A 49,774-nucleotide genomic window follows, 5' to 3' on the forward strand; every position below is an offset into this window, starting at 1 on the left:
GACAAAGCCGAGCCCTTCGTCTGGACCAAGAAAAAGGTTCGTCAACGCCCCTTCAAAGGCCGCCGTATCACTCAGCTCTGATTCCGGGTACTAGGCCGCTCACCATGCCCGCCCAATAGCTGAACGTATCGCCGCGCATGAACACGGTCTCGCCGGTGCGGTAGGACCGTTCCGTGATCCCGGTGCGAGCGACCTCGATCTCCGCTTCCGTAAGCTCGCGCGACCAGGCGGCGACCCGCTTCAGTTGATCCTCTGAAATCATGATGCCGAAGCCAGCCGCACCGTTCGCCACCCAATCTCTCTGCTGCACTGCAACACGATCGCTTCGACCGCCATCCGACGAAAGATGAAGGCCACTCCCGCCTGAAAAAACTTTGTCGCAGAATTGTCAGGCGGGAGACATTTCAAAATAGCGCTTTCCCCTATTGAGGACCACCTTGGGCGATGCGGCTTTTAATCCCGATCGGGAGCAAGAGTGGCGCGGCGCCGGTCGAGACCAATAGCTGCATGGCCTCACCGGCACGGCCGTACTAGGATCGCCCGACAGGAACGGACGAAGAGCGCCGCTGAATGCGCCATCACCGGGAGGGATTTGTTTGGTGGCTACCAGTCTCGAAGTGCGCGGCGTGTCCTTGCGATTCGGCGGCGTCCGTGCGCTGACCGATGTCAGCTTTGCAATCAATGACGGCGAGCTGTTCTCGATCATCGGCCCCAACGGCGCCGGCAAGACCTCGATCGTGAATTGTATTTCCGGCCGCTACAAGCCGACCGAAGGCCAGCTGTTTTACCGGGGCCGCGACATCACAGGGCTGACGCCGAACGCGCGCCCCACGCTCGGCATCGGCCGCACCTTCCAGAATCTCGCCCTGTTCCACCACATGAGCGTGCTCGACAACATCATGGTCGGCCGCCATCACCTCCTGAAGAACAATTTCCTCACGGGATCGCTGTACTGGCTCACCGGCGCGCGCAAGGAAGAACTCGCGCACCGCCGCAAGGTCGAGGAGATCATCGACTTCCTCGACCTCCAGTCGGTGCGAAAGGCGCAAGCCGGCACCCTCTCCTACGGCCTGCGCAAGCGCGTCGAGCTCGCCCGTGCCATGGCGCTGGAGCCGCGCCTCATCCTCCTCGACGAGCCGATGGCCGGCATGAACTTCGAGGAGAAGGAGGACATGGCTCGCTACATCGTCGACCTCAACGAGGAGTTCGGGATGACGGTGGTGATGATCGAGCACGACATGGGCGTGGTGATGGACATCTCCCACCGCGTCATGGTGCTCGATTTCGGCCGCAAGATCGCCGAGGGCGATCCGGCCGCCGTGCTCGCCGATCCCCACGTCAGGCGCGCCTATCTCGGCGAGGAGGACGAGGTGCTGGTCGATCCGGACGATGCTCCGCCAGCGCAGGAGAGTGCGGCATGATGGATTACGCGGGCCGCGTCGCGCAGGCCAACACCTATCCGAAGATGCTGCGGCTCAATGCCAGGGAGCACGGCAACGAGATCGCGTTGCGCGAAAAGGATCTCGGGCTCTGGCGCGTCTTCACCTGGAATGACTACCACACCCGCGTACGCGACTTCGCGCTCGGCCTGATCGAATTGGGCTTGGGGCGCGAGGACGTCATCGGCATCATCGGCGACAACCGGCCGGACTGGGTCGCGGCGGAAGTGGCGACCCACGCCATCGGCGGCTTGAGCCTTGGGCTCTATCGCGACGTGCTGGACGAGGAAGCCTTATACCTCCTCAACTATGGCGAGGCGCAGGTCGTTTTCGCCGAGGACGAAGAGCAGGTCGACAAGCTGCTCGCGCTTGCCGAGCGCGTGCCGCGGCTGAAGCACATCATCTATTCCGATCCGCGCGGCATGCGGAAATATGACGATCCCAGACTGATGTCGGCGGAAGCGTTCGCCGAGCTCGGCCGCGGCCGCGCCGCGCGTGAGCCGGAGCTCTACGATCGCCTCGTCGATGCCACCAAGGGCGAGGATGTCGCGATTCTCTGCACCACGTCGGGCACCACCTCGCACCCGAAGCTCGCCATGCTCGCCGCCGGTCGCGTGCTCGGCCATTGCGCGACCTATCTCGCCTTCGATCCGAAGGGACCGGACGACGAATACGTCTCTGTGCTGCCGCTACCGTGGATCATGGAGCAGGTCTACGTGCTCGGCAAAGGCCTCTTGTGCCGGATGAAGATCAACTTCGTCGAAGAGCCTGATACGATGATGAACGATCTGCGCGAAATCGCGCCGACGTTCGTGCTGTTTGCGCCGCGCGTCTGGGAATCCATCGCCGCCGACGTCCGCGCCAAGGTGATGGACGCGACGCCTTTCAAGCAGCGCCTGTTCGACATCGGCATGAAAAGCGGCCTCGCCGCGCTCGCAGACGGCAAACGTTCGAGCTTTGCCGACGCAATCCTGTTCCACGCGCTCCGCGACCGTCTCGGCTTCACCCGCCTGCGTTCGGCCGCGACCGGCGGCGCGGCACTCGGCCCTGATACCTTCAAGTTCTTCCAGGCCATGGGCGTGCCGCTGCGCACGCTCTACGGCCAGACCGAACTGTTAGGGGCCTACACGCTGCATCCCGAGGGCAAGGTCGATCCCGACACGACAGGCGTACCGATGGCCGACAGCGTCGAGATCCGCATCGACAATGCCGACGTCCACGGCGTCGGCGAGATCGTGGTGCGACACCCCAACATGTTTCTCGGCTACTACAAGAGCCCCGAAGCAAGCGTTGCCGACATCAGGGACGGCTGGATGCTGTCCGGCGATGCCGGCTATTTCAACGCGAACCGCCAGCTCGTCGTCATCGACCGCATCAAGGACCTCGCCGAAACCTCGCGCGGCGAGCGCTTCTCGCCGCAGTTCATCGAGAACAAGCTGAAGTTCTCGCCCTATATCGCGGAGGCCGTGGTGCTGGGGGCCGGCCGCGACGCGCTCGCGGCGATGATCTGCATCCGTTACTCCATCATCTCGAAATGGGCGGAGAAGAGCCGGCTCTCGTTCACGACCTACAGCGACCTCGCCTCGCGGCCCGAGGTCTACGCGCTGCTCAAGAAGGAAGTCGAGACCGTCAACGCCACATTGCCGCCGGCGCAACGCATCTCGCGCTTCCTGCTGCTCTACAAGGAGCTCGACGCCGACGACGGCGAGCTCACCCGTACCCGAAAGGTGCGCCGCAGCGTCATCAACGAGAAATACGAAGGCATCATCAACGCGATCTACCGCGGCGACGCCGACATCCCCGTCGACACCGTGATCCGCTTCCAGGACGGCACCACGCAGCGCGTGCGAACGACGCTGCGCGTGGTGGATCTCGGCGGACATGGGCATATGGCGGAGGCCGCGGAGTGAACCTGCTTCGAACCGAGACCGCGCTGCCAGCCGATGCGCCCTCTCCCCCTGTGGGAGAGGGCATCTCCGCCGCTGGCCACACCCTCGCCCGGGTGAGGGGTCCTCTCTCCGCACCGTCGCTGCCAAGAGAACCCCTCACCCGGCTTCGCTTCGCGAAGCCACCCTCTCCCACAAGGGGAGAGGGTGCACCGTCATCGCTTCTGCATTTTGCGCGGACATCGACATGAACACCGCCTTCCTCATCCAGCTCCTGGTCAACGGCCTCGTGGTCGGCACGCTCTATGGCGTGGTCGCGATGTCGTTCGTGCTGATCTACAAGGCGACGCAGGTCGTCAACTTCGCGCAAGGCGAACTGCTGCTGGTCGGCGCCTGGGTGTGCTGGGCGCTGCTTGCGAAGTACCAGGTGCCATTCTGGATCGGCATGCCGATGACGCTGGTGTTCATGTTCGTATTCGGCATCGCGATCCAGGTCCTGATCCTGAGACCGATGATCGGCGAACCCATCATCTCGGTGATCATGGTGACGATCGGCCTCTCGACCGTGCTCCAGGCCACGCTGAAATGGATGTTCGGCGTCAATCCGCAACCGTTCCCGCGCGTGTTCGAGAGCCAGTCGGTCAGCCTGCTCGGGCTTCAGATCCAGACCGTCTATGTCATGAGCCTCGTGGTCTCGGTCGCGATGATGATCGGCATGGCCTGGTTCTTCCGCGCCTCCAAATACGGCCTCGCGATGCGCGCCACCGCGTTCAACCAGCAGGTCGCGCAGTCGCTCGGCATCTCCGTCAAGAGCGTGTTCGCGATGGCGTGGGCGATCTCCGCGACAGTGTCGGCGGTCGCGGGCGTGGTGGTCGCCGTCGTCAACGGCGTGTCCTCGGGACTTGCGGCCTACGGCATCAAGGTGTTCCCGGCGGCGATCCTCGGCGGGCTCGATTCCGTCGGCGGCGCCGTGCTCGGCGGCATCATCATCGGCTTGCTCGAGAACATCGCGCAATATGTCGACAGCGAGTATCTGCACTGGGGCAATCTCTACGAGATCGCACCGTTCTACGTCCTCATCATCGTGCTGATGATCAAGCCCTACGGCCTGTTCGGCACCCACGACATCGAGCGGATCTGATCCATGGCCGGCCCTGCCCTCATCCCTGCTGGTGATTTCCGCACCTCCTACGCGGCGGACACCACGATCTTCCCGACCACGACCAGCCGCAACTTTGCGATCATCGGCGTGCTGTTGCTCTGCCTCGTGCCGCAACTCCTTGGCGGGTACTGGCTCAGCATCCTGATCCAGATCGGCATCTTCTCGATCGCGGCGCTCGGCCTCAACATCCTGGTCGGCTTCACCGGCCAGATCTCGATCGGCCATGCCGCCTTTTTCCTGCTCGGCGCCTTCACTTCGGCCTACATCTCCAACAACGCGCCGATCCCGGTGTTCTTCGCGATCCCGCTTGCGGGCGTCGTCACCGCGCTGGTCGGGCTGATCTTCGGCATCCCGGCGGCGCGACTGAAGGGACTCTACCTCGTCATCGCAACGCTGGCGGCGCAATACATCCTGCTCGACTTCTTCTCCCGCGCAGAGTGGTTCACCGGGGGCTCGGTGCCCGCCAGCGCCAATCCGTTCTCGATCTTCGGCTTCACGCTGCGCGGCGACAGACAGTATTTCTATGTCGTGCTGGCCTATGTGGTCGCGAGCTACGTCCTCGTCACCAATCTGATGCGCACACGCGACGGCCGTGCGCTGGTGGCGATCCGCGACCATTATCTCTCCGCCGAGATCATGGGCATCAACCTCACCAAATACCGCACGCTGTCGTTTGGGCTGGCCGCCTTCTTCGCCGGCATCGCCGGCGCGCTTTATGCCCACTACCAGCTCGTGGTCTCGCAGGAGGGTTTCGGCATCGAGCGCTCGATCCTGTTCCTCGCCATGATCATCATCGGCGGCACCGGTTCGATCATGGGCACGCTGATGGGCACCGCCTTCGTGGTGCTGCTGCCCGAGACGATGGAATTCATCAGCCTGTACCTGAAGGGCGGCGCGATCGACAAGGCGCTGTCCCTCAACACCAACATCACCTTCCTGCGCGAGATCGCGATCGGAGTGATCATCATCGCGTTCCTGATGTTCGAGCCGGACGGGCTTGCCCATCGCTGGCGGCAGATCAAGGCGTACTGGAAACTCTACCCGTTCTCGCATTGAGCACGGGCAACTTTCTAACCAACGAAGAAACAGGAGGAGGCAACCAATGAAGACAAAATCCCTTTTGAGCACCGCATCGCTCGCGCTGGCGATCGCCGCATTCTCGGCCGGCGCGCAGGCGCAGATCGCGATCGGCCATCTCGCCGATTATTCCGGCGGCACCTCCGACGTCGGCACGCCCTACGGCCAGGCCGTCGCCGACACCTTCGCCTGGGTCAACAAGAACGGCGGCGTCGGCGGCAAGCAGCTCAACGTCGATACCAACGACTACGGCTACCAGGTGCCGCGCGCGATCGCGCTCTACAAGAAATGGTCGGCGCCGGACTCCAAGGTCGCCGCGATCATGGGCTGGGGCACCGCGGACACCGAAGCGCTGACCGGCTTCCTCGCCCAGGACAAGATCCCCGACCTCTCCGGCTCCTATGCCGCCGCGCTGACCGATCCCGAAGGCGTCAGCGGCAAGGCCAAGCCCGCGCCTTACAATTTCTTCTATGGCCCGAGCTATTCGGACTCGCTGCGCGCGATGCTGATGTGGGCGGCCGAGGACTGGAAGGCCAAGGGCAAGCCCGGCAAGCCAAAGTTCGTGCACATGGGCGCCAACCACCCCTATCCGAACGCGCCGAAGGCCGCAGGCGAAGCCATGGCGCAGGAGCTCGGCTTTGAGGTGCTGCCGCCGCTGGTGTTCGCGCTCACACCGGGTGACTACAGCGCGCAGTGCCTGAGCCTGAAATCCTCCGGTGCCAACTACGCCTATCTCGGCAACACCGCGGCTTCCAACATCTCCGTCCTGAAGGCCTGCAAGACCGCCGGCGTCGAGATCCAGTTCCTCGGCAATGTCTGGGGCATGGACGAGAACGCCGCCAAGACCGCCGGCGATGCCGCCAACGGCGTGATCTTCCCGCTGCGCACCGCGGTGAGTTGGGGCGGCGATGCGCCCGGCATGAAGACGGTGATGGAGATCTCGAAGATGTCCGACCCCACCGGCAAGGTCTACCGGCCGGTGCATTACATCGCGGCGGTCTGCTCGGCGCTCTACATGAGGGAGGCGCTCGACTGGGCTGCCAAGAACGGCGGGGCGACCGGCGACAACGTCGTGAAGGGCTTCTACCAGAAGAAGGACTGGGTGCCGTCGGGCATGGAAGGCGTCTGCAATGCCTCGACCTGGACCGACAAGGACCACCGCGGCACGCTGAAGGTCGACCTCTATCGCACCAAGATCGCGGGCGCGACCGACGGCGACCTCAACGACCTCATGGCCAAGGGCACGATCAAGCTCGAGAAAGTCAAGACCATCGAGCTGCCGCGCAAGCCGGAACTGCTGGGGTGGTGAGCGCAATCTCCGACGTCATGGCCGGGCTTGTCCCGGCCATCCACGTCTGACCACTCGGCATGAAGAACGTGGATGCCCGGGACAAGCCCGCGCATGACGACAGTAGCAGATTGGCGGCATACCCAATGACCGAAATCATCGAAGCATCTCGCCCCACTCCCACCGCCGTGCCCGCACCGCCCCTCCTCGCCGTCCGCAACATCGAGGTCGTCTATGACGACGTCATCCTGGTGCTGCGCGGCCTCAGCCTCGACGTGCCCAAGGGCGCGATCGTGGCGTTGTTGGGGGCCAACGGCGCCGGCAAGTCGACGACGCTGAAGGCGATCTCGGGGCTGCTCAAGACCGAGGACGGCGAGGTCACGCGTGGCGAGATCCTGTTCGAGGGCTCCGCCATCGCCGGCATCGATCCCGACAAGATCGTGCGGCGCGGCATCTTCCAGGTGATGGAGGGCAGGCGCATCGTCGCCGACATGACGTCGCTCGAAAACCTCAAGCTCGGCGCCTTCACCCGCAGGGACCGCAAGGTCGATGCCGATCTCGACATGGTCTTCAACTATTTCCCGCGGCTGAAGGAGCGCACCGGCCTTGCCGGTTATCTCTCAGGCGGCGAGCAGCAGATGCTCGCGATCGGCCGCGCGCTGATGGCGCGGCCGAAGATGATCTTGATGGATGAGCCGTCGATGGGCCTGTCGCCGCTGCTGGTGAAAGAGGTGTTCTCGATCATCCAGAAGATCAACCGCGACCTCGGCGTCACCATCCTGCTGGTCGAGCAGAACGCCCGCGCCGCGCTGTCGGTGGCGAGCCACGGCTACATCATGGAGCAGGGCAAGGTGGTGCTCGACGGCACCGCGGACGAACTGCGCGACAACGAGGACGTCAAGGAGTTCTACCTCGGCGGCGCCGGCGATCAGCGCAAGAGCTTCAAGAACCTCAAGAGTTTCAAGCGGCGCAAACGGTGGCTGTGAAACTCAGCTCAGCACCTGCTCCGCTTCCGTGACTGCGCAGAGAACATGATAGAACGACGACGCAGGAATGGTGTCGACCAGCGATTTGCCGTCGCGATCGAACTGGTCGTACCAGCCGCCCTTCACGGGATGGCTGAGATAATGCCGTTCGAGCCGCACCAGCGCCGCGCGCGCCTCGTCCGCAGCGCCCGCCTCGCCGGACTCGGCCTGCGCGATCCACGCCTTGGCCATCTCGGTCTGCGGCCACAGCCGGCGCGTGCTGCGACGGATGTTGCCGCTGGCATCGCCCTCGTCGACCAGGCACCCCGTGGCCTCGTCGCGATAGCGCAGCGCGGTCGCGAGCAGTTCGGCGCGACGCTGTCCGGTCGGGCAACCCGTGATGCGTTCAAACCCTTTCAGCAGCCAGACCCACTCGGCCTGATGGCCGGGCTCGACGCTGACCGGCTCGATCTTGGACCAGTCCTCCTCGAAATACTCCGTCAGGATCCGCTTCTGCTTGTCGTAGAGATTGGCGAGGAACAGCGCGAAGAACTCGCCGGCGCGGTTCTGGAACGACAGGTCGTGGGTCGCATCGAAGCACGCGATCATCGCCTCGAACAGATGCATGTGCGGGTTCTGCCGGCGCGGCAGCGAGACCGGCAGGCCTTCATGCACGCCGCCATGCGGCGAGCGCAGATGGCCGTCAAGGAAGGCGAGCAGCGCATCGATCTCGGCGCGAATTTGCGCATCCTGGTCGAGCCCGTAGACGGCCGCGAGCGCAAACAGGATGAAGGCGTGGTCGTAAGCATCGCGTCGGCCGTCCAGCACGGCGCCGTCCGGCGTCAGCCGGTGCACGTAGCCAGGCCGGCCGTCGGGCGCCTTCGCTTTGCTGAGCAGATGCTCCAGCCCCTTCAGCGCGATGGCGCGCGCCCCAGGGTACCAGCCCATCTGCGCCGCCTTGGCGTAACAATAGATCTGGCGCGCCTGCACGAGCACGCGCCGCGGTGCGGCCGTGTCGGCCGTGCCGTCACGGTGCAGCCGGTCGACGAAACCGCCTGCCGCATCGTCCCAGCCGACGGACGACCACAGCGGCAGCGCCTCGTCGATCATGCGGCGCTTCAGGCGCGCGACGACGTCCGCCGCCTCGTCCGCCACAATGATGCCTTCGTCCGCCATCGCGTCCCCTCCACGCCTCGACACTGGCCGTCTGATACCCATGCCAGCGGCGGCGTGCAACGGATGCCAACCCGGAAAGACCAGCCATGACCGCCCATTACGACGCCCGCGAGACGCGCGAACCGGCCGTGCGCGAGGCGGAGCTGTTCTCCCGCCTGCCGGACGTGCTGCGCGGCGCGATGGCCGCGCCCGCCTATGCCGAACGGCTGAAGGGCATAGATCCGGCCGCCGTGACCTCCAGGGCGGCGCTGGCGGGCCTGCCGGTGCTGCGCAAGTCGGAGCTGCCGGCCTTGCACAAGGCCTCAGCGCCCTTCGGCGGCTTCGTGCCGGCAGCCCCGGGATCGTTCGCCCGCCTCTTCACCTCTCCCGGTCCGATCTTCGAGCCTGAAGGGCGGCAGGCCGATCCCTGGCGCGGTGCGCGGGCGCTGTTCGCGGCCGGGTTCCGCCCCGATGACATCGTGCTCAACACCTTCAGCTACCACCTGACCCCCGGCGGCTTCATCTTCGATGCCTCGGCCCGCGCGCTCGGCTGCGCGGTGATCCCGGCCGGCCCCGGCAATACCGAGCAGCAATTCGAGCTGATCGAGGCCTACCGCCCTGTCGGCTACAGCGGCACGCCGGACTTTCTGAAGATCCTGCTCGATGCCGCCGCAAGCTCGGGGCGCGACGTCTCATCGATCAAGCGCGCGCTGGTCTCGGGTGCGGCCTTCCCGCCCTCGCTCCAGGCCGAGATCAAGGCACGCGGCATCGACGCCTACCAGGCCTTCGGCACCGCCGACCTCGGCCTCATCGCCTTCGAGACCGAGGCGCGTGAGGGCATGGTCGTGAACGAGGATCTGATCATGGAGATCGTCAAGCCCGGCACCGGCGATCCCGTCTCGCCGGGCGACGTCGGCGAGATCGTGGTGACCTCGCTCGATCCGCACCATCCCTGGATCCGCCTCGCGCTCGGCGACCTCACCGCGGTGTTGCCGGGTCCGAGCAAATGCGGCCGCACCAACATGCGCATCAAGGGCTGGATGGGCCGCGCCGACCAGACCACCAAGGTCAAGGGCATGTTCGTCCGACCGGAGCAGGTCGCCGAGATCGGCAAGCGCCATGCCGCGCTCGGCCGCCTGCGCCTCGTCGTCATGCGCCAGGGCGAGGCCGATGCGATGACGCTGCGAGCGGAAACTGCGGCCGCGAGCGACGCCCTGCGCGAGGAAATTGCAGGCACCTTGCGCGCGGTGACGAAACTCGGCGGCAATGTCGAACTGGTCAGCCCGGGCGCCCTGCCGAACGACGGCAAGGTGATCGCGGACGAGCGGTAAGTGCTTAAACCCCAATTCCCTGGTATTAGGGAATTCTGCGCGAAATCGGTGCAAATCGGCAGGCGCGACGACATATGCTCTCGCGGTCCCTCGCTGGCATGGACGCGCGTCGGTCGTTGTTGGCGGCAGGGATATTAAGGCACGTGGAATCTAAGCCGTAGTGCGCGCTCCTCGGTTAGGCATAGGAACGGCCTGTCAGAGTTGCCGCTAGGCAATTCCTGTACATTCGCCTCTCAAGCGCATCGTCACAGGACGAGCGTCGTCGATGACAAACCCGTCGAACTCACCGTTGTGCCGATCATAGTGACAGTTGCGATTGTCGCCCTTATTTCGTGGCGCGTCCAAAAATTGCTGAGATTGCGGGGTCGATCGGACGACCCCAACAAAGGCTGTCATTCCATCCGCTCGCATCAAGAGGCGCGCGCTACTCTCCGGGCGATTCGGTGCTCAGATTCGCCCCTTCGACAGGGACCCGCGTATTCCCGCTCCCAAGGCGTATTTTGTTTTCCAAATACTCCCGAACCCAAGCGTGCGTTGCGATCAGCGGACTCAGAACTCAAGTGAAAGGCACCGGGTCGATGAACGCCCGCGGCCTGAAGCAACGGAAAGGTAATCGCGGACTACAGCTCCGCCATCAGATTCGGGTCCTTGACAAACCACTTGTGAGGAGAGACTACAACTTATCAGGGGCGGCAGATGACAGCGACAATGTTTCGCCCGGCAGTCTTTTTCGACCGCGATGGCGTACTCAATCACGATCACGGTTATGTCTTCGAGGCGAGCAAGTTCGCGTGGAAGGACGGCGCCCGTGAAGCGGTCAAGCTCGTCAACGACGCGGGCTATTTTGCCTTTGTCGTCACCAACCAGTCGGGTGTGGCCCGCGGATTCTTCGAGGAGAGCGACGTCCAAACTCTCCATCGCTGGATCACAAAGGAGCTGGCAGTGATCGGCGCGCACATCGACGCATTTGAATACTGTCCCGACCATCCCGAAGCCGCTATCGAGCGCTATCGCCGCGTAAGCGACCGTCGCAAGCCCGCCCCTGGCATGATTACCGACCTCCTCAAGCGCTTTCCCGTGGTTGCGGACAGAAGCATCCTGATCGGCGACAAGCCAAGCGACCTGGAGGCGGCCGAAGCTGCGGGCATCCAGGGCCTATTGTTTCAGAACGGAAACCTCGAGGCGTTCGTGCGGCAAGCGCTCTCCTTGCGTTGAGCGTGGGTGGTCCAACTCAGGCGCAGACTTAGGAACGACATCAGCCAGCGGCGTGTCGTGCGAGTTGGAAGAACGAACTTCTAACGAAGCTGCTGGAAGTCGTGGGCCACGTGTCGAAACAGTGGTGCGCGATTGTGCGCCCCCTAGTCGGGCCGCTCAAACGGGTGGCGATCGATCAATTCTTGAGATCTATCGCTTCTCAGCAACTGACAAGTAAGCCTCATGAGCGCGCCGAATTCCATCCTCGAGCGAGGTTTTCGCACGCCAGCCGAGCTTTTCGAGACGGCTGACGTCGAGCAGCTTGCGCGGTGTGCCGTCGGGACGCGAGGTGTCGAAACTGATCTCGCCGCCGTAACCGACGATGGCGGCCACGACGCGCGCGAACTCGGCGATGGTGATGTCCTCGCCGGTGCCGATGTTGACCAGCTCCGCGCTCGAATAGGTCTTCATCAGGTGCACGCAGGCATCCGCCATGTCGTCGACATAGAGGAACTCGCGCCGGGGCGTGCCGGTGCCCCACACGATGACGCTCTTTGCGCCTGCGACTTTCGCCTCGTGGAAGCGGCGGATCAGAGCGGCGACGACGTGGCTCAGCTCGGGGTGATAGTTATCGCCGGGCCCGTACAGATTGGTCGGCATCACGCTGATGAAGTCGCTGCCATACTGGCTGCGATAGGCCTCCGCCATCTTGATGCCGGCGATCTTGGCGATCGCATAGGGCTCATTGGTCGGCTCCAGCGGGCCTGATAGCACGGAATCCTCGCGCAAGGGCTGCGGCGCCAGCTTCGGATAGATGCAGGACGAGCCCAGAAACATCAGCTTCTCGGCGCCGTTGAGATGCGCGGCCTGGATCACGTTCGCGGCAATCGCGATGTTGTCGTAGATGAACTCGGCACGCAGCGTGTTGTTGGCGACGATGCCGCCGACCTTGGCCGCGGCGAGGAAGATCACTTGCGGCCGCGCTTTCGCGAACCAGTCGAACACGGCGGCCTGGTTGCAGAGATCGACCTCGCGCCGGTCGACCGTGACGAGGTTCACCTCCTCCCGCGCCAGCCGGCGCACCAGCGCGGCTCCGACCATGCCGCGATGGCCGGCGACATAGACGCTTTTGCCCCTCAGCTCAAACGGTGCGTTTGCCACTGGCCGCATCCCGTTTTGCCTCCGCCAGGTCGCTCGTCATCATCTCCTCGACGAGCTGGGCGAAGCTGCGCTTCGGCGTCCAGCCGAGCACCTCGCGCGCCTTGCTGGCGTCGCCGACGAGGAGATCGACCTCGGTCGGACGGAAATAGGTCGGATCGATCTTCACCACGGTCTTGCCGCTCGTCTCATCGACGCCGGTCTCCTCGACGCCCTTGCCGCGCCAGGCGATGCGGCGGCCGACATGCGCAAAGGACAGCTCGACCATCTCGCGCACCGAGCGCATCTCGCCGGTGGCGAGCACAAAGTCGTCGGGCCTGTCGGCCTGCAGAATTTTGTGCATGCCCTCGACATAGTCCCTGGCATGACCCCAGTCGCGCTTGGCTTCGAGATTGCCGAGATAGAGCGTCTGTTCCAGCCCGACCTCGATGCGCGCGACGCCGCGGGTGATCTTGCGGGTCACAAAGGTCTCGCCGCGGATCGGGCTCTCATGGTTGAACAGGATGCCGTTCGACGCGAACATGCCGTAGGCTTCGCGGTAATTCACCGTGATCCAGTAGCCGTAGAGTTTTGCAACGCCATAGGGCGAGCGCGGATAGAACGGCGTCGTCTCCTTCTGCGGGATCTCCTGCACGAGGCCGTAGAGCTCGGAGGTCGAGGCCTGGTAGAACCGCGTCTCCTTCTCCATGCCGAGGATGCGGATCGCTTCCAACAGGCGCAGCACGCCGATGGCGTCGGCGTTGGCGGTGTATTCCGGGCTCTCGAAGCTGACGGCGACGTGGCTTTGGGCTGCGAGATTGTAGATCTCGGTCGGCCGGATCTGCTGCACCAGGCGGATCAAATTGGTCGAATCCGTCATGTCGCCATAGTGCATCAGGAACGGCACGTTGCCGACATGCGGGTCCTGGTAGAGGTGATCGACGCGCGCGGTGTTGAACGAGGACGAGCGCCGCTTGACGCCGTGCACGACATAGCCGAGCGACAGCAAATATTCGGCGAGATAGGCGCCGTCCTGGCCGGTCACGCCGGTGATGAGAGCCACCCGCTTCGTCATACTTTCCTTTTTCCCACAGTTCAGGTGAGCGCGCAGCGAGCAATCATAAGGTGCGGCTGATACCATTTGGACATTGCAGGCGCCTCGTCAAGCTTGGGTCACCGCAAGAAACATGCGAGCGAGAACAAGAAAAGAAGGCTGAAAGCTTGAAGGTTACGCCCGCAACGGATGCATTCGGATCAAGTTAGGTTTTTTCGAGCCAAGAGGAATATGTTCCCAAGAGAATTTAACCGCAGCCAGACTAGCATACCCGTGACTCGCGGGAGTGAATTGCTAACACGCCATTACACAACCGGAACGGCCTACCCAAACTGGCCACTAAGAAATCTAGTGCTGGCATTCGGGAAACGGTGCGGGTAGCACAAGTGTCATGCCGGTTCAACAAATTGTCTTCAACGGACCTGCTCCGATCATTCAATTTCGGTAGCAGCTTCTCTGACGGCGTCAGTTACGGGGTTGTGAATCAACGAAAGGAGTTCTTCCGTTCGGCGATCGTCTGAATGTGATTTGGCCCCGGGGCGTTGCGGCCGGTAGATAACGAAGTCCGAGGTGAGCGAAAAGCGAGATTCGACCGGACGACTGCGATGAACGTCTCCCTGGGCTGATGGACGAGTTGTTGCGCGGCCCCGACTTGATGGAGCCACAATGAGCGAACGCACCACGCCCCCTTCGCCAGATGGAACGCCGTGACATCTAGAGCAAGATTGGAGCGCAGCGCCAAGGTCACTAAGCTCAATCAAGATACATTCATGGTTCAGCGTTGACCCTACATCGAATATGCTCCCTAAGTCACCACCCGTGCGAAGGCGCGAAAACAGCCCTAGAATATTGATGATTTGCTCGTCGAGCCCAACGCACGCCGAATGCGGGGATGAGTGGAGCATTGGGACGAACTACTTCTCCGTCAACCGCGCGTGATAGCGCGCTTCGTCCCAGTCCAATATCCAGCACTCCATGCCGGACATCCTCTCAAGGAGGGTGGGCGTTCACTGCAGCGAGCCTCGACACCTGTCTCTTGCCAGGCGGCGGATCGGATGCACTTTTGCGGCCGATCCTGGCCTAAGGAACTTGCCGGGAGCAAAGCGTAGCAGCTGCCGAACCACGCCTTGTTGGGCAGTTGTCTAGGACGAGGCCGATCGGCCGACGGCCAGCCGCAATCCCTCGGTCATGCTGAGCGGTGGCGTCCAGCCGGTCGACAGCGTGGCGGACGTATCAACTTCCATGGAGCCCAACAGGCTGTGGCGCAGTTCGGGCCGCATCACCCTTAGAGCAAGTGCCAACACCATCGAGGGCACCGGCAACAGGATGGCGGTCCGGTTCATCGCCTCGCCGATCCGGCGAACGAAAGCGGGGGTCGAGATCTGCTCGTCGTCCGCGACCAGATAGACCCGGTGCGTAGGCGCCACCTGCAAAGCGACCAAATGCGCAACAAAGGACGCGAGATTCTGCACGCTGACGAACGCCCGCTTGTTATCGACGAGGCCAAGTGGAAGGGGGATCCGCCGCCTGATCACGCCGACGAGGTGACGAAAATTGCCGAGCGCCTCGCGCCCATACACCAACGGCGGACGCACCACAGCCACCCGCATCTTGGATTGGGCTGCTATGCGCTGCAGGGCAGCCTCCGCCGCAGCCTTGGACTGTCCGTAGACCCCGCGCGGCACCACTGCGTCGTCCGGCGTGAACGCCCCTCGCCCATCGGTCGAGCTTCCGTTGACCAGAATCGTACTCAGGAACACGAACGTGGACACCCCCGCCCGCTCGGCGGCATGGGCCAGTTGTATCGTGCCCTGGGTATTCACCGCGTCGTACAGCTCAGCGGCACGCTCTTCGTTGGGGTGGTGCACCCGGGCGGCTAGATGGACCACCGCGTCCACTCCCGCAAGCGCTGCGTCCCAATCGGTGGTCGGTCCAATCGAACCGACCACGACATCGTTCTCTCTGGCCAGCCCGGCGCGCAGCGCCCGGCGCACGAGGTAACCGCGGCTCTCGAGCAATGGGACGAGGTTGCGTCCGATAAATCCGGATGCGCCGGTAACGAGGACGACCGGTTGATTCATAGCGATGCGTGCTCCAGCAGGTCCCCATCAATATCGATGCGTTCGGACGACCTGTTTGATAGTAGAGACGAAGCTTTCCGCGAAGTCCCGCACCCGCTCCCCCAGTTGATCGTTCATCTCGCGCACCACAAAGGCATTCTGCGCGAAATTGTGCAGATGGGCGGCCAGCGCCGAAGCATCATCCGTGCCAAAGTAAAGCGCGCGCTCTTCCGCCTGCTCGCGGTGCACGTCGATATCTGATAGCACCATCGGCACGCCGAACGACTTGGCCTCCTCGACCGTGGTGCTCCAGCCCTCGAAGCGAGACGGATTGATCAGCGCTGCGCTGGCACGCAGAAGGGCATAGACTTCGGCGAGCGGGATCATGCCGAGATAGCGGAATTGCTGTGCGAGACCGCGGTCTGCTGCTTCGCGCACGATTTGGTCCAGATATTCCGGTTCATTCGGATCGCCGCCGCCGGATGCCACGACAACCGGATGGACGCCTCGCTGCGTGAGCAACGCAAGCGCGTCCAGGACGATCCTGTGGTTCTTGTGGCGCCAGAACTGGTTGGGGACATAGAAGTACGTTCTCGGCAGATCGTACTTCTGGAGGATCTGTTCGGGATCGAGCTTGAGCAATTCGGGCGAAGGCTCGCTGACGAACCTCACGACGGTGGTTCGGCCCTTTGTCCGCGGATAGTAGGACAGGCAATGGCGCTCGGCGCTGCGGCTACTCAGAATGATGGTGCGGCCGGACAGAACCTGCAGCTGAAAACCCAGTTCACGCCGGCGCCTCGCCTTGCTCGAGAACAGATGCGGCAACTGCCGATGCTGCAGGTCGGGGATCCAGGCAACGGTCGGATAGGGAGACCTCCATCCGAAGAAGCGGGCGTTTTCCCAGACCGCATCGATCTTGTGGCTGCGAAAGCTCGATATCGCGCCACGATCCTGCGCGAACAGCGTCGGCAGCAGCGCGGTAACCGCGGGTCGGTCGAACCGCGGCGACCGAACAATCTCGACGGCATCGACCTGACGCATGGGCTCGAGATCATCGAGATCGTGAGTTTCTCCTGCGAACACGACAGGCGTGATCGCGCCCGGGCAATATTTGGCGAGCGCGTTGAACAGGTTGAGCTGGTAGTTGTAGCCGCCCGCCCAGGCCTTGCGAGAAATCAAGGTGAAGGCGAGCCGGATCGGGCGGGCGACGCTCAAGGGGCCTGCCCCTTGAACCAGCTCACATACTGGCCGATGCCTTGCTCGACCGGAATGCGCCACGTGAACGGCAACGCGGCAAGTTGCTGCGAGTCGGCAACCAGGCTGAATGGATCGCCGGCACGGGCCAGTCCGGAAAACCTCACATTGATGTCGCCGCCCCAGGCGGTGGTGACGAACCGGGCAATCTCCGCAACGGTGGTTCCGATGCCGCTGCCGCCGTTCAGCACCTTCAGGTGCCGGCTGTCACCTTGCGCGAGCCGCGCGAGCAGCCGCACGACGTCGCGCACGTCGATCCAGTCACGATGCTCATTGCCGGTGCCCCCGAGCACGAGCTCCCGCTGGCCTTGCCCCAGTCGCAAGCAGAGGTCCCAGAGCAGCTGTTTGCGCAGCGAGGGACCGTAGATCGAGAACAACCGGACAATGGTGGCGCGGAGGTTGAATGAAACAGCGTAGCTGCGGCAGAGCTGCTCCATGATCAGCTTATGATAACCATAGGGCGACATCGGCTGCGTTTCGGCCTCCTCTGAAATCGCGCCAGCATGATGGGCGCCATAGACCGCCGCACTGGACGCGACAATCAACCGACATTCGGGCGCGGAGCCGCGAAGCCATTCCAGCAAGCGGGCCGTACTCGATACGGTGCGCGAAAAATCCTCAAGCGGCTGCGCGATGGATAATCCGACCGAGGATCCGCCGGCCAGATGGAAAATGGTGGACGGCAACCCAGACCGGCCCGCAAGCGTGTTGAGATTGGCCGCGTCAATTTCGCCGTTCAACCACTCCCCGAGGCCGATGCGCTGCCGTTCGGGTTCGTTGATGGCGCCGTGACCGATGCCATGGACGGCATGTCCCTGATCGGCCAACACCCCCACCAGGTGCCGACCGATGAAGCCGTTGGCGCCCGTGATCCAAATAATCATGCTTGAAATCCGAATGAATCACGTTTCACGTCCAGGGACAAACTTCACGACTATCGCGGGGTTGCCCGCGACGATCGCACCTGCCGCAACATCCTTGGTGACGACCGAACCGGCGGCGATTATGGCCCGAGCCCCAATCCTTACACCTCGCATGACGAATGCTCCAGCTCCGATCCAAGCATCCTCTTCGATCTTCACCGGGCGCTCGTCCAGATCGATGTGCCGAGGATGCCCCTTGGTGAAGATACTCTGAATTTGCCTGTGACGCTCTTCGGGATCTATCGGATGGGTCAAATTGTCGAAGATATTGACGCTGTGTGCGATCAAGACTCTGTCGGCTATCTGCACCAGAGATGAGGACCAGATTCGCGAGCTTTCGCCGACGTAACACCATGACCCGATCTCGATTTTCCCTCCGTGTGCAAACGTCAAAAGTTCACCTCGGATCAGGCTGTTGGCACCAATCGCGATGCAATCGCTATCGCCGCGTATGTTACGAATTCTCGCAGTCCCCATCAGCCGCGCGCCGGAGCCGAGACGGCAGGTCGCGCGACCTAATAAGCGTTGAAGGTGATAATTAACATTCATCCTATCAACTGAATGCAGGCGACCGCACGCGCACAGCCGGCTCTATCATCAAGCCGTCCCCTTCCGCTGTGGGGATCAAAAGCAGTCGCGTTGACAACCTGCCCTTCCGAAGCTCGCTGCCACCCCGACTTGGTATATTCAAAGAATTCCAAATCGAATGATGAAGGCGAGAACGCCTCGATCAAAAGCTGGATCATTTCCTTGTCAAAGATCTGGAACCACTTGAAATTCTCGTATTTTCCATAAGGAACAGTGATCAAGCAACGCCCCCCCGGCGCCAATATCCGCTTGAACTCGCGCATCGCGTCGACAAAACCGTGTTTGTTTTTCTCCGATTTTTGCTGATCGTCGGTATATAACAAAGTATTGTCGAGACCGACATGCTCCAAGGTTGAAATGCTCATGATGGTATCGAAGGATGCATCTTTAAACCTCGTCTGTCGAAAGTCTCCAAAAACGTACGAGTACCCCCTGTACCAATAGCACCTCTTCTCGGGCGCCAATGTCATGATGGTCAAATCGCAATTTCGCAAAGGATCGCGATCAAGAATAAAATCATGATTAAGCGTGGATCCTGCATCGAGGACCCGACCGAGCGAACCATTGCTATCTCTCAGCCGATCGAACAACCAAGGATATTCGACAACCCGCTCATCTATAGCGACGCCGAAAGAATCCGGAAGCGGTCGACCGGGCCGCACAACCATATTGTCGATCGCGTCCTTGATGGCAGCTTTCTTCGTGGTGTAGTAGCCCAGCGACCAAGGTGGACGCCCTCTCAAAATGTAGAACGGCGATGCCAGCGCATCCGCTATTTCCTTGAATCTAAGAAGCAATGCATCAACGTGCATAAGAACTCTCTAGAGGTTTTCGAGAAGCCTGTTAAATAGAGCCCATTGGCGCTCTTTACTATACAAATCGGCTATCCTACTTCGTCCTTTGTCAGCTTTCTTCTGCGCTTCATCCCAATTGTTCAGGCTTCGTTCAATTTGGTCGAGGCAGTGCTTGCCAGTTTCGTAAGTCAGTATTGTTTCGCCCTCTTCCATCCCTTCAGGGTATCGGCCTGCATCCGAAAGAAGCAACGCGCCGCACCCCATGGCCTCGAAGCAGCGCATATTCCCGCGGTCGGTGCCGGCCATGTCGATAGCGCCGTTCAGCACGATCTTTGACTTACCAATCCGCTCATAAAATTGTTTTCCGAAGACGGGCGGCTTTGCAATATTTGCAATACCTTGCGGACGCCGGTGTTTCTGCAGCGGCAACATACGACCGACCATGCTCTCCGAAAGCGAGGTCAAGCGCGAAGAGTCCAAGCAATACGTCACTCGGCGGGTGCCGGCCAAGCTTGCGACCTGCTCAAGAATTTTAGCACGTGCGCTATGATGCCGCGAATAACCGCCGACAAAAAGCACGTCGACCGGGCGGTCGCCGCGACCATATCCCTCCATTACCGGGTCGAGCGCAGGGAAAAACATTTCTGCCCGACAGCCTTTACTTCGCCAGGAATCCAGGATCGATGAAAAGTTTCCGAGCACGGCGCCATAAGCCGTCAGGTCGGCCTTTCCCGACGGCGCAGCGCGCCAGCACAGTGTTTTTTTGACGCAGCCCGGAAGCTTGCGCACGAACGTGCTCGGATAGCGCACGGGATCGAGATTATAGAACACCTCGGTGCGGTGATGCTCGATCTGGGCGAGCAATATGGTCTCAAGCGGCGGCTTGCCCTGAATTCCTTGCTCGCGGGCCCAATGACGCTGCAGGGTTTCATCGTCACCATTGGTGAAGAAGGCCTGCGGCGCTTCGTCGAGTACCGGCTTCAGGAAATGCAGAGCGCCAAACCGATCATCCAAGAAAATGCGGCGCCGCTCGGCGAAACCGCGGGCTCCCGCGGCAAGCTGATTCAGGCGTTTTAGATAGGACGGATAGAGACCGCTATTCTGGAATAACCGCATGGGTTACGCATACCTCGCCAGCATCCACTTCATGTTCAGATACGGCCAGATTCGCCCGACCGTTTCCCAATCCCAGGTCCTGGAAGACGTCAGGCGTCTGACGGTCTTGCGCAGACCGGGCTCGTCCACCAGCTCGGTGAATGCCGGAACCTGCCGATCGAGCAGATCGGCCGTCCAGCCGGAAAGCGGCCCGTTCAACCACTCTGGCATCGGCGAATTGAAGCCGACCTTGCGGCGTCCCATGCGAATGGACTCCGGCATATGTTCGGCCATCGCACGCCGCGCGACGACCTTGGTGTAGCCATCGGATGACTTGCTGGAATCCGGGAGCGCCATCGTGTAAGTCACCAGGCGCCAGTCCATGAACGGCATCCGGACCTCTATTCCGTGCGCCATCGAAAGGCGGTCGAAATTTCGCAAGATCGTCGGCAAGACGGTGCCGTGGAACATTCGATAGAGGCGCTGGTTCAATGACCCCCAGTCACGCGGCAGTGGGTCGTCGTCGCCGACCAGGCTGAACTGAGCCGGGATACCACGCAGACCGCCGCGTAAAAAATAATGCCCCTCCCGCTTGATCATCAGCGCCCGCATCAAATCCACGCCACGCCTGGCAATTGCCGAACTGGACGACAGACCCGCGAGTGCATTTCTGGCCCAAAACGCCGTCGATTGCCCCTCCTGGAGGTAGGCTCCCATCAACTCATCCGCCCCGTGGCCATCCAGCGATACCGTCACGTTCTGGCGCCTGAGCTCCTGATAAATCAACCAGGCCGCGCTTGGCAGCCCGATATAGACGTCGTCATTGTCGTCCAAAATCCGGTCGATATCGGCCAGCGCGTCGTTCCGACCGATTTCAAGGAAGGACGGCGCGACGTCCGCCCAGGCGGCAGCTTCCTCGGCCATGGGCCGCTCGTCATTTATGGCGCCGGGAAAGGTCGCAACGAAGGCGTGGCGCCAGGAGGCATTGTCGCGCGGTCCCATCCCCGCTTTTTCATGCGCCGCCATGGTGCAGATCACGGCTGACGAATCGAACCCGCCTGACAAACATGTTCCGATCGGGACATCGCTGCGCATCCGCAGTGCGACGGCATCCTGGAACAGTTCGCGAAAGCGTTCGACGCGCTCGCCCTCGGTGGCCGGCACCTCCGGCAGATGATCCACGGTGCGCCACCAGCGCCGGATCTCCAATCGCCCGTGACGAAGCCACATGCAGTGACCAGCCTGCAGGCGGCGCACCTTCCGGCAGAGCGTCCGTTCGCTTCCTTCCACCCCGAAAGCATCGATCAACAGCCGCCGTGCGACATCGACATCCAGCGCGGTGTCGATCAGGCCGCTTCGCACCAGCGCGCGTTGCTCGGATGCGAAAACAAAGCGCTCTGGCGACCACGAATACAACAGCGGCTTGATACCGAAACGGTCGCGCGCAAGAAATAAGCCCTCCGTCTCTGTATCGAAGATCGCCAGCGCCCACATTCCGTTGAAGCGCGACAACATCCCCTCCTGCCACACCCGCCACGCGGCGAGAATGACCTCGGTGTCGGACTGGCTGCGAAAGACCGCGCCCTGCGCCTCTAGCTCGCGCCGAAGCTCGAGGAAATTGTAGATTTCGCCATTGAACACGATCACATGACGACCGTCGGCGGATACCATGGGCTGAAAGCCACCCTCGCCGGGATCGATGATCGCCAACCTGCGGTGGCCGAAAGCCAGGTTTCGGTTGGCGCTGAACCAGGTTCCCTCGCCAAAAGGGCCGCGATGCGCAAGCAGGTTCGTCAGTCGCGAAATTTCCGCGGGATCGACCGGGTTGCCGCGAATATTGAGGATGCCAGCAATCCCGCACATGGTTACGTAGCCCTCACAGGTAAGAAACGAGTGGCGATGACGCGCAAATCCCGCCAGCAGACGGCGCCGTGCGGGCCAACCCGCGAAGCCGTAACGACGACGACGAAAATAATGACGGCCGCAACGCAATAGAGACCCCCCACATACCACCAGTGCGACACATGGTCGAATAACGCGTCGCGAAGCGCATATCGCAACGCAAGGGCGGTCGCGATGCCGGTTCCGAGCGGCAGCAATACGAAATGGGCGACGCGCGACCACATGCCGGCGATGCTGAAACTTCGTCGCAGCAGCAGGATGGTCGTGACGATTTGGGCGCTCATGCCGACGCAGGCGCTCCAGCCCGCGGCCTGCCATCCGAAATAGGGCAGCGCGATTGCGCTGGTGGCCACGGTAAACACCGCTGTCACCAGCGAGATCAATGCAATGGAGCGGGACTGGCCATGCGCCAGAAGATAGAATGCGAAGACATTGGCGCTGCATCCAAGCATGCCGGCAATCGCGAGCACGACCAACAGCCGCTGGGCTTCAGCCGCCACTTCCGGGCCAGTCCATAGATAAAGCAGCGGGCCGGCGACCGGAACCAGGGCCCCGAGTACGCTCGCCGCAAGCACGTTGAGGATCCAGGAAGAGCGGAACAACAGTTCGGCTTTCCGATCGCTGGATTCTCTTTGCAAGGCGCTGAAATACGGGAACAGGATTTCGCCGATTTTCAGGATGCCAATATACATCGCCTCTTCGAGCCGCTGCGCGATGGTATAAAATCCGACAAATTGCGGCTGCAACAGCGCGCCAAGCAGGTATCGATCCACCTGCCCGGAGAGCAGCCCCCCACCTTGGGCGGCGAGTTGCCAGGATCCCACATTGACGAGATCGCCAAGCGGGCCACGATGAAGCGCTGGACGCGCCAGCCATTCGCCGAGCCGCAGACGCGACAGCACGAACACCATCAGCAGACCTGTCGCAAAGCCCAGCGCCTGGCAGCCGAGAAACGTCGACGCCTGGGGCCAGGACGGGATCAGCACCACCATCGAGCCCGTCGCGACGACGGCGCTGGTAATGTTGATCGAGGAAATCCGCCGATAATCCTGGCGCGCTGTGAACAGCGTGAGAAACACCGCCGAAAGGCACTGGCACAGCCAGCCGACAGCACCTAGGGCAAAAGCGCGTCCGAGATCGTTGGCACTGTCGTCGCTCAGATGAAACGCAAAGCGCGCGAGTGGCGGCCCGGCCGCTACAAAGCCGATCACGATCAGCCCGCCGATCCCGACGGCAAGCAGCAACGCCGTGGCGAAGAAACGTCGGGCATCGTCGCGTTCGGCCGGCGCCAGGCGGTGGGCAAGCTCACGCGCGGTCGATAATGCGAGGGCATTGCTGAATACCAGAGCCGGCGCGAGACAGGCCGTCACCAGACCGGCGACGCCAAACGCGGCGAGGCCCAGCCGGAAGACGACGAACGGCAGAATCACCAGATTCAAGCCAACACCGATGACAAAGGCCGCCGCATTCCATGCGGAATTTCCCAATAGACGAAAACTGCCGTCCGGCTCAGCCATGTGGGCGATCAGGCCTCTGCCTGTCTTGATTGCTGCGGAATTCAGAACGTTCGAATCAGATCGATAACTTCGCTCTGCTGCTCCCGCGTGATTTCCGCGAACATCGGCAGTGACAATATCTGGCCCTGATCCTGATGCGCGTTCGGAAACTGCTCGGGGAGGTGCTTGAACCGTCCATAGGCGGCGAGGAACGGCAGCGCCGTCGGGTAGTTGATCGCGGTCTGAACGCCCTTGGCGCCGAGATATGCGGCCAGCGCATCACGGCGCGGATGCTTGATCGTGTAGAGGTGATAGACATGGGTGCGGTCTCCCGCGACCGAAGGCACAACGACATCCTCGATCTGGTTGAGGCCGGCGTCGTAAACCTTTGCAGCCTCCTGGCGCGCCCGGGTCCAAGCCGGCAAATGCGGCAGCTTGGCCGACAGGATCGCGGCCTGCAGGCCGTCGAGCCGGCTGTTGATGCCCTCGATCTGGTGCTGGTGTTTGACGAGGCCGCCATGGCGAGCCAGCATAGTCATGTGCTCGGCCAACGCATCGTCATTGGTGACGATGGCGCCGGCATCGCCCATCGCGCCCAGGTTCTTTCCCGGATAGAACGAATAGCTCGCCGCCTGCCCGAAGGTGCCGATCTGCCGGCCCTTGTAGCGCGCCAGATGCGCCTGCGCGCAGTCCTCGATTACCCATAGCTTGTGCTTGCGCGCGATCGCCATGATCGCGTCCATGTCCGCCGGCTGTCCGTACAGATGCACCGGAATGATGCCGACCGTTCGCGGCGTAATCGCAGCTTCGATCGCCGCCGGATCAATGGTGAAGTTCGCGCCGTCGGTGTCGCAAAATATCGGCGTTGCGCCGGCATGTGTGATCATCGCCGATGTGCTAATCCACGAATGCGCTGTGGTGATGACCTCGTCGCCGGGCTGCACCTTGAGTGCCGACATCGCAATATAGAGCGCGTCGGTCCCGTTGGCGCAGGACACGCAATGCTTGATATCGACTGCTTTGGCGAAGTCCCGCTCGAAGGCATCGACGTAGGGTCCGCGAATGAAGGAATTGTCGCGAATTACCGCGGCTATAGCCGCATCGATATCGCCCTTGATGTTTTGATACTGCAGCTGCAGATCCGCGTAGGGTACCAGCATGAATCCACCTTCTAACTCCGGGGCGCCAACCGGCGCGCGGGATTTCCGGCATAAGTGCCGGCGGCCGCGATGTCCTTGGTGACGACCGAACCCGCCCCGATCACCACATCGTCGGCAATGCGCACCGGCATGATGGTGGCGTTAGAGCCGATCGACACTCGGTTGCCTATCACTGTGTTCCGCCACAACGTCTTGTCGCCGCGGGCCGGGCCGCCGGTGGCGAAGGTATCATTGATGAACATCACGCCGTGACCGACAAAGCAATCCTCGCCGATCGTCACCAGTTCGCAGATGAAGGCGTGCGACTGCACCCGGCTGCGGGCGCCGATGGTAACGCCCTTCTGGACCTCGGTGAAAGGTCCGACAAAACAATCGTCGCCGATCTCACAGTCATAGAGATTGCAGGGTTCGACGATCTTTACCCGGGCGCCGAACGTCACGTCGCGCACGGCGACATGATTTGATTGCGGCTGGTTCACGACGCCATACCGAGGCGGCACAGCCGCGGCGTGAAATGCAGCGGGACTTCCTGCCCGGTCTCGACCGACTCATAGAGCGCGGAGATCAGCTCCAGGCTTTTGCGGCCCTCAAGCCCGTCCACCAGCGCCGCTCGCTGATTGATCAGGCAATCGATGACATGCTGGTAATAGGCCTGATGGCCGAAGCCGTAGACATTCGGCGGATTGACGGAAAATTTCTCAACCACATCCTTGTCTGACGCAAGCTCGTCGACAAAACGCCAATGCCTGATCTGATTGACCGCAAAGCCAGCGATTTCAACCGTGCCGTTCTCGCCGAGGATCGACAGCGAGCCTTCGAGGTCGGTCGGGCGGGCCGCGGTGGTCGCCTCGATGATGCCGAGCGCCCCGTTGCGGAATTTCAGCGTTGCGACCGCGGTATCTTCAGTTTCAATCCTGGCAAGCGCAGTAATCGCGCGGGCGTGAACGCTGACGACATCGCCGAAAAACCACTCCAGCATATCGACATGATGGCTGGCCTGGTTGGTGAGCACACCACCGTCCTGAGCCCAGGTTCCGCGCCAGTCGTCCTGATCGTAGTAAGACTGATCGCGACACCAGCGCACCCGAACCGTCCCCAAAATCAATCGGCCGAACCTGCCAGCGTCCAGCGCCTCACGCGCCTTGACGACGGGAACGTTGAAGCGGTTCTGCTTGACAATGAACAGCTTGACGCCTGCTTCATCGCAAGCACGGATCATCGCGTCGGCGTCCTGTAGACGCAACGCCATCGGCTTTTCGACGACGACATGCTTGCGTGCCTTTGCGCAGGCGATCACGTGTTCAGGATGCATTCCGCTCGGGGTCAGGACTGCTACCGCATCGATATCCTTGCGGGCAAGAAAGTCGTCGATGTCGTAGCTTGCCGGGACGCCGAACTTCGAGGCAACGGCGTCGGCGCGCGTGCGAATTGGGTCGCAAACCGCGACGAGGCGCGCTCCGTCGATATGTCCACCCCCCAATAGCTCCGAATGGCGCTTGGCGATGCGCCCACAACCAAGCAGACCGAATCTGATCATGAAACTTGTCCTGCTAACCCGAAACGGCTCACCAACGATCGGTTGATCACCCAGTCCACCCCGAAGTCTCGCCAATAACCACGCTTGAATACTAGGAAAAGCGCAAAACAATCAAGGGGGTTGAGTTCCGGTGATAAGTATCGGAAACTGCCCTATCTAGTCCAATGAGCAAATCTCATAAAGAACGCCTGTGCCAACTCCGTGAATCGGTTGGGCTACAGGCCCAGCAGGACAATCATTTGGATCGGGAACTCAGCAAGACGGCCTCGGATATCCGGCCTTCTCCAACGGCGCCTGCCCTGAACCGGGGCGTTTGAGCGCATGAGCGCCGCGACTTTTCTGCTGGCCGCCTTCTCGATGCTCGGCGCCGCCATTTACCTCGTCAAAAAGACGCGAGGCTTCATCTCCGCCACTTCAATGCTGCTCAGCTTCCTGCTGCTGCTCTATGGCCCCGCCTACCTCGTTTACATGCTTTACTACAATCAGGATTCCCCGATCTATCGGGAGCTGATGAAGTCGCCTTACTTTAATGAAGCGTCCGCGTCGCTCAATCTCGCGATCGCCATGACGTATCTGGGTTGTATCATCGGGATCGAGTTGATCGATCGATTGGCCCCGCGAAGAGCGCAAAAACTGACCCAGACACTGCAAGACTGGAATGCCAATCCACTTCGGAGCGCATCCTCAGTCGACGGCTGGTTGATTGCGGTCAATGCGACGCTGATTGCACTCATGGCCTGGACTTCCATACGGGAGCACCATATCGCCGTCATATCGGGCTTTCTGGAGACGGCCAATTCGCAATCTGCAAAAGGGGAATATCGCCTGCTGCATGCGGGAAGCGCCTCCTATGCCTACCGCGTCGCGCTTACCTCGATCGCTCCCTTCCTCCTGACTTGGGGTTTTCTCGAAGGCCTTATCAAGCGCAACTGGCTATTGCTCGCCACTGCCTGCGTGCTGTTCGGGCTCACACTGCTTGGTCGCCTGGAAACGCTCAGCAAGGCGCCGATAGCTTTGCTGGCGGTACAGATTGGCCTGGCGACGCTGCTTTCCTTTCGTAATCGAAACAGTGTCGGCCTCGCCGTCGCCGCCTTGGCCGCGGTGATTCTTGTGTTCTATCCGCTGATCAAACTCTCGATCCCGGAGGCTTCGCGCGCGACATCGGCCACCGAGTTTTTCTTCTGGCGAACATTCTTCATCTCGAATGAAGTGCTGCTTGAATTTTTCTGCGCGGTTCCATATTACATCTCGCATACATGGGGCCTCAACATTCGCGTTGTGGCGATTTTGTTCAACAGGGAATTTACTCCGGCCTACGAACAGGTTTCCTTGTTGTGGCGGGGTCAGTCCGGTTCGACCAGCAATGCGATGTTCATCGCCGACGCCTGGGCGGATTTTTCCTTTTTAGGCGTCGCCGTGACCAGCGTTCTGGCCGGAGCGATCTGCAGAATGATCGACGTCATCTTCGTTGCCGAAGGCAAGTCACCGATGACAATCGGGCTGCTCGGCTGTTCATTTGTCGGCATCGTCCAGCTCATGCTCAGCTCGATACAGTCCGCAATGCTCGGTGGGGGGCTGGCCAGCATTCCGTTGACATTGCTTGCATTGATCAAGGCGAGAGACATTCTTCGCCAGCGTAGAAAGCGATGGCACGCCAATACTCATAGTGAGACGTTGAGCCCGAACAAATGATCGTTGTGCGGAAGCACCTCGCGCTGATTGTCCTGCTGATCGGGCTTGTCGTGCCGCCTGAATTGGCGCGTAGCGATGAATCTGTCGGCAGCAATGAAGTCCGGGTCGGAACAATTTTCAGCCGCGATGAAGCGACTGAAAACAGGCCGATTCGGACTCGCGTGATCGCCGAATATTTCAAGAACATCAATAACGACGGCGGCATCGCGGGTCGCAAGATCGTGGTCATTTCATATGACGACGAGGGTAACTCGAAGAAGACCCTGGATTTGGCCCGAACGCTCGTCGAACGGGATCATGTTGCTTGCTTGTTTGACCTTGGCACGCGAGCGAACGAAGTAGTCCGCCCGTATGTGAACTTCAAGAAGATACCTGTTTTGTTTCACCGACCGCCCGCCTTTCGGCAGGCGGAGATATTGGGAAGCTATGTGTCCCGCCATTTACCCGACTCCATGATGGCTATCGTCCGGCCGGCGGACGCCGAAGGAGCGCAATACGCCAGCGGGTTCTATGAAGGACTAGGAATGGAGCGCGCTCGAAGAGCAATTACAAATGGCGACGAGATAGAGAAACTCGACGAAGGCATGAACCAGGCTGAACCCGTGAGCGGACATCGTTCCGGACTGCTGGCGATGTTTGGTCCCGAGCCTCTGCAACTGAAGCTGAGCCGCGATCTTGCCAGGCTGGAATGGAAACCGATTCTGGTCATGAGTGATGCAGGCTTGGCGCTCGACCAGCAACGGATCAATGCTTCTGCGCAGATCATCTCGATAGCCAACCGGGGCTTTATCGCCGCACTGGATTCAGCAGGATGGAAGACATTCAGCCGGGCGTACCTGACACACGACGATTGGGATTCCAACGCGGCTGCTTACGGCTACGCCCTCGCCCGATCGGTCGAGTCGATGCTACGAGGCTCGAGTGAGGCGAAGCGTTGCGAACTCGATGTCGTACGCTTTAGCAGCGGCAATTGGGACACAGTCGAGCCGGGCATCCCTTGCGAACCCGACCAACTACAAAAATGATTCAACATTTCTGTTGGCAGCGCTATTTCCGTGGTCGCTGCGGCTTGGCATTTTCAAGTACTCACGGGCAGTCGCTGACGCGTGATTCCTGGACAGCACACTGACGCCCAAACCGATAGCCAGGAAAAGCGGAAGATCTCTCGCGATCTGGCCATAAATCATACTGAGCATGATCATAAACGCGTTGAGCAAAAACGGGAAAAGCATATCGTCGTCGGTACGGGCCGCCTTGGCGAGGGACAGCGGTATCAAGGTAATCAACAGACAAAATGCGATGCCACCAATCCAGCCAAACTCAATAATTATTTGCGCGAGATCATTGTGAGGCGACATACCCTCAAAACATCCCAACTCGCCAAAAGACATGAATCCAGAACCAAACAGGCCGGCACGCGGAATGAGATCGAGCGCGTCCGACATCAATTGCTTTCGAATGGCGACCGAGTTTCTCGTATTTACCTTCTCACACCTGGGCGTGGTCGCTCCGGGATTTCTTGATGCCGCATGGGACGGGGGAAAGATGCCGGCTGAGCCAATGCTGCTTGAGCTAGTTCCCTCGATCGTGTAGCGCAAATAGAGGTCCGCATTGGTGGATCTGGCAATCAAGCCGAGACCCGTTGACGCAACAAGAACGCCTAACAAGCCCGAGGCAAAGCGCCGCCGATGCTTTGACACCAAGGCACAGAGCGCCGCGCAAGCCATAATCGCCAAAAGTGAGAACCGGACCATCGAGGCAGCAAAGACCGCCGTCGAGATTCCGATCATGGCCACGGCTACGTATCGGGTCCAAGCTCGCCAATTATTTCCCGAAGACAATAATACGATAACACAGATGCCTAGAGAGGTTGAAAAAGCCGTCGTTGCGCTATCAAACCCCAGCACGAACGGCCTTCCCAACGCGCCACGCTGGGAATCTGAGATGAGATATGGAACCGTCAGGACTGCACCCGCGCAAACGACGGCGGCCGATGTCCAAAAAGAGGTCGCCCGCAGGACGGACAGATCCTCCTTGGCAAGAAAACGTCCCGCAAAATAAGCCGACGCTGCCAGCATCAGCAATACAAATTCCCGAAGGTCTGCATGAACAGGATTGTTGGCGAAAGATGCTCCTGCGCAGACAATCAGAACCAGGAACGGAACATCCAGCGCGGAGAAGCGGAAATCTCTAAAGGAGCCGAAAACCATCATCATAAGGACGGTCAGGCCCAGATACGACGCCGTAAAGGCGCCGAATCCATTCAGGCCCAAAGATCCATATATCAAGACAAATACCGCAGAGCCGGAAAGTGCTAGAGCAAACGCCAAGCTCGCTGCTTTCGGTATCCTGATCAATGGTCCCGCCCCTTCAGCATACTGTTGGCGAATAGTACGTCCTAGTACAAAGCGCAACCGACCATTACTTCAATAGATCAGATCGTCGGTTGCTGGCCCAAGCGCAGGATCGGATCGCTCAATGAAGCCCGCGAGAGATATCATTCAAGTCAAACTCGCTAGGGCATGTTCGGTCATCTAATTGCATCGGACGCTCAAGAAAGATTGCCAGGAGATGAGGATGATGCTGCAGCCCGGCAACCCAGGATCCTTAAATCGCCAGAAAGCAGGAACCGGGCCTAACCGCCACGGGGGCGATCCTTCACCCGGCCGAATTGGCGCTCAGGGCGAAAGCCAAACTCTATTTGCGCTGAGAACCCATCGCTTTAGGATCGCTTCCCTGATCCGTCGGGTGTAATCGCGTCGGTGCCTGCTATTCGCGGGCGGCGCAAGGTGGTCCGATGCAAGTCCGAACCCGATGCCAAGAGATCACGTAAGCCATTTCTGCAATGGAGATATGACACGCGGATCTTGATGAGTTACCGCACCCTCGGCAAGTCATGGGTCCGGCTCCGCCTGCCCGTCGCGGTATTTTCATACCCGACAAGCGATTCACATTTCGGCCATCCCACCGCACCCGGGAGATGGAGCGCGACTGGCGAAATACGGGGCAAGGACGTCTTTCAGCCGAGACCGATCCGCGCGCGTCGGTAGCCGCGATCGAGAATGCCTTGCCACCATGCCCGGTTGTCGCAGAACCAGCGGACAGTTTTGGCAAGGCCACTCTCGAAATCCTCACGCGGCCGCCAGCCAAGCTCGCGCTCGATCTTTCCGGGATCCATGGCGTAGCGACGGTCGTGGCCGGGTCGATCGGCTACGAAGCTGATGAGGTCGCGGCGCGGAGCCGCGCCGCTGGGCAAGATTTCATCGAGCAGATCGCAGATGCGCACCACCACATCCAGGTTGGTCCGTTCGCAGCGCGCCCCGATGTTATAGGTCTCCCCAACGCCGCCACGCTCGAGCACTAACATCAGCGCGTCCGCGTGATCGGCGACATAGAGCCAGTCGCGGACGTTGCCACCATCGCCGTAGACCGGCAGCGGCTCGTTCGCTAGTCCGCGAATGATCATGTGTGGGATCAGCTTCTCGGGAAAATGATATGGCCCGTAATTGTTCGAGCAATTCGTCAACAAGGTGGGAAGGCCATAGGTCTCGCGCCAAGAACGTACGAGATGATCGGACGCTGCCTTGCTAGCGGAATACGGAGAGTTCGGCGCGTAGGGAGTCTGCTCGGTGAATAGACCGCTGGGGCCGAGTGACCCGAACACCTCATCGGTCGAAACGTGAAGAAATCGGAAGCGAGCGCGCTTCTCGGGCGTCAGGCGCCGCCAGTGGTGCAGCGCCTGTTGCAGCAGGGTAAACGTGCCCACCACATTAGTACTGATGAACTCCGCCGGGCCGTCGATCGAACGGTCCACGTGGCTTTCGGCCGCGAGGTTCATCACGGCATCCGGCTGGTATTTCTCGAATAGGCTCTGCAACCCGGCGCTTTCGCGGATGCATTGCTGCTCGAAAGCATAGCGCGGATGACCGGCCGCGCCCTGCAGGGAATCGAGGTTGGCTGCGTAGGTCAGCTTGTCGACATTGACAACGCGTGCGCCGCTATCCGAAAGGAGATGGCGGATCACGGCTGAGCCGATGAAGCCGGCGCCGCCGGTCACGAAAATAGTGGTCCCGTCAAAACGCATTCCGTCTCCGTTTCAGGAACCACCAACCTCGCGCCCGAAGAAGCGGTAGACCGACAACAGGTATTGGCCGTAGCTGCTCTTGGCGTTCTTCTGCGCCAGCTTCTCGAAGGCGGCCAAGGAGATGTAGCCATTCCGCAGCGCGATTTCTTCGGGACAGGCGATGCGCAGGCCCTGGCGCTGCTCCAGGATCTGAACGAAATGGCTTGCTTCGACAAGCGAGGAATGCGTGCCAGTGTCGAGCCAGGCCATCCCGCGGCCCATGACCCGTACGAACAGCTCTCCACGCTCCATATAGGCGCGGTTGACGTCGGTGATCTCGAGCTCGCCCCGTGAAGACGGCGCTATCCCGGCGGCGATATCGAGGACATCATTGTCGTAAAAATAAAGACCCGTCACGGCGATGTTGGACCGCGGAACTAGCGGCTTCTCCTCGATGGAGAGCACGCGCCCGCCGGCATCAAGTTCGACAACGCCATATTGCTCCGGGGTGTTGACGGGATATCCAAAGATCGTGGCGCCAGCCCCCCGCGCAGCGGCTTGGCAAAGCATTTCCGGAAGGCGATTGCCGTAGAAGATGTTGTCGCCGAGCACCAGAGCGACCGAGTCGTTTCCGACGAAGTCTCGGCCAACGATAAAAGCATCAGCCAGTCCGCGCGGACTTTCCTGATGAGAGTAGGAGAGGCGAAGTCCGATCTCCGAGCCATCACCTAGCAACCGCTGAAACAGGGGCTGGTCCTGCGGTGTCGTGATGATGAGGATGTCCCGGATACCGGCGAACATCAGGGTGGATAGAGGGTAATAGATCATCGGCTTGTCGAAGACCGGCAAAAGCTGCTTCGACACCACGGCGGTCACCGGATAGAGCCGGGAACCCGTTCCCCCCGCTAGAATGATACCCTTCATGAGTCCTCGAAGCCGCCCAACTACCAATATTAGTCGACACGCTCGCCACTTGCTAGTGAATGGCCTAGGCAGCGCAAGCCGATTCTCAACCTGCGATCTTTACAGCCGCTTCGGACCAAGGAAGCCGGAGGGAACGGGTTCATCGAAATAGCGCTCTTCGCAAGCAGGGCCGAATTGCGCTCGAGCGCGACATCACACCCTGACCTACGCACGGGATCGCGTTGATTATGAGGATGAACTATCATATTATTCATCGGTCATGCCAGTGCCGCGTTTCCGTTTCTCCGACAGGGATCATCGATCGGGCGGCGAAAGGCAGCCGGCCAACACCAGAGCCAAACGACCATTAAGCCAGTATCAGCGGGCACCCGCATTGACCTATATACCCTTTAACAAGCCCCATGCCACCGGCAACGAGCGCGGCTATATCGACCAAGCGATCGCTCATCGTCAACTCTCTGGGGACGGGCCGTTTACCAAGCGTTGTCACCAGTGGATCGAAAGCAAGACCGGTTGCGCAAAGGCGCTTCTGACCCACTCCTGCACGGCGGCCTTGGAGCTCGCCGCGCTGCTTGTCGACATTGAACCGGGCGACGAGGTCATCATGCCCTCGTACACGTTCGTCTCGACGGCGAATGCTTTCGTGCTTCGCGGTGCAGTACCCGTCTTCGTCGATATCCGCGCGGATACGCTTAATCTGGACGAGCGGCTCATAGAGGCTGCGGTCTCTCCGCGGACGCGCGCCATCGTCCCCGTTCACTACGCGGGAGTCGCCTGCGACATGGATTCGATCGCAGCAATCGCAAAGAGGCATGATCTCAGGATCGTGGAGGATGCCGCGCAAGGCGTGATGGCAAGCTACAAGGGCCGCGCACTCGGTTCGATCGGAGATCTCGGCGCGTTCAGCTTCCACGAAACTAAAAACATCATCTCGGGCGAAGGCGGCAGCTTGCTGGTGAATGACCGCAACCTGGTCCAGCGTGCTGAGATTCTGCGCGAAAAAGGCACGAACCGCAGCCGCTTCATCCGCGGAGAAGTCGACAAATATACCTGGGAGGATGTCGGCTCGTCATTCCTGCCGAGCGAACTGGCAGCCGCCTTCCTGATGGCTCAGCTCGAACAGGCACGCGAAATCACGCAAGGACGCCTCGCGATTTGGGACAGATATCACGATCTGCTCGCCCCGCTCGAACAAGCAGGCCTCATCCGCCGTCCGGTCGTGCCGGACGGCTGCGAGCACAACGCCCACATGTACTATGTCATCCTGGCGCCCGAGTTCGACCGACAGCACCTCTTCAGCGAGTTCAAAAATCAGCAAATCGGAGCAGTGTTTCACTACATTCCTTTGCATTCCTCCCCCGCCGGAACGCGTTTCGGCAGAACCCATGGAGAGCTGCCGCTGACTACATCGCTCTCGCAGCGGCTCGTGAGGCTGCCAATGTGGACCAGTCTCGACGAGACCCAGCAGCAACGCGTCGTCGAGGTGCTCGGGCGCCATCTACGAGGCCAGTCCAGAGACGCCGCCAGCCGCTAGCTCTATTCGCCTCGCGCGCTCTCGCAGGACGATATGGATGTGGCTTGGCTTCTGGCGGGTCGAAGAAGATGATAGTGCATCTTCGGGAATTGGGCGAACGTGGAATCGGATTCGATGGTTCCGACGTCCTGATAATCAGAACGGGCGTCTATTCCGACTTCTCTAAGGAAATCAGGCGGGATCGAACCCCGCGATGTCCCGGACGACAAGATCCAGGATGCGCCGATTGCCGCACAGCTCTCCCAACTAAGCCCCGCCAGCACGAACTTCGCGGATCCTGGATAGCCTCCGAGGGTCCAGCCAACGCCTAGCGGACGAGCGCCCAGAGCGTAAACCAGTCCGGGACTTTCTCCTGTGAGATCGAGCATCGGCTGACCGGCTTCGAAACCGCCTTCCGCAGCAAGGCGATGCAGACCGGAAATCAGCGCTCCACGTTGCTCGGTCAAAACCAGCCGGGTCCTTGCCGGACCAACCTCCGTGACGCGCCGTTGCAATCGCAGGGGCTGCGTCTGCCGGTATGGGAATTCGGTGGCGAGATGGACCAAAATTGTGGTGCCCACAAGCGACAAGGAACCGACGCAAAGCAATGGACGCCAAGTAGCTTGCGCGACGGCCAATCTGCATGCGGCGAGCAGACCGATCATAAGCCAGAAGAAGCCGGCGCGCCCCGCCGTCATCCAGCCATTGGCGTTCGTTCCCACAGCCAAGGCAAACGGAAGGAGGAAGAGTACACAAGCGGTGGCTATCGATTGACGGGACGGCCATGCTTTCAAGACAAGCGCGGAAGCGGCGGTGATGCCAGCGGCTCCCGCAAGCAAAAGATAGGTCTCCCCCGGCTCATCTGAAGCCTTGACGGCCACAAGTCCAAACAGAGCGAAGATCGAAAGTGCCGAGCTGAACAAGATGATCAACGCAGCGGCGATGCGCGCAGGAGGCGTCACGGTGAAACACAAGGCCCCTATTGTCAAATACGTGCCGAAGAGCGTGACAAACCTGACCTTCGCTTCGTGACTGAAGTGGAGAAATTCCGGGCTGAAACTTTTGAGTGCGCCGTCTTGAAAGGGCAACATCAGCTCGGCGAGCTTAAGACCGCCAGCCATCCGGTCAAAGAAAAGGTGCAAGGAAGAATCGATCAGCAAAGCAGCAGAGGCGAGCAGCGCGACTGCGGCGAAGGCGGCGACAAGGACTTCACGAAGCTGCAGCCGACCAGCTATCGCGGCATGCAGCAACGCGATGAAGGCAAGCGCCGCAGCGGTAGTCGGCTTCGCCAGAAACGCGCCCCCTCCTCCGAGGCCGATCAGCAGCCAGCCCGCCAGACGATATCGCGGCTCGCGAACGAGAGCGAATCCCGTTGCTGCAATTAGCAAAGACTGGAAGGTCAGGGTGTTGTAGTTCGGTGTTGGAAGCCAGAGTGCGAAGAACGAGAGCGATGCGACAGCTACGGCAAAGGCAGACGCGATGACGGCCGCGCGCGTGCTTCGGGACACTAAACTCCAGGGCCCGAAGGCAGGTAGCACAATGGCCCAAGATAGCAGGAACCCAAGGCTGATTGAAATGAGAAGATTGGTGCCCCGCAAAAGCGACACGTCGCCGCCAACCAGCTTGTACAGCGGATGATAGACAAATCCGAACTGGGTTACCGAATATGGGTAGTTCCCCGGTTCGGCGATCGAGTGCAGGTAGAAGCCTTCGTCGGTCAAGTCGAACCCTGACCGACAGAGTAGCAACAGCCAGCTCATCAAACTTAGGCTCGCCAGCAGGACGCCAAGCAAAGCTGCCCATGAGGCGAAGTCCACCGGGCCTCCCCTTTTTTGCTCGTCAACCACTTCAACCGAACCTTTGCAATGAGACAACGTGCGCACTCTCGGTGCAATCGAAGAAGGTCGTTTAACGTCGGTTTGGGGCACCAGGGCTACCCCGTCCCATAGCGGATGAGATCGAGAGCCGGGCTGCGCTGAGCCGGCGTCGCAAGCAGCGCGATCGGACGCATCGTTCCTGGATTTCCCGCGAAATCGCCGGACCTGACATTAGGATATGGTGCTGTGGCAATCATGATTGCGGGGCCAGCTCAGGACACAGCGCGGCCGATACTGTTGGCCCGAAGCATTCAGACATCAATATTTCCCTACGATGGCCCACTATCAAAATACACTAGCGATGGCGAGGCTTCAGCGCCAAAGTAGATCCGGTCCGCGGCGTTATCAACCCACAGCGCCACCCACCAGCGGTGCGCCTCGCAGCCTTTCAGAGCAGTCGTACAAGGCATCCTTCACTCGATGTCGGCCGGCTGTTTGCCATGGCCTGCTCAATCCTCTATGACTCACCGGCCGGGTGGGAGCGGATGATCGGGTTGGCGGATCCGCCGCAAAGAGCGATAGCCGAGAAAGCGGCGGTTCTTCCAATCAATGTATTCAAACATTTCGATTACCTCACTCGTCTCTCCGAGCGCGGCCGGTCGCGGCTCATCGGCGGCCCGCGCATTGCTCACCGCCGCCGCGATTTCAATCGGCTGGACGATCCTGCTTTGCTCTGCCTTCGATCCCAGATGGGAAAGTAACGACGACGTCACGATGTCGATGGTCGCTCATGGCTACGGCATTGCCAGCTACGGTTCGGATCTTCTGTTCTTTTCCAACGTGCTGTGGGGCTCCTTCGTCCGTAGCCTCCCGATGATCGACGGCATACTCGGATACTCCATCGCGACATTGCTGTCGATGACACTGGCCAGCGGCGCGACCGCTTATTTTCTGTTGCGCCTGGGTGTTAGGCCGATCGTTGCCATCCTCGCCGTGATCCTCGTGTTCATGCGACCGACCCTCCTGCCGCAATTCACGGTAACAGCCGGATTGCTCGCGGTTTCGGCCGTGCTCGGCCTGCAAGCCTATTCTCGCCACGGATCTGTTCGCGATCTCGTCGCCGCATGCTGGCTTACCTTTCTCGCATTTCTGATCCGGGATCTCGAACTCGCGCTGGTCATGGCTGTTGCTCTGCCGCTGCTGCCCTGGCGCAAATTGGCCGACGCACGTCCTGCACGCTGGGCAGCGGCCGGACTTGTGATTTGCATCGCCGGCGCGACGATCACTGACGAGCGGGCCTACTCATCGCCGGAATGGCAGACCTTCCGGCAACAGAACGCGGCGCGAGCCCCCCTCACGGATTTCGGCGCGGCGAAGTTCATCCTGGATCGTCCCGAGCTCATGGACCGGCATGGCGTGTCCGCGAACGACGTTCGGATGGTCAGCGGTTGGTTCTTCGTCGACCCGCAGCTCTCCAATCCGGATTTGCTCCGGTCACTGATCGGCGAAATTCCCGCGAAGACGATGGTCGAAACAAATCTCGCGTCGAGCCTGCCTGTTGTTAACGCGTTGCCGCGGAGTCCGGAGCTGCTAGCACTGACATGTGTCGGGGCTTTCCTGCTGATGGTCTCGTTGAGGCCAGGCCTGCTGTTCGCCTGGTTACTCTTCTATGCTGCCATCCTCATATTTGCGGCGATTGGGCGCCCGCCGCCGGTTCGCGTCTGCTTCCCGCCGCTCGCGCTTCTGACGCTCGCTCCTCTGGCCATGCAATCGCGATTGCCACAGTGGAGGGGGATCGTTCTGGCAGCCGCCGTGATGGCCGGCGCAATTTTTAACGGTCGGTACCTCATCAGAGAGGCCGACGCGGACAACCGAGCCATAGAGCTCGCCCGGCATCAGAAATTTTCGTCATCGGATTCGACGTTCATTTGGGGCGACGCGCTGCCATTTGAGGCCGTGTTTCCGGTGTTCACACGCGAAGAGGAGGTCCGCTCAATCCGGTTCTACGGCCTGGGCGCATTGACGCTCGCGCCATTTTCCGTCCCCACCGCGGATGAAGCTGCAAACAGAGGCTTCCTGGTGCGATTGCGCTCCGAGGCGGGAATATCCCTGATCGCGGCACCGTCGCAACAGGCACTCCTGAACACGTATTGCATGGAACACTATGGGACGCCGCTGCGGACTCAGATTACAAGCAAAGGCGAACTATGGACCATCGTGAACGCCAGCTGCGCGGCAGCAACCGAATAAACGGTGCCGCTATCCGCCCTGACCGGCTGCCAAATCTGCCCTGAACGCGCTGGCCCGGCCTTTTCCGCAGCGCCGGAAAGGGCTAGATACCGCGCGTCTGGGTTTCAGGCGGATCTTATCAGGAACGGCAACTTGCGAATTTCGATCATCCAGTCCTGCTATATCCCCTGGAAGGGCTTTTTCGACCTTATCGGGCAGTGCGACGAGTATGTGATCTACGATCGCATGCAGTTCGTGAAGCGACATTGGCACAATCGAAATCGGATCAAGACCGCAAACGGCCTGGAATGGCTCACGATACCTGTCATCACGAAGGGACGGTTCGATCAGCCGATCGACGAGGTCCTGATCGAGAAATCTTGGGCCGAGAAGCACTGGCGAGCGCTCGAGCTCGCTTATCGCCGTGCACCGTTCTTCGAAGCTCTGGCGCCCCTTGTGAGGGGCTGGTATGAGCGCGCCGACAAGGAGACGCATCTCACGGCCGTCAACGAATTGTTCACGCGCGAGATCGCAAGTCTGCTTGGGCTGAGGACGAACATCGTCAGGGATATGGCCTATCCCGCAGACGGCGCCAAGACGGAAAGATTGCTCGCGATTGCAGCGGCCGCGGGCGCCCGGCGCTATCTCAGCGGTCCTTCCGCACGCGCCTACCTCGACGAAGCGCTGTTTGCCGCCGCCGGGATCGCCACCGACTGGATGAGCTACGACGGCTATCCGGAGTATCCGCAACTTCATGGCAGCTTCGAACATACCGTGAGCGTGCTCGATGTCCTCTTCAACACTGGTCCTGAAGCACCGCGCTTCATCGTCCCACAGACCATGGACTGAGTCCTAGGCTGCTCTTCAATGGCGAATGTGAAAAGCTCGAACGGCGCAGTGGTGAATGCCCTCCTTGTCATCAAAATTATTACAAGTTATTGAAATATTTAAACAATACTAGTTCGAAACCATCCCGAGCGTATGTCAAAATTCTGCATTCTCAGAAACCTGTCGACCGAATTGACCCATGGCATACCGGAACAAGGTTCGCGGAATACTGAGGTGGCAGGTTCCGCAGAGATCTGGACCGCTCCCTGCCCCTATGTCCCAGAATTACGATAACCGCTTCAAAAACCGTGCATTTCGCCGCGTTCATCACCGTGGTTGTCGGAGGTGCTGTAAGTTTGCCCGTCGAGTTTGCCTGTCGTATGACAGGTTGTTCGTTGGCCATCCGTCACGTCCTAACGGCATTTGCAAGATCGCGGCGTTCGCGAATTGCCTTAGTTTCGAAGAGAAGTTTGATGGATAGAGCAGAGCGCGACAGATTGCCCGGAGGCGAAGGTTTTGAACGGCAGTGCCCGCGACATAGATTCGTGTTCGCTCCATTGAAATGCCGGAAAGTCACGCACCACGCGCGCTCGGCCCTCTTCTGCGCACGGCGGAGCGGCAGATGAAAATCTCGATCGTCACGACTCTTTACCGATCGGCAGCCTATGTCGAGGAATTTTACCGGCGAACGATCGAAGTGGCACGCCAGATCACCGGTGAAATCGAACTAATAATGGTGAATGACGGCTCCCCAGACGACAGCCTGGAGAGGGCGCTGAAAGTGCAGAGATCGGATCCTCGGGTCATCGTCCTCGATCTTTCCCGGAATTTCGGACACTACAAGGCAATCATGACGGGATTGGCTCATGCCTCCGGCGAGCTCGTCTTCCTGATCGACAGCGACCTTGAAGAGCAGCCGGAAGATCTTGCGTCGTTCTATGAACGCTTTCGCCGGGGCGATTGCGACGTCGTGTACGGCGTACAGCAGACCCGACGCGGCGGTTTTCTGGAGCGCACCGGAGGCGCGGTGTTTTTCGCGCTCGTCGATGCACTCGGCGATCGACCGCTGCCGCGCAATCTCGTGACCTCGCGATTGATGACGGCCGCTTATGTCAAGGCGCTGGTCCGCCATCGCGACCGGGAGTTCGTTATGTCCGATCTCTGGGCGGTCACCGGGTTTCGACAAATCCCCATGACCGTCGCAAAGCTATCGAGCTCGCCGTCGACCTACTCGGTGTGGAGGCGGATCGATCTTGCGGTTAAGCACCTGACCACCTCTTCGACGCGACTGCTGTATCTCGTCTTCTACGCGGGGTTGTCGATCTTCTTCTCCTCGATCTGTGTCGTGCTCTACTTCCTGCTGCGCTACCTCACGAACGGAATCGGGGTGAGTGGATTCACCTCGCAGATTATTTCGCTGTGGTTTCTCGGAGGACTCATCACGCTGATCCTCGGCATACTGGGTATTTACATGGCCAGCATCCTGGCCGAGACCAAGCGCAGACCTTACACTATCGTGCGCTCCGTGCACCGGTCGTCCAGGCCCGCCGTGGAGCAGATGCAGCCCGCTTCCCTCCTTGATACAGAAGGCCGAGAGTGACAGACGCGAGCCAAGAACGAATCTTGTCCGATGTCGCGGCATACTATGCCGCCAGACTGGAGATGCACGGCGCGACGTCGCGGGGCGTCGATTGGAACGGCACCGAATCACATCAAATTCGCCACCGGCAATTTCTCCGCCTTATCGAGCACGATCAGGACGGATCGATCATCGATCTCGGCTGCGGCTTTGGGGATTTTCTGGGATTTCTCAGAAGCGCAGGCCATCGCGGACATTTCAGAGGGTACGATGTCGCGCGCAGCATGATCGAGGCTGCTCGCAAGGTTCACGGAGAAGGCGACGACCGGTGCTGGCATGTGGGTGCCTCCCCAGAAGCAACGGCGGACTTCGCCATTGCAAGCGGCGTATTTAACGTCAGGGGCGAGGTCAGGGACGAGGCATGGCTCGGCTACATCCGCCGAACCCTGGATGTGCTCGCCCGCGCCGGACGCAAGGGGTTTGGCTTCAACGTCTTGAGCCTGTCAAGCGATCCCGACCGGCGAAGACCTAACCTGTACTATGCCGACCCGACATTGATGCTCGGTTACTGCCTGTCGCGGTATGGGCGATCTGTCGCGCTCTTGCAGGACTACGGACTTTACGAGTTCACCGTGCTGGTGCGGCATCCGGAGACGAAGCCTTGATCGACGCGGCCTCATCGACCGCCCACTGTCCGCTTTGCAGCAGCGGCGCCGCCGCGCTGACGCTCCCGCATCCCAGCCGGTCGATGTTGAGCGACGGAAGAGTGATTCCCCGCGCACTGACCAAAATGTCTTGCCTTGCCTGCGGCTCGGCCTTCCACGCGTCGAGCGCGGCCGAAGTCGACATTCGCGCCATCTACGATGACGATTACACACTCGCCTCGGCTGCGCCGAAATCGGATGCGGCCCGGGCACGGGCGTACGGCGATTGGATCCGCGGCGAATTCAATCCACCGAGGTCCATTCTGGAAATCGGCTGCGGCTCGGGGGCGCTGCTGTCCGAGCTTCTGCAAACCTGGCCCGACGCGCATGCCTGCGGTGTGGATCCCGCCCTGCCGAAGACTACCCAGTCACAGCGGAACATCACGCTTGTTCGCGGATTTGTCGAGGACATCCCCACCGTCGCGGGCACCTTCGATCTGATCGTCGCCGTCAATGTCATCGAGCACACGACGAGCCCCAGCGCATTCCTCCGCTCCCTCCACGATCATCTTGCTCCGAACGGACGTATCGTCATCATATGTCCGGACGGACATTCGCCGAACGTGGAACTGCTGTTCTTCGACCATCTCTACAGCCTGACCCGAGACGGCCTCCGGATCTGCGGCAGAGGCGCGGCTCTGGCGGCAGAAAAGCAAATACCGGCGCCAAACAATATCGGCGATTTCCAGATGTCAGTCTTCACCGCGCAAACTGATAATAGCCATACGCCCCCCGCGGACGCCACCGATGCGGCGCGGCTTCATTCTGACCGGCAGTCGTACCTCGATGGTTGGCGAATGCTGGACCAGTTTCTGCTCGAGAGATCGCGATCCACTGCAAACCTGCTGAGCTTTGGTGCCGGCCAGACGGCGGCCCTGCTGCGGGCGTATGCGCCGCAAACCTGGGCACGCGTGGCCTCGCTCGTACTCGACGATCCGACCGAGGCCTGGAATCTGGGGCCGCCTGTTGCACTCTATCGGCATGCGGTCCAGACTCCCGGCAGGCCGACGCTGATCGCGACTACGCCTCGCGTTCAGCAGGCTGTCGCCAAGCGTCTGGAACGCGATGGCCTCTACCCTGTTACATGGAACGAACTGATACCCAGATGAACACGCCTCAGAACGAAACTCCCCGGCGCTATGGTGTCCTCCGGCAGGAACAATCGACGAACGAGATCGAGAGGACGTGCGAGTCCATCCGGCGGTTGGGATATGGCGTAATCAATGGCGGTTATGACCACGAACAGCTGGCAGCGCTGGCGGATGCATTTGACCGGACGCAGGAGCGTTATGCGACCCGCCACGGCGGCGTCGATGCGCTCAGATCAATCGACGAGCACAACACGATCCGGTTGCCGCTTGCGCACGAACCAGTCTTCCTCCAACTGGCCAGCAACGACAGAATCTTGGAGATCTGCAGCCGGCTGATCTCCGGTTACGCGGTGCTCAACCAGCAGAACGGCATCATCAATCCGCCAAATGGAAAGCCGTACAACCAGGGTTTATGGCACAGAGATCTGCCGTACCAGCATTTCGTATCTTCGCGCCCGCTGGCCATCAATGCGCTGTTCTGCCTCGACGCGTTCACGCTGGAAAACGGAGCCACGAAGGTGCTGCCGGCCTCACACCGTCAGGAGGACTTTCCGTCTGATGATTTCGTGAACACACAAGCCTTGCCCGTGGCTGCACCTGCGGGCTCGTTCATCGTGCTCGACTGCATGGTGTTCCATAGCGGCGGCGTCAACACGACGGTGAGACCGCGCCGCGCAGTCAATCATGTCTACACCATTCCGTTGATCAGCCAGCAGATCGATCTGCCGAGCGCCCTGGGAGATACGTTCACCTCCGACAGCAAGCTGCGCAGATTGCTCGGCTACGACGTGCGTCAGCCCGGATCGGTCGCCGACTACCTCGCGCAGCGACCAAAAAAGGCCTGACATTTTCAGTCGGAAATTGACCCTTCCCATACCGCAAGGCCAAAGCCGGTCGCCCCGTATCCGTTGCCGTTATGCGCCAGCCACAGGCGAGACTTGTGCCAGAACAGCGCGGGGTAGCAGGTCATCTCGCTATCCCATCCGTGCTCGGAAACACCAAGTCCCATCTCGGCATCGCACCGCTCCCAATTCAAGCCGCTGTCCCTGGATATCGCGGCGCCGATACGGTAGCTGGCGCCTCGGCAGGCAAAGCACATCAGAAGATTATCGCCGATTTTCACCACGCTCGGGCGCGCCAGCGCATATTCGGTTTTGTCCGCGAATCCAATCACCGTCTTGCCATCCCGCACCCAGCGAATTCCGTCGACCGATCGTGCCTGCTTGATCACGTGCTGCATATCGGCGTTGCCAACCGCCGGCGCGACATTTGAACCGTACCACATCCGCCAGTCGCCAAGACCGAACTGCAGCACGCAAGGGTAGGACAGCGTGTAGGGGTCTTCCGGCGAACGGTCCAGGATCGGACCGGGTGAGTACCGTGCGAATGCACCGCCCGAGGAAGAGGATCGCGCAAGCCCGATGGCATTTCGCCAGGGTGAGCGAATTCCGAGGTTCCAGCCCATATAGTAGATCGAAACCCCTTCGTCCGTGACGACGACGCTTCCAATACCAACCCCGCTGTCGTCGAACGCGCCGTCCGCTCCTGGTGCAAGCACGGGAGCTAGCGCGGCATCGCGGACACGAGGCGTGTCGCATACCTCAACATCCACCCATCCGACATGCGATTTCTTGTCCGCGTCGCGCGAGCTGAAGAAGAAGCGAAAAATGTCACCATCCAGATGGATCGGCGTAGGCAGTGCCGCATGACTGCGCGCCCAGGGCAGCGTTCCGCTCGAAGCATGGACAAGGCCCAGGCGCCGCCACGACATAGCGCGCCTCAGAGATTTCGAAGGCGGTTGCTGGGCACGGACGAGCGCTCGGACCCGCGCGGTGCAACCACCGAGAAGTCCGGCTGATCCTCCAGCACCAAAGCGCCGGCGCCGAGCACGCATTTCTTTCCGATCGTCACATGATCGCGGATCGTCGCGTTGACGCCCACGAAACTCCCCTGCCCGACTCGCACGCCGCCGGATACCACGACGTGCGAAGCGATGAACACATCATCCTCGATCGTCGAATGATGCCCGATATGGTTGCCACTCCATAGGGTCACATTGGCGCCGACCGTCGCGAACGGCTGGATCGTGTTGTCTTCGAGGATGAAGCAGTTCTCCCTGAGCTCGAAGCCGGGAAACACGGTCGCCCGGCTGCTCAGGTAGCTCGCGAGCCGATAGCCCTTTGTCCGCGCCGCCGCGACCTTCTCGGTCCGCACCGCATTGATCTTGGCGTAGCTGACGGCCACAAAGCAGTCGAAACTGGCGGGGGAAAACCTCTCGGCGACATCCTCGAAGGCTACCACCGGCCGTCCGCGAAACTCATGCTGCTTCAGGAACGCAGCGTCGACCGTGAATGCAGCAACCTCGTACTGCGAATCATGCGTGAAATAGAAATCGGCCAACTCGGCGATTTCACCCGTTCCAAAGACGACGATAGATTGCTTCTGCACGATATCTCCTACCGGAATTTCCTAGCGCGATTTTCCGCGCATCTCAATTACGAAGCAACTGATCGTCAACTCGCTCCATCCTACTCCGAAGAAATCCGCAACGTCCAACCCGATTGGTAGCGAGAGCGGAAATCAAAGGGCCGCCGACGTTAGCGCCGCCTGCATAACATCAGGTAGTTCAGTGGGACAGGATAAAGCCACCAAGCAGGTCTTGATGAAGCGGGAGGTGGTGCCCGCCGTCATCGACGACGGGTTCGCGGGAGTCCGACGCGTTCATCAGACCTCCCGCGTCGCTCGTCCAGAGTGGCAGTTGCGAGGTGTCGATGATGCTCGAGCTCGATTGCCCGCTGGCGCCAGCCGCGAAGATGAAGTGGTCTCCGGTGACAGTCGCTGTCGCCACGGTGTTCGAATGGCTGGGAACGCCGATCGCGCCATCCCCATTCAAGTCCTGCTGGAAGCTGATCTCCAGGTTCTGGAACGCGCTGGTGTTACCAGGCCCGGGCATGTAGAAATTTCCGGTGTAGTTGCCGCTGCTATCGGTGCTCCAGACCGAGTATTGGCCTGTGGCAGCGTTTTTCCAAGCCACCTCGTAGCCATTCGAAACCGTCTCGGCGCCGATCGGAACATAACTGCCGAATTGGCCGGCGGTGACCGTGGCCCCCTGGTATTTTAGCATCGGCCCAGTTCCGCCGGCTATGGGATTGAGGAGATAGTTGTTTCCCGAAGAGACCAGTGCGGTCGTTCCGATCGCCTCAATTACTGACGGAGGGAGCCCGATGGTCCCGTCACCATTTAGGTCTTGGTTGAAACTGCTCTCCAGAGCCTCGAGCCCCGCAGCATTGCCTGGACCAGGCATGAAGAGGTTGCCGGTATAGTTGCCGCTGCTGTCCGTGGTCCAGATCGAATATTGACCGGTGGACGCATTCTTCCAAGCTACCTCGTAGCCGTTCGAAATCGGCTCGACGCCGAGCGGCGTATAGCCGCCGAACTGCCCAGCCGTAACCGCAGTCCCCTGATATTTGAGCGTCGGCCCAGTTCCGCCGGCTACGGGATTGAGGAGATAGTTGTTCTCCAAAGAGACCAATGCGGTCGCTCCAATGGCCTCGATCGTCGAGGATATCGCCGAAGACGCGACTCCGATCGTACCGTCACCGTTTAGGTCCTGATGGAAGCTGGGCTCCAGGGTCTCGAACGCAGTATCGTGGCCTAAACCGGGCATGTAGAAATTGCCGGTATAGTTGCCGCTGGCATCCGTGCTCCAGACCGAATACTGGCCGGTCGTGGCATTCTTCCAGGCAACTTCGTAGCCATTCGAAACCGCCTCTGCGCCGATCGGAATGTAATCGCCGAATTGGCCCGCCGTGACGGCCACGCCCTGGTACATCAACTCGTGCGCGCTGCCGCCACCGACAGGGCCAAGAAAATAATGGGCGCCCAACCGGTCCAGCTCAATCGAACCAGCGGCCTCGACAACGAACGGAACAAGCGCGCCGATCAGGCCATCGCCGTTCAGATCCTGTCCAAAACTCGTCTCGAGGTTCTCGAACGCAGCACTATCGCCCGAACCCGGCATGAATAGGTTGCCGGTGTAATTGCCATTGGAGTCTGTGCTCCAGACCGAATATTGTCCTGTCGTCGTATTCTTCCAGGCGACCTCGTAGCCGCCCGAAATCTGCTCGGCGCCGATTGGAATGTAATCGCCGAACTGCCCGACAGTGATCGCGGGCCCACTATACTTCAGCGTCGGCCCTGTGCCACCGGCCGTCGGATTGACGTAATAGTTGCCACCCAGCTGCACCAGGCTGGTCGTACCGACCGCCTCGATCACGACTGGCGTGATCTGGCTGATCAGCCTCGCACTCGTCACCGTACCGTCGGCGAACTGGAAGCTTTCCACTCCCGTCACCGTATCGGTGCCGTCAGGCGAACCGGAGCGCTGATCGACCAGCGAAAATGTCTGCGTCGCCGAATTGTACGTGACGGCGTAATTGGCCTGACTGCCCGAATACACTGCCGTATCGGTGCCCGTGCCGCCAACAATGGTGTCGTTGCCGCCGCCCCCAGTGATCGTATCGTTGCCGCCGCCGCCGTTCAGCACGTTGGCGATGGCGTTGCCGATGATCGTATCGTTGCCGGAGCCGCCGGTGGCATTGTCGATGTAGGAGCGCGCGTCGTTGTTGTAGAGATAGGCGTTGTAGACGTTGCCTGAGGCGTAATGGTCGTAGCCGAGATTTTGGTTGTCGCCGAGATTGGCCCGTTGCACGGTTGAGAACAGCGACGTCGCGCCAGGATTGAGATTGATGCTCAGATTCGTCGTATAGTTGGACAGATCGTAGGTATCGATGCCGCCGCCGTCCCAGATCGTCTCGTAGATGCGGTTGGCCGAGTTGCCGGTGCCGCCGCCCGGCGCGAGTTGCCCGACACCGTTGATGAACTCCTGACCCGTGGTGGGATTCCAGGAGTAGACGGTGTTCCCGCCCTGGGTCGCGTAGTTCGCGCCGTACATCGTCTGGAGCGCGAGGATATCGTTGGCCATATAGGTCTGCGGATATCCGTAAGCCTCGTTGCTGTAGCCGGCGGTCGTCGAGGCCCCGACATAGCTGCGATAGCTCATGATGGTGTATTCGCTGTCGTCATGCGCACTCGGCACCGCGACATTGGCGGGGCCGCCGGTCTCCTGGCTGTGCTTGAGACCGAGAGCGTGGCCCAGTTCGTGCATCGCGGTCGTGAAATAATAATTGCCGAGCTTGGCCAGCGAGTAATTGTATTGGGTCCCGAACCAGACGTCGCCGCCGGCCGCATAGTCGCCGGGGTAGTAGGCGTAGGAGGTTGCGGGCTTCGACGACTGCGCGATCATGATGTCCGCGCCGTCGGTCCCCACGTACTGGATGCTGGCGTTGGTGTAGCCAAGTATCAGTCCGATCGCGTAGTTGATCGCCGCCTGCATCGCGCTTGGCGCCGCGGCGAAGCCAGACGATGTCGGCTCACTGTTGCCGCCGTAATAAGGATTGGAGTAGTCGCTGGCCAAGTCGGGAAAGCTATAGGTGATCGTGCCGGTCCACTTGTAGCCCGACAGCAAGCCGTCAATATCGGCGTTGTTGGTGGCACCAACGGTGACAGAATTAGCCAATGGTCTCTCCGGAGCAACGGATCACGCGATTCGCGGACGAAGGCGTGTGATTCTAGCTTGAGAGCTATACGTTTGGTTAAAATTCGGCAGCGGTCGCCGGCCCCCTTTCATAAGGCCGTATTAGCCATCAAATCAAGTAGCGGTACGCGCCGAGGGCAAGGATTCAGGTCCCGCCTGCGGGTATGATCTGTAAGGGAAATCATGAAACCAGGCCTATTTTCAGTCGGTCTCATCGGGGTCATGGCGGTGTTCGCCGGGCCGGATCGTCTGCCCATCGGAGAACAGCCCGCCATGGTCGGGAAAGCCAATGCAGACGACGGCGGCAGGGACAAAGGCAATGAAAGCGGTAAGGCGGGACGCGCCCCCTCCATGCCTATGGCCCGCGACCCCGCGGCGACGGTCACCCGGGAATACGAGACCGCGCGTCAGAACGGAACCAGGGAGGCGTTCGAGCTCTTCATTGCGCGTCACGGCGATGACCCGCTGGCCGAGCAGGCGCGCGACGAGCTGAAGCGCCTGTCGCGCTGATCCCTTCATGCAGCGCAGCAAACCGCACCAAGCACTGCATTTTGAAGGGCGGCATCCGCGCCGGCGCAGACTTGCCGCATGATGTTTCGGCACTATGGTGGCTCCGCAATCTGCCCCGGAGCCTTTCACGATGCCCTTTCCGCATGCCTCGGAAGCCCTGTCGCGCTTCACCGTGCTCGATCTGACCCGCGTCCGGTCCGGGCCCACCTGTGTGCGGCAGCTCGCGGACTGGGGCGCCAATGTCGTCAAGATCGACGCGCTGACCGAGGATTCCGGCGGCGAGCAGCCGGGCGGGCCGCGGCGAGGGTCCGACTTCCAGAATTTGCATCGCAACAAGCGGGCGATGACGCTGAACCTGAAGGACAAGCGCGGGCTCGCCGTGTTCAAGCGCCTCGCCGCCAAGGCCGACGTCGTGGTCGAGAATTTCCGTCCCGACGTGAAGAAGAAGCTCGGCATCGACTATGAGAGCCTGCGCGAGATCAATCCGCGCATCGTCTATGGCAGCATCTCCGGCTTCGGACAGGACGGCCCCTACCACAAGCGGCCGGGCTTCGATCAGATCGCTCAGGGCATGGGCGGACTTATGTCGATCACCGGCGCGCCGGGCGAAGGGCCGATGCGGGTCGGCATTCCCGTCGCCGACCTCACGGCCGGCTTGTTCTGCGCCATGGGCATCCTCACCGCGCTGCTCGAGCGCGAGGTCTCCGGCAAGGGACAGTGGGTGCAGACCT

The 49,774-nt window shown here is 60.7% G+C and carries 41 protein-coding genes; 19 read left to right on the plus strand and 22 right to left on the minus strand.

Features of this window, described 5'->3' with window-relative positions:
* Positions 1-67: 67 nt before the first annotated feature.
* The gene (locus tag ABIB95_RS44655; protein WP_354248865.1) at positions 68-292 is read right to left on the minus strand and encodes a hypothetical protein; all 225 of its coding nucleotides are present in this window, start codon (positions 290-292) and stop codon (positions 68-70) included.
* A gap of 307 nt (positions 293-599) precedes the next feature.
* On the opposite strand from ABIB95_RS44655, the gene ABIB95_RS44660 reads away from it, so the two are divergent.
* From ABIB95_RS44660 to ABIB95_RS44685, 6 genes are all read left to right on the plus strand, one after another.
* Positions 600-1,421, plus strand: a complete 822-nt coding sequence (locus ABIB95_RS44660; RefSeq protein ID WP_354114940.1) for an ABC transporter ATP-binding protein — start codon at positions 600-602, stop codon at positions 1,419-1,421.
* On the plus strand, positions 1,418-3,349 hold the full coding sequence (locus ABIB95_RS44665) for a long-chain fatty acid--CoA ligase (protein WP_354248866.1): 1,932 nt from the start codon (positions 1,418-1,420) through the stop codon (positions 3,347-3,349). Before ABIB95_RS44660 ends, ABIB95_RS44665 begins: the two co-directional genes overlap by 4 nt.
* A gap of 223 nt (positions 3,350-3,572) precedes the next feature.
* Entirely contained in the window at positions 3,573-4,466 is an 894-nt protein-coding gene (locus tag ABIB95_RS44670; protein ID WP_014493866.1) for a branched-chain amino acid ABC transporter permease, read from the plus strand.
* 3 nt (positions 4,467-4,469) lie between these two features.
* On the plus strand, positions 4,470-5,543 hold the full coding sequence (locus tag ABIB95_RS44675; protein ID WP_071912027.1) for a branched-chain amino acid ABC transporter permease: 1,074 nt from the start codon (positions 4,470-4,472) through the stop codon (positions 5,541-5,543).
* A gap of 46 nt (positions 5,544-5,589) precedes the next feature.
* Complete coding sequence (locus ABIB95_RS44680; RefSeq protein WP_354248867.1) at positions 5,590-6,873, plus strand: ABC transporter substrate-binding protein; 1,284 nt, start codon at positions 5,590-5,592, stop codon at positions 6,871-6,873.
* Between the two features lie 125 nt (positions 6,874-6,998).
* On the plus strand, positions 6,999-7,838 hold the full coding sequence (locus tag ABIB95_RS44685; RefSeq protein ID WP_354248868.1) for an ABC transporter ATP-binding protein: 840 nt from the start codon (positions 6,999-7,001) through the stop codon (positions 7,836-7,838).
* Between the two features lie 3 nt (positions 7,839-7,841).
* On the opposite strand, the gene ABIB95_RS44690 is transcribed toward ABIB95_RS44685, so the two are convergent.
* Entirely contained in the window at positions 7,842-8,993 is a 1,152-nt protein-coding gene (locus tag ABIB95_RS44690) for an AGE family epimerase/isomerase (protein ID WP_354248869.1), read from the minus strand.
* Positions 8,994-9,079: 86 nt separating this feature from the next.
* Between ABIB95_RS44690 and ABIB95_RS44695 the strand changes: the two genes are divergently transcribed.
* Together ABIB95_RS44695 and ABIB95_RS44700 are read left to right on the plus strand one after the other, a co-directional pair.
* The gene (locus ABIB95_RS44695) at positions 9,080-10,303 is read left to right on the plus strand and encodes a phenylacetate--CoA ligase family protein (RefSeq protein WP_354248870.1); all 1,224 of its coding nucleotides are present in this window, start codon (positions 9,080-9,082) and stop codon (positions 10,301-10,303) included.
* 696 nt (positions 10,304-10,999) lie between these two features.
* Positions 11,000-11,518, plus strand: a complete 519-nt coding sequence (locus ABIB95_RS44700) for a D-glycero-alpha-D-manno-heptose-1,7-bisphosphate 7-phosphatase (RefSeq protein WP_224517380.1) — start codon at positions 11,000-11,002, stop codon at positions 11,516-11,518.
* Positions 11,519-11,707: 189 nt separating this feature from the next.
* Here the strand turns inward: ABIB95_RS44700 and fcl are convergent, their stop codons facing one another.
* The 13 genes from fcl to ABIB95_RS44765 form a co-directional block, all read right to left on the minus strand.
* On the minus strand, positions 11,708-12,658 hold the full coding sequence (gene fcl, locus ABIB95_RS44705) for a GDP-L-fucose synthase (protein ID WP_502917945.1): 951 nt from the start codon (positions 12,656-12,658) through the stop codon (positions 11,708-11,710).
* Positions 12,639-13,709, minus strand: coding sequence for a GDP-mannose 4,6-dehydratase (gene gmd / locus ABIB95_RS44710; protein WP_354248872.1), 1,071 nt, complete (start codon positions 13,707-13,709; stop codon positions 12,639-12,641). Before gmd ends, fcl begins: the two co-directional genes overlap by 20 nt.
* Before the next feature lie 1,121 nt (positions 13,710-14,830).
* Positions 14,831-15,769 carry an NAD-dependent epimerase/dehydratase family protein gene (locus ABIB95_RS44715; protein ID WP_354248873.1) on the minus strand — a complete coding sequence of 313 codons (939 nt, stop codon included), beginning with the start codon at positions 15,767-15,769 and terminating at the stop codon, positions 14,831-14,833.
* A gap of 27 nt (positions 15,770-15,796) precedes the next feature.
* Positions 15,797-16,963, minus strand: coding sequence for a glycosyltransferase family 4 protein (locus tag ABIB95_RS44720; protein WP_354248874.1), 1,167 nt, complete (start codon positions 16,961-16,963; stop codon positions 15,797-15,799).
* Positions 16,960-17,886 carry an NAD-dependent epimerase/dehydratase family protein gene (locus tag ABIB95_RS44725; protein WP_354248875.1) on the minus strand — a complete coding sequence of 309 codons (927 nt, stop codon included), beginning with the start codon at positions 17,884-17,886 and terminating at the stop codon, positions 16,960-16,962. Before ABIB95_RS44725 ends, ABIB95_RS44720 begins: the two co-directional genes overlap by 4 nt.
* A gap of 18 nt (positions 17,887-17,904) precedes the next feature.
* Positions 17,905-18,474, minus strand: a complete 570-nt coding sequence (locus ABIB95_RS44730; RefSeq protein WP_166342787.1) for an acyltransferase — start codon at positions 18,472-18,474, stop codon at positions 17,905-17,907.
* Positions 18,471-19,325 carry a methyltransferase domain-containing protein gene (locus ABIB95_RS44735; RefSeq protein WP_166342789.1) on the minus strand — a complete coding sequence of 285 codons (855 nt, stop codon included), beginning with the start codon at positions 19,323-19,325 and terminating at the stop codon, positions 18,471-18,473. Before ABIB95_RS44735 ends, ABIB95_RS44730 begins: the two co-directional genes overlap by 4 nt.
* 9 nt (positions 19,326-19,334) lie before the next feature.
* Positions 19,335-20,423, minus strand: a complete 1,089-nt coding sequence (locus tag ABIB95_RS44740) for a glycosyltransferase family protein (protein ID WP_166342791.1) — start codon at positions 20,421-20,423, stop codon at positions 19,335-19,337.
* Between the two features lie 3 nt (positions 20,424-20,426).
* Entirely contained in the window at positions 20,427-22,265 is a 1,839-nt protein-coding gene (asnB, locus tag ABIB95_RS44745; protein ID WP_166342793.1) for an asparagine synthase (glutamine-hydrolyzing), read from the minus strand.
* Positions 22,266-22,267: 2 nt separating this feature from the next.
* Positions 22,268-23,821, minus strand: a complete 1,554-nt coding sequence (locus tag ABIB95_RS44750) for a lipopolysaccharide biosynthesis protein (RefSeq protein ID WP_354248876.1) — start codon at positions 23,819-23,821, stop codon at positions 22,268-22,270.
* Positions 23,822-23,862: 41 nt separating this feature from the next.
* A complete protein-coding gene (locus ABIB95_RS44755; protein ID WP_166342797.1) occupies positions 23,863-24,960 on the minus strand; it encodes a DegT/DnrJ/EryC1/StrS family aminotransferase in 1,098 nt (365 codons plus the stop codon).
* An 11-nt stretch (positions 24,961-24,971) separates the two neighbouring features.
* A complete protein-coding gene (locus ABIB95_RS44760; protein ID WP_166342799.1) occupies positions 24,972-25,439 on the minus strand; it encodes an acyltransferase in 468 nt (155 codons plus the stop codon).
* A complete protein-coding gene (locus tag ABIB95_RS44765; RefSeq protein ID WP_354248877.1) occupies positions 25,436-26,572 on the minus strand; it encodes a Gfo/Idh/MocA family protein in 1,137 nt (378 codons plus the stop codon). The genes ABIB95_RS44760 and ABIB95_RS44765 overlap by 4 nt, the downstream gene beginning before the upstream one ends.
* Positions 26,573-26,818: 246 nt before the next feature.
* Here ABIB95_RS44765 and ABIB95_RS44770 point away from each other — a divergent pair, with 246 nt between their 5' ends.
* Together ABIB95_RS44770 and ABIB95_RS44775 are read left to right on the plus strand one after the other, a co-directional pair.
* On the plus strand, positions 26,819-28,189 hold the full coding sequence (locus tag ABIB95_RS44770; protein WP_166342801.1) for a hypothetical protein: 1,371 nt from the start codon (positions 26,819-26,821) through the stop codon (positions 28,187-28,189).
* The gene (locus ABIB95_RS44775) at positions 28,186-29,214 is read left to right on the plus strand and encodes an ABC transporter substrate-binding protein (RefSeq protein WP_354248878.1); all 1,029 of its coding nucleotides are present in this window, start codon (positions 28,186-28,188) and stop codon (positions 29,212-29,214) included. The genes ABIB95_RS44770 and ABIB95_RS44775 overlap by 4 nt, the downstream gene beginning before the upstream one ends.
* On the opposite strand, the gene ABIB95_RS44780 is transcribed toward ABIB95_RS44775, so the two are convergent.
* The 3 genes from ABIB95_RS44780 to rfbA form a co-directional block, all read right to left on the minus strand.
* Entirely contained in the window at positions 29,203-30,546 is a 1,344-nt protein-coding gene (locus ABIB95_RS44780; protein ID WP_354248879.1) for an O-antigen ligase family protein, read from the minus strand. The two genes, ABIB95_RS44775 and ABIB95_RS44780, sit on opposite strands and share 12 nt — an antisense overlap.
* A gap of 662 nt (positions 30,547-31,208) precedes the next feature.
* Positions 31,209-32,273 carry a dTDP-glucose 4,6-dehydratase gene (gene rfbB / locus ABIB95_RS44785; RefSeq protein WP_354248880.1) on the minus strand — a complete coding sequence of 355 codons (1,065 nt, stop codon included), beginning with the start codon at positions 32,271-32,273 and terminating at the stop codon, positions 31,209-31,211.
* Between the two features lie 12 nt (positions 32,274-32,285).
* The gene (gene rfbA / locus ABIB95_RS44790; protein WP_212095421.1) at positions 32,286-33,176 is read right to left on the minus strand and encodes a glucose-1-phosphate thymidylyltransferase RfbA; all 891 of its coding nucleotides are present in this window, start codon (positions 33,174-33,176) and stop codon (positions 32,286-32,288) included.
* Positions 33,177-33,549: 373 nt separating this feature from the next.
* Here rfbA and rffA point away from each other — a divergent pair, with 373 nt between their 5' ends.
* Positions 33,550-34,710 (plus strand): dTDP-4-amino-4,6-dideoxygalactose transaminase, encoded by a 1,161-nt coding sequence (gene rffA, locus ABIB95_RS44795; RefSeq protein ID WP_354248881.1) that lies wholly within the window; start codon positions 33,550-33,552, stop codon positions 34,708-34,710.
* Between the two features lie 2 nt (positions 34,711-34,712).
* Here the strand turns inward: rffA and ABIB95_RS44800 are convergent, their stop codons facing one another.
* A complete protein-coding gene (locus ABIB95_RS44800; protein WP_180672113.1) occupies positions 34,713-36,506 on the minus strand; it encodes a hypothetical protein in 1,794 nt (597 codons plus the stop codon).
* A gap of 609 nt (positions 36,507-37,115) precedes the next feature.
* Here ABIB95_RS44800 and ABIB95_RS44805 point away from each other — a divergent pair.
* From ABIB95_RS44805 to ABIB95_RS44830, 6 genes are all read left to right on the plus strand, one after another.
* Positions 37,116-38,756, plus strand: a complete 1,641-nt coding sequence (locus ABIB95_RS44805; protein ID WP_354248882.1) for a hypothetical protein — start codon at positions 37,116-37,118, stop codon at positions 38,754-38,756.
* Between the two features lie 132 nt (positions 38,757-38,888).
* On the plus strand, positions 38,889-39,584 hold the full coding sequence (locus ABIB95_RS44810) for a WbqC family protein (protein WP_166342817.1): 696 nt from the start codon (positions 38,889-38,891) through the stop codon (positions 39,582-39,584).
* 601 nt (positions 39,585-40,185) lie between these two features.
* A complete protein-coding gene (locus ABIB95_RS44815; protein ID WP_166342819.1) occupies positions 40,186-41,163 on the plus strand; it encodes a glycosyltransferase family 2 protein in 978 nt (325 codons plus the stop codon).
* Between the two features lie 23 nt (positions 41,164-41,186).
* Positions 41,187-41,807 (plus strand): class I SAM-dependent methyltransferase, encoded by a 621-nt coding sequence (locus ABIB95_RS44820; RefSeq protein WP_354248883.1) that lies wholly within the window; start codon positions 41,187-41,189, stop codon positions 41,805-41,807.
* Positions 41,804-42,955 (plus strand): class I SAM-dependent methyltransferase, encoded by a 1,152-nt coding sequence (locus tag ABIB95_RS44825; protein ID WP_354248884.1) that lies wholly within the window; start codon positions 41,804-41,806, stop codon positions 42,953-42,955. The genes ABIB95_RS44820 and ABIB95_RS44825 overlap by 4 nt, the downstream gene beginning before the upstream one ends.
* A complete protein-coding gene (locus ABIB95_RS44830) occupies positions 42,952-43,782 on the plus strand; it encodes a phytanoyl-CoA dioxygenase family protein (protein ID WP_166342825.1) in 831 nt (276 codons plus the stop codon). The genes ABIB95_RS44825 and ABIB95_RS44830 overlap by 4 nt, the downstream gene beginning before the upstream one ends.
* A gap of 5 nt (positions 43,783-43,787) precedes the next feature.
* Here the strand turns inward: ABIB95_RS44830 and ABIB95_RS44835 are convergent, their stop codons facing one another.
* The 3 genes from ABIB95_RS44835 to ABIB95_RS44845 form a co-directional block, all read right to left on the minus strand.
* Entirely contained in the window at positions 43,788-44,708 is a 921-nt protein-coding gene (locus tag ABIB95_RS44835) for a glycoside hydrolase family protein (RefSeq protein ID WP_354248885.1), read from the minus strand.
* An 8-nt stretch (positions 44,709-44,716) separates the two neighbouring features.
* Complete coding sequence (locus tag ABIB95_RS44840) at positions 44,717-45,385, minus strand: acetyltransferase (RefSeq protein WP_166342830.1); 669 nt, start codon at positions 45,383-45,385, stop codon at positions 44,717-44,719.
* Between the two features lie 178 nt (positions 45,386-45,563).
* On the minus strand, positions 45,564-48,515 hold the full coding sequence (locus ABIB95_RS44845) for a M10 family metallopeptidase C-terminal domain-containing protein (protein WP_354248886.1): 2,952 nt from the start codon (positions 48,513-48,515) through the stop codon (positions 45,564-45,566).
* A gap of 201 nt (positions 48,516-48,716) precedes the next feature.
* On the opposite strand from ABIB95_RS44845, the gene ABIB95_RS44850 reads away from it, so the two are divergent.
* Positions 48,717-49,043, plus strand: coding sequence for a hypothetical protein (locus ABIB95_RS44850; protein WP_224517384.1), 327 nt, complete (start codon positions 48,717-48,719; stop codon positions 49,041-49,043).
* Positions 49,044-49,173: 130 nt separating this feature from the next.
* Positions 49,174-49,774: CaiB/BaiF CoA transferase family protein (locus tag ABIB95_RS44855; RefSeq protein WP_354248887.1), on the plus strand; the 601-nt coding region annotated here is incomplete at its 3' end.

The organism is Bradyrhizobium sp. LA2.1 (assembly GCF_040547725.1).
Taxonomy (GTDB): Bacteria; Pseudomonadota; Alphaproteobacteria; order Rhizobiales; family Xanthobacteraceae; genus Bradyrhizobium; species Bradyrhizobium barranii.

Coding starts and splice junctions, on each gene's coding strand:
- ABIB95_RS44665 (WP_354248866.1), top strand. CDS start 1,418: ATGATGGATTACGCGGGCCGCGTCGCGCAGGCCAACACCTATCCGAAG.
- ABIB95_RS44670 (WP_014493866.1), top strand. CDS start 3,573: ATGAACACCGCCTTCCTCATCCAGCTCCTGGTCAACGGCCTCGTGGTC.
- ABIB95_RS44675 (WP_071912027.1), top strand. CDS start 4,470: ATGGCCGGCCCTGCCCTCATCCCTGCTGGTGATTTCCGCACCTCCTAC.
- ABIB95_RS44680 (WP_354248867.1), top strand. CDS start 5,590: ATGAAGACAAAATCCCTTTTGAGCACCGCATCGCTCGCGCTGGCGATC.
- ABIB95_RS44685 (WP_354248868.1), top strand. CDS start 6,999: ATGACCGAAATCATCGAAGCATCTCGCCCCACTCCCACCGCCGTGCCC.
- ABIB95_RS44690 (WP_354248869.1), bottom strand. CDS start 8,993: ATGGCGGACGAAGGCATCATTGTGGCGGACGAGGCGGCGGACGTCGTC.
- ABIB95_RS44695 (WP_354248870.1), top strand. CDS start 9,080: ATGACCGCCCATTACGACGCCCGCGAGACGCGCGAACCGGCCGTGCGC.
- ABIB95_RS44700 (WP_224517380.1), top strand. CDS start 11,000: ATGACAGCGACAATGTTTCGCCCGGCAGTCTTTTTCGACCGCGATGGC.
- gmd (WP_354248872.1), bottom strand. CDS start 13,709: ATGACGAAGCGGGTGGCTCTCATCACCGGCGTGACCGGCCAGGACGGC.
- ABIB95_RS44715 (WP_354248873.1), bottom strand. CDS start 15,769: ATGAATCAACCGGTCGTCCTCGTTACCGGCGCATCCGGATTTATCGGA.
- ABIB95_RS44725 (WP_354248875.1), bottom strand. CDS start 17,886: ATGATTATTTGGATCACGGGCGCCAACGGCTTCATCGGTCGGCACCTG.
- ABIB95_RS44730 (WP_166342787.1), bottom strand. CDS start 18,474: ATGAATGTTAATTATCACCTTCAACGCTTATTAGGTCGCGCGACCTGC.
- ABIB95_RS44735 (WP_166342789.1), bottom strand. CDS start 19,325: ATGCACGTTGATGCATTGCTTCTTAGATTCAAGGAAATAGCGGATGCG.
- ABIB95_RS44740 (WP_166342791.1), bottom strand. CDS start 20,423: ATGCGGTTATTCCAGAATAGCGGTCTCTATCCGTCCTATCTAAAACGC.
- asnB (WP_166342793.1), bottom strand. CDS start 22,265: ATGTGCGGGATTGCTGGCATCCTCAATATTCGCGGCAACCCGGTCGAT.
- ABIB95_RS44750 (WP_354248876.1), bottom strand. CDS start 23,821: ATGGCTGAGCCGGACGGCAGTTTTCGTCTATTGGGAAATTCCGCATGG.
- ABIB95_RS44755 (WP_166342797.1), bottom strand. CDS start 24,960: ATGCTGGTACCCTACGCGGATCTGCAGCTGCAGTATCAAAACATCAAG.
- ABIB95_RS44770 (WP_166342801.1), top strand. CDS start 26,819: ATGAGCGCCGCGACTTTTCTGCTGGCCGCCTTCTCGATGCTCGGCGCC.
- ABIB95_RS44775 (WP_354248878.1), top strand. CDS start 28,186: ATGATCGTTGTGCGGAAGCACCTCGCGCTGATTGTCCTGCTGATCGGG.
- rfbB (WP_354248880.1), bottom strand. CDS start 32,273: ATGCGTTTTGACGGGACCACTATTTTCGTGACCGGCGGCGCCGGCTTC.
- rfbA (WP_212095421.1), bottom strand. CDS start 33,176: ATGAAGGGTATCATTCTAGCGGGGGGAACGGGTTCCCGGCTCTATCCG.
- ABIB95_RS44805 (WP_354248882.1), top strand. CDS start 37,116: ATGTATTCAAACATTTCGATTACCTCACTCGTCTCTCCGAGCGCGGCC.
- ABIB95_RS44815 (WP_166342819.1), top strand. CDS start 40,186: ATGAAAATCTCGATCGTCACGACTCTTTACCGATCGGCAGCCTATGTC.
- ABIB95_RS44830 (WP_166342825.1), top strand. CDS start 42,952: ATGAACACGCCTCAGAACGAAACTCCCCGGCGCTATGGTGTCCTCCGG.
- ABIB95_RS44835 (WP_354248885.1), bottom strand. CDS start 44,708: ATGTCGTGGCGGCGCCTGGGCCTTGTCCATGCTTCGAGCGGAACGCTG.
- ABIB95_RS44850 (WP_224517384.1), top strand. CDS start 48,717: ATGAAACCAGGCCTATTTTCAGTCGGTCTCATCGGGGTCATGGCGGTG.